This window comes from Pseudosporangium ferrugineum, assembly GCF_003002065.1.
Taxonomy (GTDB): domain Bacteria; phylum Actinomycetota; class Actinomycetes; order Mycobacteriales; family Micromonosporaceae; genus Actinoplanes; species Actinoplanes ferrugineus_A.
This window is the reverse complement of sequence record NZ_PVZG01000011.1, coordinates 229879-286031: the sequence shown is the minus strand read 5'-3', so window position 1 is coordinate 286031 and position 56153 is coordinate 229879. Positions and strand designations below refer to the sequence as shown.

General features: G+C 72.3%; 55 protein-coding genes and 2 pseudogenes (2 of these 57 only partly in view). 40 read left to right on the top strand and 17 right to left on the bottom strand.

Annotated features, from left to right (window positions below; translation table 11 throughout):
* From CLV70_RS23825 to CLV70_RS23800, 6 genes are all read left to right on the top strand, one after another.
* On the top strand, window positions 1-449 hold the 3' end of the coding sequence (locus CLV70_RS23825; protein ID WP_245908414.1) for a DUF4153 domain-containing protein. Its footprint begins 1096 nt before the window's first position; only the last 449 of its 1545 coding nucleotides appear in the window; its start codon lies beyond the left edge, outside the window; the stop codon is at window positions 447-449.
* A gap of 53 nt (window positions 450-502) precedes the next feature.
* Window positions 503-898, top strand: a complete 396-nt coding sequence (locus tag CLV70_RS23820) for a DUF485 domain-containing protein (protein ID WP_106128792.1) — start codon at window positions 503-505, stop codon at window positions 896-898.
* Entirely contained in the window at window positions 895-2520 is a 1626-nt protein-coding gene (locus tag CLV70_RS23815) for a sodium/solute symporter (RefSeq protein ID WP_106128791.1), read from the top strand. The genes CLV70_RS23820 and CLV70_RS23815 overlap by 4 nt, the downstream gene beginning before the upstream one ends.
* Window positions 2521-2614: 94 nt before the next feature.
* Entirely contained in the window at window positions 2615-3283 is a 669-nt protein-coding gene (locus CLV70_RS23810) for an RlpA-like double-psi beta-barrel domain-containing protein (RefSeq protein WP_106128846.1), read from the top strand.
* An 81-nt stretch (window positions 3284-3364) separates the two neighbouring features.
* Complete coding sequence (locus tag CLV70_RS23805) at window positions 3365-4141, top strand: ABC transporter ATP-binding protein (protein WP_106128790.1); 777 nt, start codon at window positions 3365-3367, stop codon at window positions 4139-4141.
* Window positions 4138-5730 (top strand): ABC transporter permease, encoded by a 1593-nt coding sequence (locus tag CLV70_RS23800; protein ID WP_106128789.1) that lies wholly within the window; start codon window positions 4138-4140, stop codon window positions 5728-5730. Before CLV70_RS23805 ends, CLV70_RS23800 begins: the two co-directional genes overlap by 4 nt.
* Here the strand turns inward: CLV70_RS23800 and trpS are convergent.
* A complete protein-coding gene (trpS, locus tag CLV70_RS23795) occupies window positions 5724-6752 on the bottom strand; it encodes a tryptophan--tRNA ligase (RefSeq protein WP_106128788.1) in 1029 nt (342 codons plus the stop codon). The two genes, CLV70_RS23800 and trpS, sit on opposite strands and share 7 nt — an antisense overlap.
* A gap of 157 nt (window positions 6753-6909) precedes the next feature.
* Between trpS and CLV70_RS23790 the strand changes: the two genes are divergently transcribed.
* From CLV70_RS23790 to CLV70_RS41210, 11 genes and pseudogenes are all read left to right on the top strand, one after another.
* Window positions 6910-7446 carry a flavin reductase family protein gene (locus CLV70_RS23790; RefSeq protein WP_106128787.1) on the top strand — a complete coding sequence of 179 codons (537 nt, stop codon included), beginning with the start codon at window positions 6910-6912 and terminating at the stop codon, window positions 7444-7446.
* A gap of 110 nt (window positions 7447-7556) precedes the next feature.
* Window positions 7557-7880, top strand: a pseudogene (locus CLV70_RS23785) (DUF485 domain-containing protein); the annotation flags it as partial.
* Between the two features lie 101 nt (window positions 7881-7981).
* On the top strand, window positions 7982-9658 hold the full coding sequence (locus tag CLV70_RS23780; protein ID WP_106128785.1) for a solute symporter family protein: 1677 nt from the start codon (window positions 7982-7984) through the stop codon (window positions 9656-9658).
* Between the two features lie 72 nt (window positions 9659-9730).
* Window positions 9731-10696, top strand: a complete 966-nt coding sequence (locus CLV70_RS23775; RefSeq protein WP_106128784.1) for an NAD-dependent epimerase/dehydratase family protein — start codon at window positions 9731-9733, stop codon at window positions 10694-10696.
* Between the two features lie 110 nt (window positions 10697-10806).
* Window positions 10807-12174, top strand: coding sequence for an LCP family protein (locus tag CLV70_RS23770; protein WP_425440205.1), 1368 nt, complete (start codon window positions 10807-10809; stop codon window positions 12172-12174).
* Between the two features lie 160 nt (window positions 12175-12334).
* Window positions 12335-13528 carry an LCP family protein gene (locus CLV70_RS23765; protein ID WP_106128782.1) on the top strand — a complete coding sequence of 398 codons (1194 nt, stop codon included), beginning with the start codon at window positions 12335-12337 and terminating at the stop codon, window positions 13526-13528.
* Window positions 13529-13543: 15 nt separating this feature from the next.
* Window positions 13544-13879 (top strand): rhodanese-like domain-containing protein, encoded by a 336-nt coding sequence (locus CLV70_RS23760; RefSeq protein WP_106128781.1) that lies wholly within the window; start codon window positions 13544-13546, stop codon window positions 13877-13879.
* Window positions 13876-14670 carry a glycerophosphodiester phosphodiesterase gene (locus CLV70_RS23755; protein WP_106128780.1) on the top strand — a complete coding sequence of 265 codons (795 nt, stop codon included), beginning with the start codon at window positions 13876-13878 and terminating at the stop codon, window positions 14668-14670. The genes CLV70_RS23760 and CLV70_RS23755 overlap by 4 nt, the downstream gene beginning before the upstream one ends.
* An 83-nt stretch (window positions 14671-14753) precedes the next feature.
* Window positions 14754-16199 (top strand): sensor histidine kinase, encoded by a 1446-nt coding sequence (locus CLV70_RS23750; RefSeq protein WP_106128779.1) that lies wholly within the window; start codon window positions 14754-14756, stop codon window positions 16197-16199.
* 97 nt (window positions 16200-16296) lie between these two features.
* Window positions 16297-17178 (top strand): DUF5926 family protein, encoded by an 882-nt coding sequence (locus CLV70_RS23745; protein WP_106128778.1) that lies wholly within the window; start codon window positions 16297-16299, stop codon window positions 17176-17178.
* Window positions 17179-17538: 360 nt separating this feature from the next.
* Window positions 17539-17769 (top strand): annotated as a pseudogene (locus CLV70_RS41210) (glycoside hydrolase family 16 protein); the annotation flags it as partial.
* A gap of 47 nt (window positions 17770-17816) precedes the next feature.
* Here CLV70_RS41210 and CLV70_RS23735 read toward each other — a convergent pair.
* Window positions 17817-19121, bottom strand: a complete 1305-nt coding sequence (locus tag CLV70_RS23735; RefSeq protein WP_211303851.1) for an arginine deiminase — start codon at window positions 19119-19121, stop codon at window positions 17817-17819.
* Between the two features lie 326 nt (window positions 19122-19447).
* Here CLV70_RS23735 and CLV70_RS23730 point away from each other — a divergent pair, with 326 nt between their 5' ends.
* The 5 genes from CLV70_RS23730 (at window position 19448) to pheA (ending at window position 23300) form a co-directional block, all read left to right on the top strand.
* On the top strand, window positions 19448-20185 hold the full coding sequence (locus tag CLV70_RS23730) for a hypothetical protein (RefSeq protein ID WP_106128777.1): 738 nt from the start codon (window positions 19448-19450) through the stop codon (window positions 20183-20185).
* A 170-nt stretch (window positions 20186-20355) separates the two neighbouring features.
* Window positions 20356-20826 (top strand): hypothetical protein, encoded by a 471-nt coding sequence (locus CLV70_RS23725; protein WP_106128845.1) that lies wholly within the window; start codon window positions 20356-20358, stop codon window positions 20824-20826.
* An 87-nt stretch (window positions 20827-20913) separates the two neighbouring features.
* Window positions 20914-21300, top strand: coding sequence for an ACT domain-containing protein (locus CLV70_RS23720; RefSeq protein ID WP_106128776.1), 387 nt, complete (start codon window positions 20914-20916; stop codon window positions 21298-21300).
* Window positions 21301-21632: 332 nt separating this feature from the next.
* Window positions 21633-22244 (top strand): hypothetical protein, encoded by a 612-nt coding sequence (locus tag CLV70_RS39780; RefSeq protein WP_158277809.1) that lies wholly within the window; start codon window positions 21633-21635, stop codon window positions 22242-22244.
* A 99-nt stretch (window positions 22245-22343) separates the two neighbouring features.
* Entirely contained in the window at window positions 22344-23300 is a 957-nt protein-coding gene (pheA, locus tag CLV70_RS23710) for a prephenate dehydratase (RefSeq protein WP_106128775.1), read from the top strand.
* 408 nt (window positions 23301-23708) lie between these two features.
* Here pheA and CLV70_RS23705 read toward each other — a convergent pair whose 3' ends face one another.
* From CLV70_RS23705 to CLV70_RS23695, 3 genes are all read right to left on the bottom strand, one after another.
* A complete protein-coding gene (locus CLV70_RS23705; protein ID WP_106128774.1) occupies window positions 23709-24443 on the bottom strand; it encodes an AIM24 family protein in 735 nt (244 codons plus the stop codon).
* Between the two features lie 54 nt (window positions 24444-24497).
* A complete protein-coding gene (locus CLV70_RS23700) occupies window positions 24498-24839 on the bottom strand; it encodes a metallopeptidase family protein (protein WP_106128844.1) in 342 nt (113 codons plus the stop codon).
* A gap of 68 nt (window positions 24840-24907) precedes the next feature.
* Window positions 24908-25336, bottom strand: a complete 429-nt coding sequence (locus CLV70_RS23695; protein ID WP_106128773.1) for an OsmC family protein — start codon at window positions 25334-25336, stop codon at window positions 24908-24910.
* 66 nt (window positions 25337-25402) lie between these two features.
* On the opposite strand from CLV70_RS23695, the gene CLV70_RS23690 reads away from it, so the two are divergent.
* The 4 genes from CLV70_RS23690 (at window position 25403) to CLV70_RS23675 (ending at window position 29190) form a co-directional block, all read left to right on the top strand.
* On the top strand, window positions 25403-26149 hold the full coding sequence (locus CLV70_RS23690) for a hypothetical protein (protein ID WP_106128772.1): 747 nt from the start codon (window positions 25403-25405) through the stop codon (window positions 26147-26149).
* Window positions 26150-26197: 48 nt separating this feature from the next.
* Complete coding sequence (gene serS, locus CLV70_RS23685; RefSeq protein WP_106128771.1) at window positions 26198-27460, top strand: serine--tRNA ligase; 1263 nt, start codon at window positions 26198-26200, stop codon at window positions 27458-27460.
* 108 nt (window positions 27461-27568) lie between these two features.
* Window positions 27569-28381 (top strand): HAD family hydrolase, encoded by an 813-nt coding sequence (locus tag CLV70_RS23680; RefSeq protein WP_106128770.1) that lies wholly within the window; start codon window positions 27569-27571, stop codon window positions 28379-28381.
* Window positions 28381-29190, top strand: coding sequence for an HAD family hydrolase (locus tag CLV70_RS23675; RefSeq protein WP_106128769.1), 810 nt, complete (start codon window positions 28381-28383; stop codon window positions 29188-29190). The genes CLV70_RS23680 and CLV70_RS23675 overlap by 1 nt, the downstream gene beginning before the upstream one ends.
* On the opposite strand, the gene CLV70_RS23670 is transcribed toward CLV70_RS23675, so the two are convergent.
* Complete coding sequence (locus CLV70_RS23670; RefSeq protein WP_106128768.1) at window positions 29185-29757, bottom strand: bacterial proteasome activator family protein; 573 nt, start codon at window positions 29755-29757, stop codon at window positions 29185-29187. The genes CLV70_RS23675 and CLV70_RS23670 overlap by 6 nt on opposite strands.
* A 50-nt stretch (window positions 29758-29807) precedes the next feature.
* Window positions 29808-30635: a dimethylargininase gene (gene ddaH, locus CLV70_RS23665; RefSeq protein WP_106128767.1), complete on the bottom strand. Its 828-nt coding sequence runs from the start codon at window positions 30633-30635 to the stop codon at window positions 29808-29810.
* Window positions 30636-30702: 67 nt separating this feature from the next.
* Between ddaH and CLV70_RS23660 the strand changes: the two genes are divergently transcribed.
* Together CLV70_RS23660 and CLV70_RS23655 are read left to right on the top strand one after the other, a co-directional pair.
* Window positions 30703-31161: an Lrp/AsnC family transcriptional regulator gene (locus CLV70_RS23660; protein ID WP_106128766.1), complete on the top strand. Its 459-nt coding sequence runs from the start codon at window positions 30703-30705 to the stop codon at window positions 31159-31161.
* Between the two features lie 36 nt (window positions 31162-31197).
* Window positions 31198-33069: a beta-propeller domain-containing protein gene (locus tag CLV70_RS23655; RefSeq protein WP_106128765.1), complete on the top strand. Its 1872-nt coding sequence runs from the start codon at window positions 31198-31200 to the stop codon at window positions 33067-33069.
* Window positions 33070-33097: 28 nt separating this feature from the next.
* Here CLV70_RS23655 and CLV70_RS23650 read toward each other — a convergent pair whose 3' ends face one another.
* The 3 genes from CLV70_RS23650 to mobA are packed head-to-tail and all read right to left on the bottom strand — an operon-like array spanning window position 33098 to window position 35164.
* A complete protein-coding gene (locus CLV70_RS23650) occupies window positions 33098-34186 on the bottom strand; it encodes a T3SS (YopN, CesT) and YbjN peptide-binding chaperone 1 (protein ID WP_106128843.1) in 1089 nt (362 codons plus the stop codon).
* 58 nt (window positions 34187-34244) lie between these two features.
* The gene (locus CLV70_RS23645; protein ID WP_245908413.1) at window positions 34245-34568 is read right to left on the bottom strand and encodes a DUF6457 domain-containing protein; all 324 of its coding nucleotides are present in this window, start codon (window positions 34566-34568) and stop codon (window positions 34245-34247) included.
* The gene (gene mobA / locus CLV70_RS23640) at window positions 34565-35164 is read right to left on the bottom strand and encodes a molybdenum cofactor guanylyltransferase (protein WP_281260485.1); all 600 of its coding nucleotides are present in this window, start codon (window positions 35162-35164) and stop codon (window positions 34565-34567) included. Before mobA ends, CLV70_RS23645 begins: the two co-directional genes overlap by 4 nt.
* Before the next feature lie 309 nt (window positions 35165-35473).
* On the opposite strand from mobA, the gene fdhD reads away from it, so the two are divergent.
* Window positions 35474-36298, top strand: a complete 825-nt coding sequence (gene fdhD / locus CLV70_RS23635) for a formate dehydrogenase accessory sulfurtransferase FdhD (protein ID WP_106128763.1) — start codon at window positions 35474-35476, stop codon at window positions 36296-36298.
* A gap of 105 nt (window positions 36299-36403) precedes the next feature.
* Window positions 36404-38053 carry an alkaline phosphatase D family protein gene (locus CLV70_RS23630; protein ID WP_106128762.1) on the top strand — a complete coding sequence of 550 codons (1650 nt, stop codon included), beginning with the start codon at window positions 36404-36406 and terminating at the stop codon, window positions 38051-38053.
* A 14-nt stretch (window positions 38054-38067) separates the two neighbouring features.
* Here CLV70_RS23630 and CLV70_RS23625 read toward each other — a convergent pair whose 3' ends face one another.
* Window positions 38068-39177 carry a DUF4192 domain-containing protein gene (locus CLV70_RS23625; protein WP_106128761.1) on the bottom strand — a complete coding sequence of 370 codons (1110 nt, stop codon included), beginning with the start codon at window positions 39175-39177 and terminating at the stop codon, window positions 38068-38070.
* A 133-nt stretch (window positions 39178-39310) separates the two neighbouring features.
* Window positions 39311-39814 (bottom strand): GNAT family N-acetyltransferase, encoded by a 504-nt coding sequence (locus CLV70_RS23620; RefSeq protein ID WP_106128760.1) that lies wholly within the window; start codon window positions 39812-39814, stop codon window positions 39311-39313.
* 56 nt (window positions 39815-39870) lie between these two features.
* On the opposite strand from CLV70_RS23620, the gene CLV70_RS23615 reads away from it, so the two are divergent.
* From CLV70_RS23615 to CLV70_RS23595, 5 genes are all read left to right on the top strand, one after another.
* Window positions 39871-40752: a fructosamine kinase family protein gene (locus tag CLV70_RS23615; RefSeq protein ID WP_106128842.1), complete on the top strand. Its 882-nt coding sequence runs from the start codon at window positions 39871-39873 to the stop codon at window positions 40750-40752.
* Between the two features lie 128 nt (window positions 40753-40880).
* A complete protein-coding gene (gene moaA / locus CLV70_RS23610) occupies window positions 40881-41936 on the top strand; it encodes a GTP 3',8-cyclase MoaA (RefSeq protein WP_245908412.1) in 1056 nt (351 codons plus the stop codon).
* Window positions 41840-42184 carry a MoaD/ThiS family protein gene (locus tag CLV70_RS23605; RefSeq protein ID WP_106128758.1) on the top strand — a complete coding sequence of 115 codons (345 nt, stop codon included), beginning with the start codon at window positions 41840-41842 and terminating at the stop codon, window positions 42182-42184. Before moaA ends, CLV70_RS23605 begins: the two co-directional genes overlap by 97 nt.
* Before the next feature lie 41 nt (window positions 42185-42225).
* Window positions 42226-43596: a metallophosphoesterase gene (locus CLV70_RS23600; RefSeq protein WP_425440210.1), complete on the top strand. Its 1371-nt coding sequence runs from the start codon at window positions 42226-42228 to the stop codon at window positions 43594-43596.
* Between the two features lie 442 nt (window positions 43597-44038).
* Complete coding sequence (locus CLV70_RS23595; RefSeq protein WP_425440204.1) at window positions 44039-47257, top strand: UvrD-helicase domain-containing protein; 3219 nt, start codon at window positions 44039-44041, stop codon at window positions 47255-47257.
* 73 nt (window positions 47258-47330) lie between these two features.
* On the opposite strand, the gene CLV70_RS23590 is transcribed toward CLV70_RS23595, so the two are convergent.
* Window positions 47331-48035 carry a prepilin peptidase gene (locus CLV70_RS23590; protein ID WP_245908409.1) on the bottom strand — a complete coding sequence of 235 codons (705 nt, stop codon included), beginning with the start codon at window positions 48033-48035 and terminating at the stop codon, window positions 47331-47333.
* 142 nt (window positions 48036-48177) lie between these two features.
* Here CLV70_RS23590 and CLV70_RS23585 point away from each other — a divergent pair, with 142 nt between their 5' ends.
* From CLV70_RS23585 to CLV70_RS23570, 4 genes are all read left to right on the top strand, one after another.
* A complete protein-coding gene (locus tag CLV70_RS23585) occupies window positions 48178-48909 on the top strand; it encodes an LppU/SCO3897 family protein (protein ID WP_106128754.1) in 732 nt (243 codons plus the stop codon).
* A gap of 91 nt (window positions 48910-49000) precedes the next feature.
* The gene (locus CLV70_RS23580) at window positions 49001-50203 is read left to right on the top strand and encodes an ATP-binding protein (protein WP_106128753.1); all 1203 of its coding nucleotides are present in this window, start codon (window positions 49001-49003) and stop codon (window positions 50201-50203) included.
* Between the two features lie 40 nt (window positions 50204-50243).
* The gene (locus CLV70_RS23575; RefSeq protein WP_106128752.1) at window positions 50244-50819 is read left to right on the top strand and encodes a DoxX family protein; all 576 of its coding nucleotides are present in this window, start codon (window positions 50244-50246) and stop codon (window positions 50817-50819) included.
* An 88-nt stretch (window positions 50820-50907) separates the two neighbouring features.
* The gene (locus CLV70_RS23570; protein ID WP_158277808.1) at window positions 50908-52248 is read left to right on the top strand and encodes a glycosyltransferase 87 family protein; all 1341 of its coding nucleotides are present in this window, start codon (window positions 50908-50910) and stop codon (window positions 52246-52248) included.
* Here CLV70_RS23570 and CLV70_RS23565 read toward each other — a convergent pair.
* From CLV70_RS23565 to moaC, 4 genes are read right to left on the bottom strand one after another with little or no spacing between them, the layout of a single operon-like run.
* Entirely contained in the window at window positions 52235-52666 is a 432-nt protein-coding gene (locus CLV70_RS23565) for a molybdenum cofactor biosynthesis protein MoaE (protein WP_106128750.1), read from the bottom strand. The two genes, CLV70_RS23570 and CLV70_RS23565, sit on opposite strands and share 14 nt — an antisense overlap.
* A complete protein-coding gene (locus CLV70_RS23560) occupies window positions 52663-53874 on the bottom strand; it encodes a molybdopterin molybdotransferase MoeA (RefSeq protein ID WP_106128841.1) in 1212 nt (403 codons plus the stop codon). The genes CLV70_RS23565 and CLV70_RS23560 overlap by 4 nt, the downstream gene beginning before the upstream one ends.
* 11 nt (window positions 53875-53885) lie before the next feature.
* A complete protein-coding gene (locus CLV70_RS23555) occupies window positions 53886-54395 on the bottom strand; it encodes a MogA/MoaB family molybdenum cofactor biosynthesis protein (protein WP_211303850.1) in 510 nt (169 codons plus the stop codon).
* Complete coding sequence (gene moaC, locus CLV70_RS23550) at window positions 54368-54841, bottom strand: cyclic pyranopterin monophosphate synthase MoaC (RefSeq protein ID WP_425440203.1); 474 nt, start codon at window positions 54839-54841, stop codon at window positions 54368-54370. The genes CLV70_RS23555 and moaC overlap by 28 nt, the downstream gene beginning before the upstream one ends.
* A gap of 627 nt (window positions 54842-55468) precedes the next feature.
* On the opposite strand from moaC, the gene CLV70_RS23545 reads away from it, so the two are divergent.
* Window positions 55469-56153: the 5' end (the start) of a putative bifunctional diguanylate cyclase/phosphodiesterase gene (locus tag CLV70_RS23545; RefSeq protein WP_170148652.1), read on the top strand. The gene runs 1865 nt beyond the window's last position; only the first 685 of its 2550 coding nucleotides appear in the window; it begins with the start codon at window positions 55469-55471; its stop codon lies off the right edge, out of view.

The window sequence follows — 56153 nt, the reverse complement described above, 5'->3', positions numbered from 1 at the left end:
ACGGCCTGACCCGCCTGCGCGTGCTGGTGGCGGTCTGCGAGATGTGGCTCGGCGCGGTGTTCGTGCTGGTCCTCGGCGCCGGCCTGCGGCTGAGGGCGGCGTGGCTGCCCCGCGCGGTGGTGGCCGCGGGTGTCCTCGCGCTGCTGGGTCTCGCGGCGGCCGACCCCGACCACCTCATCGCGGACCGCAACGTGACCCTGTTCGAGCGGACCGGGCGGATCGACACGGCGTACCTGTCCCAGCTCTCCGCCGACGCGGTTCCGGCCCTCAATCGGCTGAGCGGCTACCACCGTGACTGCGCGCTGGAGCCGGTGCACGAGCACCTCGACACCCACCGCGACGACTGGCGCGGCGCGAACCTCGCCCGGGCGCGGGCGCGTGACGTGCTGCGGAGCGACCCGCCCGCCGCCCACACCGGCTGCCCGGGGCAGTATCCGACGACCCGCTGAGGCGCGCCCGCGCCGGCCTTGACTTTGCCGGCGGAGCGGCAAGACTGCCGGTCATGGGCGACGAGACCGGGGCGGCGGGCAGGCCGCCGCGCACCCGGGTCGTGCTCGGCGAGGCGGCCGCCCGGCGCCGGCCGCCGGACCCGGCGCGGGCCGAGCTGGCCGAGGGGACGCCGGTCGGCGAGGCGCTGGTCAAGGGCCTGGTCCGGGCGCAGCTCGCGCTGGCGGTCCGGCTGAGCCTGGTCGTCGTCACCGGGCTCGGATCGCTGCCGCTGCTCTTCGCGGCCGCGCCCGCGGTGGGCCGGATCAAGGTGCTCGGCATCAACCTGCCGTGGCTGCTGCTCGGCTTCCTCTCGTTCCCGTTCCTCGTCGGCGTCGGGTGGGCGTACGTGCGCTGGGCGGAACGCAACGAGCAGGACTTCACCGCCGTCATCCGCAGGCCCGAAGCGTGAACCCGTACGTCGTACCGGGGCTGGTCGTGGTCGTGCTGGTCACGGTCGGCATCGGCGCGTACGGGCTGCGCTTCGCCCGTACCACCTCGGACTTCCTCGTCGCCTCGCGGTCGGTCAGCCCGTCCTGGAACGCCGCCGCCATCAGCGGCGAGTACCTGTCCGCCGCGTCGTTCCTGGGCGTGGCCGGCCTCGTGCTGCGGTACGGCGTCGACGTCCTCTGGTACCCGGTCGGGTTCGCCGCCGGCTACCTCGCCCTGCTGCTGTTCGTCGCGGCGCCGCTGCGCCGGTCCGGGGCGTTCACCCTGCCCGACTTCTGCCAGGTGCGCCTGCGGTCCCCGCTGCTGCGCCGGCTCGCCACCGTCTTCGTGATCTTCATCGGCTGCCTGTACCTGGTGCCGCAGATGCAGGGCGCCGGCCTCACCTTCACCACCGTCACCGGCGCCCGGTACGAGTGGGGCGCGCTCCTCGTCGGCGTCGTGGTCACCGCCAACGTGGCCCTCGGCGGGATGCGCGCCATCACCTTCGTGCAGGCGTTCCAGTACTGGCTGAAGCTGACCGCTCTGGCCGTACCCGTGATCTTCCTGGTCCTGCAGTGGCAGTCGGACGGACGCCCGGCCGTCACGCCCCCGGCCGGCCCGGTCTTCTCCACCGCGACCACCGTCGTCGTCGAGCAGGACGCCGTGCTCGACGGCACCGTACGCGTGCACGCCGGCGACCGGCTCACCTTCGAGCCCGGCGACCGGGTGCCCGACGTGAGCACGGTCGACGACAACCGCGCCGCGTCCTGGCTGCTGCCGGGCGGCGACGCCAGCCTGTTCGCCACCTACTCGCTGATCCTGGCGACGTTCCTCGGCACGATGGGGCTGCCGCACGTGCTGGTCCGCTTCTACACCAACCCGGACGGTGCCTCGGCCCGCCGCACCACCCTGGTCGTACTGGCGCTGGTCGGCCTCTTCTACCTGCTACCGACCCTGTACGGCGTCCTCGGCCGGATCTACACCCCGCAACTGCTGATGACCGGCCGCACCGACGCCGTGGTCCTGCTGCTCCCGGAGGCGGCGCTGGGCGGCGGCCACCTCGGCCAGTTCCTCGGCGCGCTGGTCACCGCCGGCGCCCTGGCCGCGTTCCTCTCCACCTCGTCCGGCCTGCTGACCAGCGTCGCGGGCGTGGTCTTCACCGACATCCTGCACGCCGATCGGGGCGGTTCGGTGCGGGACTTCCGGCTGGCCACGGTGCTGGCCGCGGTCGTACCGATGGTGCTGTCGATCTATGTGGCGAACATGGACGTCTCGCGCGTGGTCGGGCTGGCCTTCGCGGTGGCGGCGTCGAGCTTCTGCCCGCTGCTCGTGCTGGGCATCTGGTGGCGGGGGCTGACCGACATCGGCGCGGCGGCGGGCATCGTGATCGGCGGCGGCGCGGCGATGGGGGCGGTGTTACTGACCGTCATGGGGCCGCCGCTCACCGGCTGGCCCGCCCAGCTCGTGGCGCAGCCGGCGGCGTGGACGGTGCCGCTGGCTTTCGCGGTGATGGTCGTCGGTTCGCTGGTGACGAAACGCCGGGTACCGGCCGATATCGGGGCCACGATGCTGCGGCTGCACGCGCCCGAATCGCTGCGGCTCTGATTTTTTAGGAAACTTATCTGAACTCTTCGGCACCCACCCTCCGTACATAACGATGCTGCAACGGGGCAGCTCGTCGACCACGAAGGAGCGGTGCATGTACCGGAGAAGCAGGATGACCGGCCGGACGCGCAAGGTGCTGATCGGCGTCGCCGCCGCGGCGCTGGCCGGTGGTGCCTTCGCCGTCAGTACGGGCATGAGCAGCGCCGGCGAGAGCTGCGCCGGCCTCGACACCGCCCTGCAGAACAACCTCACGTTCATCGCCGGGCAGAAGGCGAACCCGGACGCGCTCTCCGACGCGCGCATCGCCAACCGGCAGGCCGTGGTCGACCTGATCAACCAGCGCCGGGCCACCGCGGGCTGCACGGGCGACGTCCAGGCCCAGCCCCCGGCCCAGGCTCCCGCCCAGCCGCCGGCCCAGAATGAAGGCCAGGCCAAGCCGCCGGCCCAGGATCAAGGCCAGGCCAAGCCGCCGGCCCAGGATCAAGGCCAGGCCGAACCGCCGGCGCAGGGCGGCGGGGACGTCGTCTGCAAGGGCTCGACCGTCACGCTCTCCGGCGAGGGCGGCGCCCCGGCCGCGTCCAGCGGCACGTTCCCGATCGGCACCACCCTCAAGGTGACCAATCTGGACAACAACAAGAGCATCACCGTCAAGGTGGCGACCCCGTCCGGCAGCTGCGTCCTGCTCAACAACGCCGCGTTCGAGGAAGTGCGCGAGGCGGGCAAATTCCTCATTCGTCGTGCCGTGATCGAGCGCGTCGGATAACCCCCGAGGACCGGCGTGACCTGCGGCCCGGGCTACCCGCGGGGGGTGGCCCGGGCCGTCGCGTGCCACTAGGTTGGCGGCATGACCGTCCCCCGTCAGCGCTCCGGCTCCGAGCCGGCCCTGGCGGTGCGGGGCCTGGTCAAGCGATTCGAGTCGAAAGTCGCGGTTGCCGGAATAGACCTCGATGTACCGGCGGGATCCTTCTTCGGCCTGCTCGGCCCGAACGGCGCCGGGAAGACCACGACTCTGTCCATGGCGGTCGGTCTGCTGCGGCCCGACGCGGGCCAGGCCCGGATCCTCGGGTACGACGTGTGGGCCGACCCCACCGCGGCCAAGGCGAAGATCGGCGTGCTGCCGGACGGCGTCCGCCTCTTCGACCGGCTCACCGGCACGGAGCTGCTGGCGTACCACGGGCTGTTGCGCGGCATGGACGCCGAGGTGGTCGACCGGCGCAGCACCGAGCTGATGGACGTGCTGGAGCTCGGCGCCGGCAACCGCACCCTGGTCGTCGACTACTCCGCGGGAATGACGAAGAAGATCGGCCTGGCCTGCGCGATGCTGCACGCGCCCCGGCTGCTCGTGCTCGACGAGCCGTTCGAGGCCGTCGACCCGGTGTCGGCCGCGCTGATCCGCGACATCCTGCACCGCTACGTCGCCGGCGGCGGCACGGTCGTCTTCTCCAGTCACGTGATGACCGTGGTCGAGCGGCTCTGCAGCCACGTGGCGATCATGGCGGGCGGCGCGATCCGGGTGCACGGGACGCTGGACGAGGTCCGCGGCGCCAGCTCGCTGGAGGACCGGTTCGTCGAGGTGGTCGGTGGGCGTACGGCGACCGGCTCGGAACTCTCGTGGCTGTGAGCGCCCGCCACTTCGTCCGCCTCAAGCTGCGCCTCACCGCCAACGGCCTGCGCGCACGGACCTGGCGGGTGGTCCTGTTCGTGCTGGGCTGCCTGCTGGCCGCCTTCGCCGCCGTGGCCGGGTACGCCGTCTTCAGCCTCCCCGGCCTGCTCGGCGAGGACCGGGCGGCCGGGACCCTGCTCCCGCTCGGCGGCGCCGCCGTGGTGCTGGGCTGGCTGTTCCTCCCGCTGGTGTTCTTCGGGGTGGACGAGTCGCTCGACCCGGCCCGGTTCGCCCTGCTGCCGCTGCCCCGCCGGGTGCTGCTCCGCGGGCTGTTCGCCGCCGCGCTGGCCGGGGTGCCCGCGGTGGCCACCCTCGCCGGCACGCTGGGCATGGTCCACACGGCGGCGCGGCTGGGCGGAACGGGCGCGGCCCTGGCGGAGCTCGCCGGCGTGACGGCCGGCCTGCTGCTCTGCGTAGCGATCAGCCGTGCGGTGACCAGCGCGTTCGCCACCGCGTTGCGCAGCCGGCGGGCGCGCGACCTGGCCACCGTGCTGCTCGCCGGCACGGCCGCGCTGCTCGGGCCGCTCCAGCTCGCCGCGCTGGCCGGCGCCGAGCACGCCGACTGGGACCGGGTCGCGCGGGTGGCCGACGTGGTGGCCTGGACGCCGCTCGGGGCGCCGTACAGCCTGGGTCTCGACGTGGCCGCGGGACGGGCCTGGGCCGTGCCGGTCAAGCTCGCGCTGGTGCTGGCCTCGATCGGCCTGCTGCTGTGGTGGTGGTCCGCGACGCTCGAGCGGGCGATGCTCGGCGCGGCGGCGACGGCCGGCGCCCGGCGGCGGACGGATTCCTCGCGCGGCCCGGTCTCCCAGCTCGTGCCGCGCTGGCTGCCCCGGACGCGGTTCGGTGCGCTGACGGCCCGCGAGGCCCGCTACTGGTGGCGGGACGCCCGCCGCCGCGCGAGCCTGATCACCTTCGGCGTGGTCGGCATCTTCCTTCCGGTCATGATGGCGGCCGGCAGCGGGGGCGCGGGGGCGCGGATGGGTTTGCTCGTCCTGATCGGCGCGCTGGCCGCGGTCAGCCTGGCCAACCAGTTCGGCTTCGACGGCAGCGCCTACGCGGCCAACGTCGTGGCCGGGGTGCCGGGCCGGCTCGAGCTGGCGTCGCGGGCGGCCGGGTTCTCCGCGTACGCCGGACCGGCCCTGGTCGTGATCACGCTGGTCGCCGGCCTGGTCGCGGGCCGGCCGGGGTCGATACCGGCGCTGTTCGGCTCGCTCGTGGCGGCGTACGGGGTGGGCCTCGCGATCGTGCTCCCGATCTCGGTACGCGCGGCGTACGCCCTGCCCGACACCGCCAACCCGTTCGCCATGTCCTCCGGCGGCGGGCTCGCCAAGGGCCTGCTCAGCCTCGCCGCGCTCGTCGGCGCGTCGGTCGCCACCCTGCCGTTGCAGCTGGGGTCGTACCTGCTCGGGGACGCGTGGCTGTGGCTCGGGCTGCCCGCCGGGGTGGCGTACGGTTCGGCGGCCTTCCTTCTCGGCCTCCGCCTGGCGGGCCCGATGCTGGACCGGCGCGCCCCCGAGCTCCTCGCCACGGTCAGCGCCGCTCAGTAGACGGTGCCCATGGCCTCGCGCACCTCCCGCAGGGTCTGATCCGCGATCGCGTTCGCCCGCGCGTTGCCGCGGCGCAGCACGTCCCGGACGAGGCCCCGATCCTTCGCGTACGCCGCCCGCCGCTCCCGCATCGGCGCGAGGAACTCGTTCACCGCCTCGGAGACGGTCCGCTTCAGGGCCGCCGCCCCCGCGTCACCGATCTCCGCCGCGACCTCGTGCGGGTCCCGGTCCAGGCACAACGCGGCCAGGTGGACGAGCCCCGACACCCCCGGCCGCCGTTCCGGGTCGTACGTGATGTGCCGGTCGGCGTCGGTGGTCGCGCTCCTGATCAGCCGGGCCGTCTCGTCGGCGGTGGCGGACAGCGCGATGGCGTTGCCGCGGCTCTTGCTCATCTTCCGGCCGTCGGTGCCGGCCAGCACCGGGGCGATGCTGAGCAGCCCCTCCGGCACCGGAAAGACGGGTCCGTACCGCTCGTTGAAGCGCCGGGCGACCGTACGCGTGACCTCGACGTGCGGCATCTGGTCCTGGCCGACGGGCACGAGGTTGCCCTTGCAGAAGAGGATGTCGGCCGCCTGGTGCACCGGGTACGTGAACATCAGGCCGCTGACCGAGCTCTGCCGCGAGTGCGCGATCTCGTCCTTGACGGTCGGGTTGCGCTGCAGCTCCGGCACGCTGACCAGGCTGAGGAAGGGCAGCAGCAACTGGTTGAGCGCGGGCACGGCACTGTGCGCGAACACCGTGGCGTGCTCCGGGTCGAGCCCGGCGGCCAGGTAGTCGAGCAGCAGCCCGTCCACCGTCTCCACCAGGCGATCGGCCACGTCCCGGTCGGTGAGCACCTGATAGTCGGCCACGATGACGAACATCTCGACGCCGCGCCGCTGGAGCTCGACGCGGTTGCGCAGGGTGCCGAAGTAGTGGCCGAGGTGCAGCGGCCCGGTGGGCCGGTCGCCGGTCAGCACCCGGAAGTTCCGGGGATCGGCGGCGATCCGCTGCTCGAGCGGGAGGGTGGTGGTGATGGTCATCGTCGGTCTCCTCAGGCTTGTCGGACAGCCCGGCGGAAACAGAAACGGGCCGTCCGAACGGACGGCCCGAGCGCGAGGGGAAGCCGTCCCTAGGACGGCCACCAGCCCTGTACGCGCGCGGTGTTCACGCCGACGAGTCTACCCGCGGGACGGCACAATGTTTCACGTGAATCCAGACGCCGGCGGACACATCCACTCCACGGACCCGTTCGCCACCCCGGACCAGGACAAGTCCCCGGTACGCCGGCTGCGGGGACGGCTGGCCGCGCCGGTGACCCTGTGGACCGCCCCCGGACCCGCGGGGCTGACCGTCTCGTCGATGCTGGTGGCGGACGGCGACCCCGGCCGGGTGCTCGGGCTGGTCGACGAGGAGAGCGACTTCTGGGACGCCGTGTCACGCTCCGGCCGGTTCGCGATCACCCCGCTGGGCCCCCGCGACCAGCAGCTCGCCGACCGGTTCGCCGGCCTGATGCCCGCGCCCGGCGGGCTCTTCGCGAACGGCGACTGGACGGAGACCGGCCACGGTCCGGTGCCCGCCGGGGCCACCACCTGGGCCGGCTGCCGGCTCGACGGCGAGCGGCCGTACGGCTGGGCCCTCCTGGTCGAGGCCACCGTCGAGCACGTGGTCATCGGGGACGGCGACCCGGCACCGCTGATGCATTATCGGGGGCGTTACCGGAACTTCGACCGGTGAGCGCACGCTGACTGCCGCTCGGCGCACCCCCCGACCGGCAGTCAGTGATCGACGCCACTGCTTCGTACGGTGCGGGAAAAGACCCGCCCCCACGAAGGTGGTGAGCCCCGTTGACGACCGATGCGACCCCGACCGATAAGTACCTCGAGGTCCAGCAGTCCGCCGAATTCGCCGGGTTGCGCCGCAAGCTGCGCAACTTCGTCTTTCCCATGACCATCGCGTTCTTCCTCTGGTACTCGCTCTACGTCCTGCTGTCCGCGTACGCCCGCGGCTTCATGTCCGTGAAGCTCGTCGGCAACATCAACGTCGCGCTGCTGTTCGGGCTGCTGCAGTTCGTGTCGACGTTCCTGATCGCCTGGTACTACTCCCGCTACGCGGCGAAGGAGCTCGACCCGATCGCCGACAAGATCGGCGACGAACTGGCCGGCACGACCGTCGCGGCCACCCCTGAGCCGGTGGAGACCGACACCACCGCCGGCACCACCGCCGGCACCACCACGACCACGGCGACCACGGACCCGGAGGGGGCGAAGTAATGGAGCCGTACTTCCAGCTCGCGGCCGAGGCGTCCAGCTCGACGAGCCGCACCCTGACCATCACGCTCTTCCTGGTCTTCGTGGCCGTCACGCTCGGCATCACCATCTGGGCGAGCCGGCAGACCAAGACCGCCACCGACTTCTACGCCGGCGGCCGGCAGTTCTCCGGCTTCCAGAACGGCATGGCGATCGGCGGCGACTACATGTCGGCGGCGTCCTTCCTGGGCATCGCCGGCCTCATCGCCCTGTACGGCTACGACGGCTTCCTCTACTCGATCGGCTTCCTGGTGGCGTGGCTCGTCGCGCTGCTGCTGGTCGCGGAGTTCCTGCGCAACTCGGGCCGCTACACGATGGCCGACGTGCTCGCGTTCCGGATGCGCCAGCGCCCGGTGCGTACCGCGGCGTCCGTCTCCACCATCGTCGTGTCGATCTTCTACCTGATCGCCCAGATGGTCGGCGCCGGCGCGCTCGTCAGCCTGCTGCTCGGCATCAAGCCCGGCACCACGTTCCTCGGCATGGACGCCGACACCGCGAAGATCGCCACGATCGTCCTGGTCGGCGCGCTCATGATCGTGTACGTGGTGGTCGGCGGCATGAAGGGCACCACGTACGTCCAGATCGTCAAGGCGTTCCTGCTCATGACCGGCGCCCTGGTGATGACGCTGCTGGTGCTCGCCCACTACAAGTTCAACCTGTCGTCGCTGCTCGGCGAGGCGGCGTCGCGGTCCGGCAAGGGCTCGGCATTCCTCGAACCCGGGCTTCGGTACGGCGTGGAGACGGCCGACGCCGCGAAGACCTTCTACAGCAAGATGGACCTGCTGTCGCTGGGCATCGCCCTGGTGCTCGGCACGGCCGGCCTGCCGCACATCCTGACCCGCTTCTACACCGTGCCGACCAGCCGCATCGCCCGCAAGAGCGTGCTGTGGGCCATCGGCATCATCGGCACCTTCTACCTGTTCACCCTGGCCCTGGGCTTCGGCGCGGCGGCGATGGTGGGCGGCACGGCGATCACCGCCCAGGACAAGGCGGGCAACACGGCGGCCCCGCAGCTCGCCCAGGAGCTCGGCATCACCTACCTGGGTGGCGACACCGGCGGCGCGGTGCTGCTGGCCATCATCGCGGCGGTCGCCTTCGCCACGATCCTGGCCGTCGTGGCCGGCCTGACCCTGGCCTCGTCGTCGAGCGTGGCGCACGACTTCTACGCCAGCGTCATCAAGCGCGGCCAGGCCGGCGAGCGCGACGAGGTACGGGTCGCCCGCATCTCGGCGTTCGTCATCGGCGCGATCGCGATCGTGCTGTCGATCTTCGCGCAGAGCCTGAACGTGGCGTTCCTGGTGGCCCTCGCGTTCGCGGTGGCCGCGTCGGCAAACCTGCCTCCCATCCTCTACAGCCTGTTCTGGAAGCGGTTCAACACCTCCGGCGCGCTGTGGTCGATCTACGGCGGTCTGACCTCCGCGGTGTTCCTGGTGTTCTTCTCCCCGGTCGTGTCGGGTACGCCCACCGCCATGTTCCCGGACTCGGACTGGCACTGGTTCCCGCTGTCGAACCCGGGCATCATCTCCATCCCGATCGGCTTCCTCTGCGGCTGGATCGGCACGATCGTGTCGAAGGAGAGCGACGCCGACAAGTACGCCGAGCTCGAGGTCCGGTCCCTGACCGGGCACGGAGCGCACTGATCCGGCACAGGTGAACACGAGGGGGCCGATGCGCAAATTGCGCGTCGGCCCCTTTCGCCTACAGTTGCCCTCATGTCAGTGCAGCAGCGATTCGGCGATGGACATCGGATTCTCATCAGTGGCGGTGCCGGCTTCGTGCCGTCGCACGTGGCCGACGCGCTGCTCGCCCGCGGCTGCACGGTCGTCGCGATCGACAACTTCGTGACCGGCTCGGCCGAGAACATCGCGCACCTGGCCACCGAGCCCCGGTTCACCCTGATCGAGGCCGACGTCACCGAGCCGCTGCCCGATCACCCCGCGCTGGCCGAGCGCTTCGACGCCGTGCTGCACATGGCCTCGCCCGCCAGCCCCACCGACTTCGCCAAGCTGCCGGTGGAGATCCTCAAGGTCGGCTCGGCCGGCACCCTCGCGCTGCTCGACCGCGCCGTCGCCGACTCGGCCCGCTTCCTGATGGCGTCGACCTCCGAGGCGTACGGCGACCCGGCCGTCCACCCGCAGCCGGAGAGCTACTGGGGCAACGTCAACCCCATCGGCGTCCGCGCGGTCTACGACGAGTCGAAGCGGTTCGCCGAGGCGGCCACCATGGCGTACCACCGCCTCCACGGGCTCGACACGGCCATCGTGCGGATCTTCAACACGTACGGCCCCCGGATGCGCCCCGACGACGGCCGGGCGATCCCGACCTTCATCTCCCAGGCGCTGCGCAACGACCCGATCACCGTGCACGGCACCGGCGCGCAGACCCGCTCGATCACGTACGTCGACGACCTCGTGCGCGGAATCCTGCTGCTGCTCGACTCCACCGAGACCGGCCCGATCAACTGCGGCACCGAGCACGAGCTGACCATGCTCGACCTGGCCGAGCTGATCGTGAAGCTGGCCGGCAGCGAGTCCCGCGTCGAGCTGATCGAGCGTACGGCCGACGACCCCGAGAAGCGCCGCCCCGACCTGACCCTCGCTCGCGAGCTGCTCGGCTACGAGCCGCAGGTCGGGCCGGAGGAGGGCCTGCGCCGCACGATCGACTTCTTCGCGAAGTGAGCAATTCGTCTCGGTAGTGAACTTTTCACGAACGGTAATTGTCTCCTCCCTTCGTGCCGAGCCGGTGTCGATGCGCGCTTTGCCTGGTGGCCGGTACGTAACCTGAAACCATGTCTGCGACTTCGTCCCCTTGGGGTAGCCCTGCCGGCCGGGCTTCGGTGCCGGGCTCGGCGGGTATGCCGGGTGCCATGAACCGTGCTTCGGTGCCGGGCTCCTCCGGCCGCGTGGGCACCAGCCGCCCCGCCGGAGGCGCCGGTGGCGGCCCCGGCACCGGCCGCGCGTACGGCGGCGCGGGTGACCGCCCGACCGGCCGCGCGTACGGCGCGAGCGCCCGCCCCGGTGGCCGGGCCTACGGCGACGGCGCGCAGGAGTGGCCGCCGCGCGGTGCCGGTGGCGGCCCCGGCGGTCCGGTGGACCCGCCGCAGGGCCCGGGTGGACGACCCGGCGGGCGCCCGTACAAGGGCAAGCGGAAGCCGCGCTGGGGCCGGATCGCCATGGTGGCCGGCGCCGCGGTGCTCGTGGCCGGCCTCATCGCCGGCATCTCGCTCTACGGCTACGCCGACGGGCTCAACGACGACCTCAAGCGCACGGATGCGTTCTCCGACCTCACCAACGGCCGGCCGGTCAAGGAGGTCGAGGGCGCGCTGAACATCCTGCTGGTCGGCAGCGACTCGCGGGACCCCGACGCGACCAAGGAGTCGACGAACGCCTGGCGCGCGGACACGCTGATCGTCATGCACATCCCGGCCGACCACAAGTCGGCCCAGCTCGTCTCGATCCCCCGCGACCTGTGGGTGAACATCCCGTCGGCGAACAACGCGGAGTGCAGCAATGGCAGCCGCAACAAGATCAACGCCGCGTTCGCCTTCGGCGGCCTGCCGCGGGCGGTCCGGACCGTCGAGTGCATGAGCGACGTCCACCTGGACCACGTGCTCGCCATCGACTTCGGCGGCTTCAAGGAGGTCACCGACGCGCTGGGCGGCGTGGACCTCAAGGTGGAGCAGACCATCACGTCGATCCACAAGCCGTACCGCAAGTTCACCAAGGGCACCATGCACATGAACGGCGCCCAGGCGCTCGACTGGATCCGCCAGCGCAAGCAGTTCGCCCGTGGCGACTTCGCCCGGATGCAGCACCAGCAGGAGTTCCTGAAGGCGCTGATGGACAAGGCGGCCAGCGGCGGCACGCTGTCGAACCCGGCGAAGCTCAACAACTTCCTCAAGGCGGTCACCAAGGCGATCACCGCCGACAAGGACTTCTCGCTGACCGACATGGCCCTACAGTTCCGCAGCCTCCGCGGCGAGAACCTCACCTTCATCACGAGCCCCAACAAGGGCAGCGAGACGATCTCGGGGCAGAGCGTCGTGGTCGCCGATCGGGAGAAGGCTTTGGCTATGTACAAGGCGATGGCTGCCGACAAGATGGGTGACTGGATGGCGCAGAACAACACCAAGCCGTCCAGCCCCGCGCGGAACTGATTCGCCGAATCGGTCAAACGGCGCGGGTCGGCAGAAATGACCGCCCGCGCCGGGCAGGTTAACGGTGCGTGTATGCCTCTGAAACAGATGAGGCCTCGCACGAGATCGAAGTTGAACGTACAGTGACTTCCGCCGTTGGCCCCGACCGCTTGGAGAGCGCATGTCCGTCCAGACCACCCGGCGCCCCTCGACGCCGGCTCCGGATGGCAATCGCGGACCCCAGCGCAGCAGTCGACCAGCCGCCGCGGCGGCGCCCCCGAAGCCGAAGAAGCGCAAGGACCCGCTCTGGGCCAAGCTGACGATCGTGTTCGGCGCGGTGCTGATGATGGCCGGCGGCGCCGGGGTCGCGGGCACCAAGTGGCTGGTGAGCAACGCGACCAGCGCGGTGACCCAGGAGAACCTGCTCGGCGGCACGGTGAAGAAGTCGTCCGAGGGCGGCGGCGACATCAAGGGCCCGGTCGACATCCTGCTGATGGGCGTCGACGCGCGCAAGCGCTGGGCGGTGGACGACCTGCGGTCCGACACGATCATCGCGCTGCACATCCCGGCCAGCCACGATCAGGCGTACCTGGTGTCGATCCCCCGGGACACCGAGATGCGGGTGCCGGCGTTCCCCAAGGCGAAGTACGCGGGCGGCACCGCCAAGGCGACCGAGGTGTTCTTCCACGGGGCGCAGAACGGCGGCGGCTGGGCGGGCGGCGCGCAGCTCATGGCGCAGACCATCAAGGAAAACACCGGCATGTCCTTCGACGGCGCCGCGATCATCGACTTCAACGGCTTCAAGAGCGTGATCGACGCGCTCAAGGGCGTACACATGTGCGTCGACCAGCGGGTCAAGTCGCACCACATGAAGCTCGTCGACGGCAAGCCGATGTACCTGGCCGAGGCCCGCAAGGTCGGCGGGAACCAGAAAGAGGTCTGGCACGAGAAGGGCTGCCGGGACATGGAGGGCTGGGAGGCCCTGGACTACGCCCGCCAGCGGTACGGCCTCAAGAACGGCGACTACGACCGCCAGCGCCACCAGCAGCAGCTGATCAAGGCCATCGCCAAGAAGGCGGCCAGCAGCGGCGTCATGACGAACCCGGTCAAGGTCAACAACCTGATCAAGGCGGCCGGCAAGGCGTTCGTGCTCGACACCGGCGACGTGCCGGTGGCCGACTTCATCTTCGGGCTCAAGGGCGTCGCGGCGAACGACATGGTGCTGCTGCGGACGAACAACGGCACCTTCGCCGGCAACGGCAACGGCCGCGAGACGATCACGCCGAAGAGCATGGAGATGTACCGGGCCGTCAAGCAGGACAAGCTCTCGGAGTTCATCCTCGCCAACCCGGACGTCGTCGCCAACGAGAAGTAGTTCTACGCTGGGGGCGTGTTCGGACCTCAGGTACCCAGCGTGACGCCCGCGCAGGTCGACGCGTCGGCCTATCTCCTCGACGTGCGCGAGCCCGACGAATGGCAGGCGGGCCACGCCCCCGCCGCCCACCACCTGCCCATGATGGAGGTCCCGGCGCGCATCGCCGAGATCCCGCACGACACCGAGGTCGTCGTGGTGTGCCGCTCCGGCGGGCGCTCCGGCCAGGTCGTCTCCTATCTCATGGGCAACGGGTGGGACAACGTGCGCAACCTCGACGGCGGCATGCAGGCCTGGGCCGCCGACGGGCGCGACGTCGTCAGTGAGAACGGTCAGCCGGCCCGCGTGCTGTGAGCCGGCCGCTCGTCTTCGCCCACCGGGGCGGTGCCGACGCGCTGCCCGAGCACACCCTCGCCGCGTACCTTCGGGCACTCCACGAGGGTGCCGACGGCGTGGAGTGCGACGTCCGGCTGACCCGCGACGGGCACCTCGTGTGCGTCCACGACCGGCGTCTCGACCGCACCAGCAACGGCCGGGGCCGGGTGAGCACCAAGACCCTGGCGGAGCTCGACGCGCTCGATTTCGGGTCGTGGCACCCCTCCTCGGCGGAGCTGGAGGAGCCGCTGGGCGAGCACACCCGGCTGCTCACCCTGGACGCGCTCCTGGAGGCGCTGCGTGACACCGGGCGGCCCGTGCAGTTACTCATCGAGACCAAACATCCGTCACGCTACGGAGCCGAGGTCGAGCGCCGGCTGGTCGAGACGCTCCGGCGGCACAAGCTGGCCGATCCGGTGCCCGACTCGCCCGTACGCGTGACCGTGATGTCCTTCGCCGCGCTCGCCCTGCGCCGGATCCGCGCGCTCGCACCCGCCATCCCGACCGTGTATCTGCTGGAGATCCTGCCTCCCGGCGTGAGCCGGGGGCGGCTGCCGTTCGGCGCCCGGATCGCCGGCCCGGGCGTCGGTCTGGTCCGGTCCCGGCCCCAGTTGATCGAGTCCCTGCGCGCCGCCGGCATCCGGACGTTCGTGTGGACGGTCAACCAGGAGGCCGATCTCGACCTCGTGCTCGCCCAGGGCGCGGACGGCATCATCACCGACCGCCCACGCTTCGTGATCGACCGGCTGGAGAACGCACCCGGAGTGTGACCCTGGCCACTCCCCGCCGATAATCGGCAAGATCCCCACGAACCGCCCTGCCCAAACCGGCGGAAGCGAGGCAGACTCGCAGCATGCCGGATCGACCCGATTACGCCGCGCTCACGCGAGGGCAGATCGCGCTCCTCGACCGGATCAATGCGGGCGAAACCGGGCTCGCCGCGCTGAACCAGCTGGTCTCCCTGGCCCGGGAGGTGCTGGGCGGCATCGGCGCGGGCTTCGCCGAGTACAGCCCTCGCCACGGCCGGATCATCGCGGCGACCGGCGCCTGCACCCGCTCGGTGGGCCAGCGCGTGCCGCGCCTCGACGCCGACCCGTCCGCCGGCGGCCGCACCCGGGTCATCCCGTTCCACGAGATGCGCAAGCGCCATGCCGACCGGGACGGGGTGCACCACCTGCTCGCGGGGCGGTGCGAGGTCGGCGGCCTGATCGTCGGCGCCCTGCACGTGTCGTACGGCGACGATGCCGGCGAACCCACCCCGGAGCACCACGCGGTCATCGAGCTGCTCGCCGCCCAGGTCGCCCACATGTACGGCGACCAGACCGGCCTGCCCGTGCACGGCGCCGGCCCGGTGGTGGCCGCGCTCGCCGACGGGCTGGCCATCGTCGACCGCCACCGCGTCGTGCAGCTGTGGAACCCGGCCGCCGAGCGGCTCACCGGGCGTACGGCCGCCGAGACGCTGGACCGCGAGCTTCCCTTCCCCGTACCGCCGCCGGGGCAGGTGCTCGTCCACCGCCTGCCGTCCGGGCGCTGGCTGAAGGTGACCGCCGGCGACCTGCCCGGCACCCCGGCGATGCGCGTGGTGACCTTCCGCGACTCCACCGACCAGGACCGCCGGCACGAGGACCGCGACCTCTTCGTCGCGGTCACCAGCCACGAGCTGCGCACCCCCGTCACCGTGATCAAGGGGTACGCCGACACCCTCACCAACCACTGGGAGTCCCTCGGCGAGGAGGGGCGCCAGGAGGCGGTACGCGTGGTCAACGCCCGCGCCGGCGAGCTGGCCCGGCTCGTCGACCGGCTGCTCTCGGCCACCAGCGACGACGGCGAGGTCGGCGGCTCCCCGCCGGGGCCTTTCGACCTGGCGGAGGCCCTGCGCGCGGCGGCCGACGAGCTCCCCGCCGACCTGAGCCGCCGGCTCGTGCTGGAGAACCTGCCCGGCGACCTGCCCAAGGCGTTCGGCGACCGGGATTCCCTCGCCACGGTCCTCACCGAGCTGGCCACGAACGCCGACAAGTATTCGCCGGCCGACACCGAGGTGACGGTGACCGCGGCGGCCGACGAGGCCACGGTCATGTTCCGGGTCGCCGACCGCGGCGTCGGCGTACGCCCCGAGCACATCGAGCGCGCCTTCGAGCGGTACTGGCAGGGCGGCACCGCGGACCAGGCCCGCAACCCGGGCGCCGGGCTCGGCCTCTACCTCGTGCGGCGGATCGTGGAACGGCAGCAGGGCTGGGTGTCGCTCCGCCCGCGGGAGGGCGGCGGCACCGTCGCCGAGGTCCGCTTCCCGCGCGCCTGAGCGCCCCGGGCATCCAAGGGCAGGAATCCGAGATCGATGTGGACACGGGTGGGCCGCGTACCCCGGATCGTCGCGGCACCGCCTAGGCTGGGTCGCCGTGAGCAAGCGTCGAAAGAACCCCCGAGCCGCCGGCGCGGCGTCCAAGCCCAAGGTGCGTGACATCTTCGTCGCCCGGCCGTTCGAGGGCCTGGCCGACGAGACCGAGTGGATCGCCCTGCGCGAACTGGTCCCGGCCGCCTCGGCGCCGCTGACCCTCAAGCCGGAGATCCTCGAGGAGTACGGCGACCGCCCGGTCACCCTCTCCACGGTCCTGCCGATGGCCTGGCCCGCGATGACCCGTCAGGACGGCCGCGTGTTCGTCGGCCTCCAGCGCCACATCCAGTCCGGGGACGTGTCGCGCGACGTCGCCGAGGCGATCCTGTGCGCGTTGCGCACCGAGCCGGGCGCGACCGTGGCCGTGCCCGCGCTCCCCGGCGAGGGCCCGCGGCTCCAGGACATCCTCGTGGACGGCCCGCTCGAGGTCGAGATGCACGAGGGCTTCGAGTACTGGCTCGACGCCGAGCAGGCCGAGGACGCCACCGTGAAGGCGTCGCTCGAGCGGGCGAACGCGTCGATCTACCCGACGGTGCGGTTGTCGGCGGCGCACGCGGCGTACTGGTGCCGGGTGCCGGACAAGGCCCACGTCCGCTGGGTCCTCCCCGACCCAGAGGACGCGGCGCTGGACGCCCTGGCCCGGCTCTCGGCGGTCGGTGACCTGCTGCTCGGCGAGGACACCAAGTTCGCCGGCATGTTCCGCGCGCACGGGCTCCTCGTGCCGGTGTGGGACCTGCCGGGCGAGCCGGAGGGCGCCGACTGGGAGGCACCGCTGGCCGACTTCGCCAAGCGCTACGCCGACACCCTCGCCGAGACCGGGCCGCTCGACGCCGCGGCCCGCCGCGCGAAGCAGGGACTGATCGGCCGGCAGCTCACCCTGCGGTAGCCGGTCGTGGAGGAGCTCTTCGCCGGGGACGCGCTGGACACCAGCCGCTGGCTGCCGCACTACCTGCCGCATTGGAGTTCGCGGGAGGCGTCGGCGGCGACGTACACGGTCTCCGGCGGGGAGCTGCGGCTCAGCATCCCGCCGGAGCAGGGCCTGTGGTGCGAGGGGGTGCACGACGGGCCGCTGCGCGTCTCCGGCATCCAGAGTGCGAGCTTCTCCGGTCCGGTGGGGAGCACGGTCGGCGGGCAGCCGTTCCGGGACGGGTTGCTGGTCGCGTACGAAGAACCCGAATTCCGGGGTTATACACCGCTCTACGGGCACGTCGAGGTGCGCGCCCGGGGAGTGGTGACGCCGCGGTCCATGGTGGCGTTCTGGATGTCCGGGATCGAGGACGTCCCGGAGCGCTCCGGCGAGATCTGCGTGATGGAGATCTTCGGCTCGTCGGTGCGCGACGGAAGCTGCGAGGTCGGCATGGGGCTGCACCGGTTCCGGGACCCGGCACTCACCGAGGACTGGTCCGCGCCCCGGCTGGAGATCGACGTCGCCGACTTCCACACGTACGCGGTCGACTGGGCGCCGGATTCCCTCACCTTCGCCGTCGACGGCAAGGTGATCAAGCGGGTCGGCCAGGCACCCGGCTATCCCGTGCAGCTCATGCTCGCGGTCTCCGACTTCCCGGACAGGGCGGACTCGGCCGAGGTGCCGGTGCCCGAGCTCATCGTGTCGCACTTACGGGGTGACTCGAGCGACGCGCGCTCGACCGGGCAGGACATGCAGCGGGGGCCGCCACGACCCGAGCCGAGCTCCGAGCCGCTGATCGCGATGACCTCGATGCCCGCCCGCTCCAGCTGGGCGTTCGTCTCGACATTACGTTCATAGGCGACGCAGAGCCGGGGTGCCAGCGCGAGGGTGTTGTTGCCGTCGTCCCACTGCTCGCGCTCGGCGGTCACCGGGTCCAGGCCGGTGTCGATGAGCCGCAGCCGGTCGATGCCCATCGCCTCCGCCGCGGCGTACAGGAACGGCCGGGCCGCACCCACCACCGGCTCACCATCGAAACCCGAGGTCACCGGGTACGCCGTGAGCACGTCAGCCACATTCGGATACATCACCACGGCATCGACGTCCACCATGGTGCAGACGGTGTCGAGGTGCATGGTGGCCCGCTCCTGCGCGATCGGCACCGCGAGGATGGTGTGGGCCAGCCCGGCCGCGAACACCCGGCGGGCGAGCCGCTCGGCGCCGGCCGGGGTGGTGCGTTCCCCCACCCCGATGGCCAGCACGTTCGGGGCGAGCAGCAGCACGTCGCCACCCTCCACATGCTCGAGGCCGGGGGTGTAGAGCAGCTCAGTGCCGGCGAACCGCGGATGGTGCGTGTAGATGGCCCGGGTCAGCGTGGTCTCCCGGTTGCGGGCGGGCATCGCGAGGCTGGTGACGGCCACCCGGTCGCGTACCCACACCGAGGAGTCGCGGGTGAACAGCAGGTTGGGCAGCGGGTCGATGACGAAGTCGTGCCGGTCCATCAGCTCGTACACCAGGCCGCCCGCCTTGCCCGGGCCGGGCTTGACCTCCTCGTGGGCCAGGCCGGCCATGAGCACGTGGGCGAGGTCGCGGGGCCCGAGGTCGGCCAGGTGCGCCGCCACCCGTTCGCGCAGGCTGTCGCCCAGCCGGGGGCCGGCCAGCACCCCCTCGGTCAGCTCGGCGCGGGCCTCGGCGACCTCGAGCGTCTGCTCCAGCAGCTCGCCGAGGTAGAGCACCTCGACGCCGCGGTCGCGCAGCGCCTGGGCGAACCTGTCGTGCTCCTCCTGGGCGCGGCCGACCCAGGGGATGCCGTCGAAGAGAAGGCTGTCGTTGTTCCTCGGCGTCAGCCTCGCGAGCTCCGCGCCGGGCCGGTGCAACATGACGGTGGCGAGCCTGGCGACTTCACTGTCCACGTAAGGGGGCACGTACCGAGCCTAGAACCTCGGGGATCGGGCAGCGCGGCGAGCCGCTTTTGTCCCCACTGTCCGCATCCGCGGTGTGACGTTGAGCCAAGATCCGGGACACGGATGCGCTCGCGCTAAGGGCACGCTAACTTGGCGGAGGATGTTTCGGATCCCAGGGGAGTCCTAGGTCGCGTGATGCACCATACGGAAAAAGAGCTTGTGCGTGAATGCGGCATTCATCCCCACTCATTCCGCTTTCTTTCCCCTTCGATGGGTTGCTTCTGTACCGGGTCCAACACTTACCGTAGTGGACAGAGAGCCCGATGGACCTTTTGCCGGAGGTCGCAGTGACTGTCTTCCCCGCTCGCCCCGCCCTGCCCATCCCCCATCGCCCCCAACCCCCCGCGATCGACCCTCGACGCGCCGCACCGCCCGCGGCCATCGAACCGGTCCGGCCCAGCCCCGTCGAGTGGGCCCGTCGTCGTCGCGCCGAACGTGACGCGCGCCGGCTCGAAGCGGCCGGCGCCCGCGCGCTGACCCGCCTCGACCGCTTGGGACCCGCCTGGCACATCGTCGACTGGCCGCGTACCGACTCGCTGGGCTACGAGCACGACCCCAGCGACGAACGGGCCGGCTTCCTCGCCATCGGCCCCGGTGGCGTCTACGCGGTCACCGTCGCCGACCACGGTCGCGCCCGCGTCCTGATCGCCGGTGACGTGGTGCAGATCAACGGCAAGCGTCCCGCGTACGTGGCTGACGCGCGCCGCGACGCGAAGCGTGCCGGTCGCGCCATGAGCTCCGCCGTCGGTCTCACCGTGCCGGTGACGCCCGTGCTGGCCTTCGTCGGCTCCGGCGTGATCAGCGTCCACGGCCTGCCGAAGGACTGTCTCGTGGCCACCCACAAGGAGCTCGACCGCCTCCTGATCGCCGGCGGTGCGCGCATCTCGCCGGCCACCGCGAACAAACTCTCCGAGGTCGCTCAACACCCCGCCACCTGGGCAAACGCGCCCTACCGCCCCGGCGGTGACTACCGCTGGTACGCCGGGGGCCAAACGGCCGCTGACAAGCGGGCGACCCGCCGGTAACGTTCCTTGGAGCGCACCGCTCGTGGTCGAGGCTTGACGCGAGCGACGCCGGCCGGACACTCGAAGTGTGAGACGGTGGGTTCCGGAGCCTTTCCGGAGCCGCGGATCTCGGCTTCGTCGGTCCGGCCGGAGTCAGGTTCGCCCGAGGCACGGATAACAGGGAGGTGCGGGTGGCGCACGTCGAGCTCTCACTGTCGGGAGCGTTCGTGCCCCAGGCGCGGACGCCGGACGAATCGGAGTTCGTCTCGAACATCGACCGGTGGGCCGCGACGGTCTGGCAGGCCGTCGAGCCGTGCCTGGTGATCGACGTGGGTTACAGCATCGTCGCCGTCTCGCCCTCCGCCAGCGACCTGCTCGGCCTGGGCAAGGGCGCCGAGGTGGTGGGCCGTCCCCTGCTCGGCGGCGAGGGCGCCCTGCGCCTCATCGACTTCACCGCCGGCGGCGGCGACCTGACCGAGCAGGAGATCGAGAAGATCCCGCCCCGGCTCGCGCTGACCTCCGAGCGGCTGGCCCGCGGCCTGATGCGCATCCAGCAGCCGAACGAGGAGCGGCACGTGACGGTCGACGCGATCGCCACCCCGATCCTCGAGAACGGCCGGGTCGTCGCCTCCCTCACGTTCTTCTCGGCGATCCGCTACTGACACCGGAACAGTCCGTCCGTTCGTGTGGCGATCACCGCACCGGTAACCCATTGGGGTGAACGGGGTTCGGACCGTAGTGTTCCCCTCATGCTCGATCTAGATCTGCTACCGGAGGAGTACGCGGTGTGCCGGCTGCCGGCCGGATCCGCCCTGCCTGCTTCCCTCAGCAGCGGTCCGGACAAGGGCGTCATCTCGGTCACCTGGGCACCCGACGAGATGTCAGTCATCTGCCCGAGCGACCGCATCCCCGACGGCGCCACCGTGGAGGCGGCGTGGCGCTGCCTGCGCGTGGTGGGGCCGATGCACCTGGCGCTGACCGGGATACTCGCCTCGCTGGTCGGACCGCTGGCCGACGCCCGGGTCAACATCGTCGCCTTCTCGACGTACGACACGGACTACCTGCTCGTGCCGCAGGTCCGCCTCACCGAGGCGATGGACACCCTGACGGCCGTAGGCCACCGCATCACCGCCTGAGCCCCGGCGCCGCGGCCCGCCACCTCCCGCACGGCCCCGAGACCCGCCCACGCGTCTCGCATCTCGCGTCTCGCATCTCGCATCTCGCGGTCCGCGGCACTCGCTCGGGATGCGTTGCGCGGTCCCCCGGCGCCCGCGCGGTATGCGTTTCGCGCTCCCAGACCGAGCGCGCGCCCCCACCCGCGCGGCATGCCCTCCGCGGTCCCCGGACCGGCCGGGCTCCCACCCGCGCAGGGTGCGTTTCGCGGTCCCTGGACCGGCCGGGCTTCCACGGGCGTGGCGCGACCGAATCGATACGGTTTCACCGGCCTCGGACGCCTTACCATGGGCGCGTGCTGCGCAATGGTCGCCGCCGGGCCTGCGCGTTGTTCGCGCTGGTCGTGAGCGGCACGGGGGTGCTGGCGGGGTGCGGCGAACCGCCGGCCCCGCCCCTGACGGCGCCGCCACCGGGCCCGGCCGGCACCGTCACCGCCTCGGCGTCCGCGCCGGGATATCCGCCCGTGGTGGTGCCGACGACGTTGCCCACCGGGGTGCTGCCACCCACCGGGCTGCCGAACGCCACGCTGCCGACCGTGCCGTATACGCCGCCGCCGGTCGTCACGACCCCGCCGACGACCTCACCCGCGACGCCGGCGCCGCCGCCCGCGCCGAAGTGCACCGGCGGCCCGAGCCCGGCGCAGATCGTCGCGGTCGTCGAGGGAACGGCCGGCATCCCGGACCGCGAGCTCAAGGTCATCGACGGACCATTTTGCTCGGGTACGTGGCAATTCGCGACGATCGAGATCGTGGCCCGGCGCGGCGAGGAGAAGTACGAGCCCCTGTTCGTGGTGACCACCGGCAGCCCGGCGGCGCTGCAACTCGTCGAGGCCGGCACGGACGTGTGCAGCAAGCGCGTGCGGGACGACGCACCCCCCGGCGTCCGGGTCCGAGCCTGCGGCGCCTGACCACGCCGACGCCCAACCCTGCCCAGCGCTGACGCGGAGCTGCGCCTGACCCGGGGCGGCGTCGGCACGGACCGCGGCCGGTGGCTCTAGGGTGGGGGAATGCCCGGGACGCCACCTACCCGCTTCGTCTACCTCGGACCCGAGGGGACCTTCACCGAGCAGGCGCTGCGCACGATTCCCGCCGCCGAGCGGGGCATCCGGACCCCGGCCCGGAGCGTGCCCGAGGCGCTCGAGGCCGTGCGCAACGGCGAGGCCGATGCCGCCCTGGTGCCGCTCGAGAATTCGGTGGGCGGGGCCGTTCCGGTGACCCTGGACGAGCTGGGCACCGGCAGCCCGCTGGTGATCACCCGCGAGGTGGTGCTGCCGGTCGAGTTCGTGCTGGCCTCAGCGTCGCTGACGCCGATGGCCTCGATCCGTACGGTCGCCGCGCACCCTCAGGCGTCCGCGCAGTGCCGCAACTGGCTGCGCGCGAACCTGCCCGACGCCGTCGTGGTGGACGTCCTGTCCAACGCGGCCGCCGCGATCGCCGCCGCCGCCGGGGAGTACGACGCGGGGATCTGCGCGCCGATCGGGGTGCCGCGGAACAACCTCACCGTGCTGGCCGAGAAGATCGCCGACCACGCGGACGCGGTCACCCGGTTCGCGCTGCTCTCCCGCCCCGGGCCGCCCGCGCCGCCGAGCGGGGACGACGTGACCTCCCTCGCCGTCTCGATCGCCCACGACCGGGTCGGCGCGCTGCTCTCCGTGCTCACCGAGCTGGCCGTACGCGGCATCAACCTGTCCCGCATCGAGTCCCGCCCGACCGGCGAACAGCTCGGCGTCTACGTGTTCTTCCTCGACTGCACCGGCCACGTCGCCGAGACCCGGCTGGGCGAGGCGCTCCAGGGCCTCCGCCGCCTCTGCGCCGAGGTGCGGTTCCTGGGCTCGTACCCGCGCCACCGCTGGTCGAAGAAGGCCCGCGAGGAGCCGCCGCCCTCCCAGCCGGGCCTCACGAACGAGGACTTCGCCGACAGCGCGGCCTGGCTCGACCGCCTCCGCACCGGCGAACCCTCCTGACGCCTCCGAGTCGGCTCACCGGGCCGGCTAAGCCGAGCGAGGCCTCATAGCGGCAGCTCACGGGCTCATCTCACAACCGGCTCACCGGGCCAGCTCAACGCCGACGGCTCCGCGGCGGCGACCCAGCGGCGGCGACCCGGCGGCGGCCCAGCGGCGGCTCCGCGGCGGCGACCCAGCGGCGGCGACCCGGCGGCGACCCAGCGGCGGCTCCGCGGCGGCGACCCAGCGGCGGCTCCGCGGCGGCGACCCGGCGGCGGCTCCGTTGGGGGTGGCGCCGAGGCGCAGCGAGGCGGGGTGGCCACTCACGCAGAATGAAGGGCCAGGGCCAGCGGATGCTGGGCCCCGGCCCGGCCTCGACGGGAGTTGCGGTCCGCACCACCCACCGAGCTACGACAGAAAGCTCTTGATCTAGTTTCCGAGCAGGTTGCCGAGGATGCCGCCCTGCTGCTGCTGGCCGCCCGCGGCGCCGGCGAGGCCGCCCGGGGGTTCCTCGGACGGCTGGACCACGACGAAGCCCTGGCCGGCGAAGCTCATGGTGAAGCGTTCGCCGGTGGTGCGGCCCAGGAGGGTGCCGAGGCCGAGCTGCTCGGCGCGGTGGTAGCCGGTCTGCAGGTTGGCCGACCAGCAGATCGCGGCCTGCGGGTCGACGTAGGTGGGCTGGTCGACGGTGAGCACCACCGGGGTGCCCTTGGTCGTCACCGCGATCCGGCCGTAGCCGGAGAAGACGCAGTTGAACAGGCCCGCGTTGGAGAGCGCGCCGGCGCCCTGGACCATTTTGATGTCGTAGTTGAGGGTGGCGTCGAAGGCGAGGACGTTCGCGCCGTTGATGGAGAGGCCGTCGCCCGGCTCGAGGTCGATGAGGTGGATGTCGGCGGCGTTCTCGGCGAGGAAGACGTCGCCGTGGCCGCTGACCTTCATCAGGGGCACGCCCTCGCCGGTCAGCTTCTGCTTCAGGAACTTGCCGATGCCGCCGGAGCCGAGCGCCTCGAACTGCACCTGGCCCTGGTACGCGACCATCGAGCCGACGCGGGCCATGAACTCGCCGTTCAGCTCCGCCTTGAGCAGCTTGGAATTCTGGAGTCGCAGCCCCGGCTGGGAGGACTCCTTCTCAAGATTGTCGGCCGAGAACAGTTCGCTGCGCATGGAGGTCCTCCTGTAGGCGTTGACTCTCAGAGAGTAAGGCCCGGCGACAAGCGATCAACCCCAACCCAGCTCGTGCAGCCGCTGGTCGTCGATGCCGAAGTGGTGGGCGATCTCGTGCACCACCGTGATGGCCACCTCGTCGATGACGTCGGTCTCGGTGTCGCAGACCGCGAGGGTGGGCAGCCGGTAGATGGTGATCCGGTCGGGGAGCACGCCCGCGTAGTCCCAGCCGCGGCGGGTCAGGTCGGTGCCCTCGTAGAGGCCGAGCAGCCCGAGGCTGCCGTCCGGCGGCAGATCCTCCACCAGGATGACCACGTTGCTCATCTTCTGCAGCAGGTCAGGGGGCACCTCGTCGAGGGCCTCGCCCACCAGTTCCTCGAAGCGCTCACGGCTCATCTCGACCGGCACCGGACCATTGTGCTCCACCCACCTGAGAGCGGGTGGAGCACCGGATCGCGGGTGGTTCAGGAAAGCGTGGCGTTCAGGGTGATCTCGGCGCCCGGCGAGAGCAGGCGGGAGATCGGGCAGTTCTCCTTGGCGGCCTCGGCGATCTTCTGGAAGGTGCCGGCGTCCACGTTCGGGACGTCACCGACGGTCTCCAGGTCGATGCGGGTGACGCTGAAGCCGGCGTCGGTCTTGTCGAGGTGCACCTTGGCGGTGGTCTCGACGGAGGTGGGGGTGAAGCCCTCGTCGGCGAGCGCCTTCGAGAAGGCCATCGAGAAGCAGCCGGCGTGCGCGGCGCCGATGAGCTCCTCGGGGTTGGTCCCCTCGCCCTCTTCGAAGCGGGACTTGAAGGAGTAGTTCCCCTCGTACCCGCCCTTTCCGGTCTTGATGGAGCCGGAGCCCTCGGTGAGGTTGCCCGACCAGCGGGCGGAAGCAGTGCGAATAGGCATGCCTCAGACGCTAGTCCATCGCCGGCGATGCTGGCCGGTGGACGCCGGGCGGGCAATGATTGGGGCATGTCCGAACCGCAGGAGGCCGTGGTCGAATTCGGCCCGGAACCGCCGCCGTCCCGCCGGACCGGCGTGCCGGCCTTTCTCCGGGGCCTCGCCACCGACCGGCGGCTCGTGCCGCTCGCCGCGGCCCTGGGCGCGCTGGCGCTGTTCGGGTCGCTGGTCTCCGAGTGGCAGCTCACCGAGATCGACGCCACGGTGTTCCGGGACGTGCAGACCGGCACCCGCGCGTTCGGCGCCACGGTGGCCGACCTCGGCGGCTGGGGCGCGGCGTACCTGGTCGGGCTGTTCCTGCTGACGGCGAGCGTGGTGCTCACCCTCTTCGGGCCGCCCGGTGGCCGCGTGTACGCCCGGCTCACCGCGTTGAGCACCGGCGGTGTGCAGCTCGCGATCGTGCTGGCGCTGTGGTCGTCGCTCGACGAGACGACCCGGGTGGCCGGGCAGCTCGACGTGAGCGGGCTGGACAGCGACGAGATCACGCTGACGCTCGGCCGCGGCCCGTGGTGCGCGGCGTTCGGAGTCGTCCTGGTGCTGCTCGCCGTGTATCTCGCCGGACGGCTGTACCCGCCGGTCACGGCGCCGGGACGCGAGCCGGCGGCCGGGGAGGAGGCCGAGGCCGGGCCGCCGCCGGTGTGGTCGTGGCGCCGGCCGTCGGCCGAGGACGAGACGCCGCCCGACGCGCCGTTCGACCTGACCGTCACCCCGGCCCAGCCGTGGACGGCCTCCGACGACAGCCGGGACAAGCCCAGCTAGGCATATCCAGGTGAAGACCGGACACGGGCGCCGGTAGGCTCATCAATCGTGATTGACCTGCGACTGCTCCGCGAAGAACCCGAGCTGTTCCGCGCCAGCCAGCGACTGCGCGGCGAGTCCCCCGGCAAGGTGGACGAGCTGCTGCGCGCCGACGAGGAGCGACGGGCCGCCACCCAGCGGTTCGAGGCCGTACGGGCCGAGCAGAAGTCCCTCGGCAAGCAGGTCGCGAAGGCCTCCGGCGACGAGCGCGCGGCGCTGCTCGCCCGCACCAAGGAGCTGGCCGCCGAGGTGAAGACGGCCGAGGCGGCGACGACCGCGGCGGACGAGGCGCTGCGCCGGGCCCACCTGGCCGTGCCCAACCTGGTGCAGGACGGGGTGCCGCCGGGCGGCGAGGACGACTTCGTCGTGCTGCGCGAGGTCGGCGAGATCCCGGCCATCGAGAAGCCCCGCGACCACCTCGAGATCGGCGAGGCGCTGGGCGCGATCGACACCGAGCGCGGCGCGAAGGTGTCCGGCTCGCGGTTCTACTTCCTCACCGGCGTCGGCGCGCTGCTGCAGCTCGGCATGCTGCAGATGGCCATCGCCCAGGCCGTCGAGCGGGGCTTCACGCCGTCGATCACCCCGTCGCTGGTCCGCCCGGAGGCGATGGAGGGCACCGGCTTCCTCGGCAGCCACGCGAGCGAGGTGTACCGGCTCGAGGCCGACGACCTGTACCTGGTGGGTACGTCGGAGGTGCCGCTGGCGGCGTACCACTCGAACGAGATCCTCGACCTCGACGGCGGCGCCGAGCGGTTCGCGGGCTGGTCGTCGTGCTACCGCCGGGAGGCCGGCTCGCACGGCAAGGACGTCCGCGGCATCCTGCGCGTGCACCAGTTCGACAAGGTGGAGATGTTCTCCTTCTGCCGGCCCGAGGAGGCCGAGGCCGAGCACCAGCGGCTGCTCGCCATGGAGGAGGAGATGCTCGCCAAGGTCGAGGTGCCGTACCGGGTGATCGACGTCGCCGCCGGTGACCTGGGCTCGAGCGCGGCCCGCAAGTTCGACTGCGAGGCCTGGGTACCGTCGCAGGGTCGCTACCGCGAGGTGACCTCGACGTCGAACTGCACCACGTTCCAGGCGCGCCGGCTGAACATCCGCTACCGGGACGCCGACGGCCGCCCGCAGACGGCGGCGACGCTCAACGGCACGCTCGCCACGACCCGCTGGCTGATCCCGATCCTGGAGAACCACCAGCAGCCCGACGGCTCGGTACGCGTCCCCAAGGCGCTCCAGCCGTACCTGGGCGGCCGGGACGTCCTGGAACCGATTCGCTAACCGTTAATCCACCGTCCCGCTACCTGAAGTCATAGCCGCTGGTAGCGGGGCCGGTGTAACGTTTTCCTTCCGCCCTCCGCGGGGGTAGCCCCACCCTCGGAGGTTCAGATGACCAGACCCGGTCTGCCGAAGCTCATCGCGACCGACCTGGACGGCACCCTCGTCCGCAGCGACGACACGGTCTCCGCGTACACGCACGAGGTGCTGGACCGGGTCCGGGCCGCCGGCATCCGGATCGTGGGCGCCACCGGCCGCGGGCCCCGGCTCACCGAGCTGACCCGCAACGACATCCGCGCCGCCGACTTCCTCGTGCTGGCGCAGGGCGGCTGGGTCATCGACCAGAACGAGTCCCAGCTGCTGCGGAGCACGCGCCTGCCCGGCCGGGACCTGGCCATCGCGCTGCAGAACCTGGAGGCCGAGGTCGGGCCGCTCTCGGTCATGGTGGAGGCGCTGGAGCACGACGACGCCCCGCTCTGGGGCGACTTCGACCCGACCTGGCGCTACCCGGTCACCGTGGAGGCGCGTACCCGGGCCGAGTGCCTCACCGGCGAGGTGATCAAGGCGTTCGCGCGGTCCTTCACCCGTGACGTCGACGACCTGCTCGCCGCCGCCCAGCGGATCATCCCGCCGCAGGTGGCGACGGTCACCCAGGCCGGGCTCAACTACGTCGAGATCTGCCCGCCGGACGTCGACAAGGGCACCGGGCTCGCCGTGGTCGCGCAGGCCGTCGGGGTGGATCCCGGGGATGTCCTCGTCTTCGGGGACATGCCCAACGACCTGCCCATGTTCGCCTGGGCGGGCTGGGGCCGGGTGGCCGTCAGCAACGCGCATCCCACCCTGCTCGCGGTCGCCGACGAGGTCACGTCGAGCAACGACGAGGACGGGGTGGCGGTCTATCTCGACCGGCTACTGTCGAGGTGATGCCTCAGCAATTCCGCCTCGTCGCCTCGGACATCGACGGCACCCTGATCCGCAGCGACGGCACGCTCAGTCCCCGTACGATCAAGATCCTCGACCGGTTGCAGGACCGCGGCGTGCCGGCGGTCCTGGTCACCGGCCGGCCCGTGCGCTGGCTGCGCCAGCTCTACGACCAGATGGCCGAGCCGCTGCCGGCGGTCTGCGCCAACGGCGCCGTGGTCTACGACCCCGGCACCGACGAGATTCTGCGGGCCGCTCCGCTCGCGGTGGACCTGCTCCTCGACGTGACCGAGCGGCTGCGCGAGGCGGTGCCCGACGTCACCCTCGCGGTGGAGGTCGAGGACGGCAGAAAATTCTGGTACGAGGAGAGCTGGCCGTTGCACTGGGACGGCGACCACGATTCGGTACGCCTGCTCACCGCCCCGGAGGACCTGACCTCGGCACCGGCGGTGAAGCTGCTGGCCCGCTCCGCGAGTCACGGCCCCGACGAGTTCGCCGCGCTGGTCAGCCGCACCCTCGGTGCTCTGGCCGAGGCGACCCACTCGTCCAAGTCCGCGCTGGTGGAGATCTCCGCCGCGGGCGTGACGAAGGCCGCCGGCCTGGCCTGGCTCTGCGAGCGCGACGGGATCGAGGCCGAGCGGGTCGTCGCGTTCGGGGACATGCCGAACGACCTGCCCCTGCTGGCGTGGGCAGGCCGTTCCGTGGCGATGGGCAACGCGCACCCCGCCGTCAAGGAGATCGCCGACGAGGTGGCGCTCACCAACGACGAGGACGGGGTGGCCGCGTACCTGGAGGAGCTGTTCGGGTTATAGGTACTGGCCGGTGCGGCCGGTGCCGTCGCCGCCGCCCTGGCCGGGCATGCCGGGGATGATCCCGTTCGGGCCCATCGGCAGCGCCGGGCGCCCCTGCCCGCCGCGCATCTGCTCGAGCTGGAGCCGGGCCGCCATCTGCTGCGCGACCAGCGCCGCCTGGATGCCGTGGAACAGCCCCTCCAGCCAGCCCACGAGCTGAGCCTGGGCGATGCGCAGCTCCGCCTCGCTCGGCGGCGTCTCGGACTCGAACGGCAGGGACAGTCGCTCCAGCTCCTGCTGCAGCTCGGGCGCGAGGCCGTCCTCCAGCTCCTTGATCGAGCGCTGGTGGATCTCCCGCAGCCGGCCCCGGCTGGCCTCGTCGAGAGGAGCCGCCCGGACCTCCTCGAGCAGCTGCTTGATCATGCTGCCGATCCGCATGACCTTGGCCGGCTGCTCGATCAGGTTGCCCGGCTCCTCCGCCTTCATCGTGCCGTCGGACTCCACCGTGCCCAGCGGGCGGCCGTCGGGGCCCACCACGATGACGGAGCCGTCTTCCTGCTTGTCTTGGGTGCGGGTGTCGTCGGTCATGCGATCCATCTTCCCTCGCATCCACCACCGCCCCACATCAGGGGCTTTCGCTACGGGCGCAGCTCGGCCACGACGCACTTGACGCTGCCGCCGCCCCGCTTGAGCTCACTCAGCTCCACATGCACCGGGGTGTAGCCGGCCGCGCGGACCTTCTCGCCCATCGCCATCGCCTCGGTGTTCAGCACGACGTGATGCCCGTCGCTCACGAGGTTGAGGGCGAAGGCCTCCGCGTCGGCGCGGTCGGCGATCACCGCGTCCGGGAAGAGCTGGGCGAGGACGCGCTGCGACGCCGGCGAGAACGCCTCGGGGTAGTACGTGATGTGCCGGTCGTCGAGCGCCGCCAGGGCCGTGTCGAGGTGGTAGAACGCCGGATCGACCAGCCGCAGCGACACCACCGGACGGCCCAGGACCTCCTGCGCCTCGGCGTGCGCGGCCGGGTCGGTGCGGAAGCCGTACCCGGCCAGGATCAGGCCCCCGTACGCCCCCGGCAGGTACGCGAAGTCACCCTCGCCCTCGTTGATGTGCAGCGGGTCGGCGTACGTCCACGAGCCGCCGGCGTAGAACAGGCGGTGCGCGTCGGCCTCGGCGGCACGCTGCGGGTGCCGGAAGCGGGCGCCGTACACCTTGCCGTCGACGGAGAACGCGCCGTTGGCGGCGTACACCATGTCGGGCAGGCCGGGGGCGGGGTCGAGCACATGCACGGCGTGCCCCAGGTCGCTGAGGGTGTCACGGAGCAGATGCCACTGCTTGAGCGCGAGGGCCGGGTCGACCGGGACGGTGGTGTCCATCCAGGGATTGATGGCGTACTCGACCGTGAAGTGCTCGGGGGGACACATGAGGTATGTCCTGTTTCGCGGCAAGCGCTCCGTGTGGCTCATGTCGTAAAGGGTAGGTAGGCTGAGACGGCCGAAACAGCTCAATCCCTTGCTCGTCGGAGGCGAATCGTTGCAGATGGACGCCGTAGACAAGCGAATCATTGCGTTGCTGGTGGCCGACGCCCGAGCCTCGTACGCGGAGATCGGCGCCAAGGTCTCCCTCTCCGCGCCGGCGGTCAAGCGGCGCGTCGACCGGCTGCGCTCCAGCGGCGTCATCAAGGGATTCACGACCGTCATCGAGCCGGCCGCCGTCGGCTGGACCACGGAGGCCTTCGTCGAGCTGTTCTGCACCGGCCGCACCACCCCGGCGCAGATCACCGTCGCGACCCGGCGGCACCCCGAGGTGGTCGGCGCGTACACGGTCTCCGGGCAGGCGGACGCGCTCGTGCACCTGCGGGCCGCCGACATCGCGCACCTCGAGCAGGCGCTCGAACGGCTCCGCGCCGAGCCGTTCGTGACCTCCACGCGCAGCATGGTGGTGCTGTCCCGCCTCGTCGAGACCCCCACCCCGGTGCCCGCGACCAATTAGCCGGAACCCGCGGCGGCCACCCCGCGTCCCACCCCCATGGCACGCCGACTCGTTCTCTGCACCGCGCTCGCCGTCGCGCTCCCGCTCACCGGGTGCACGGCGGATTCACCGGAACCCACGCCGCCCCCGCCCGTGCCGGGACCGATGCGGCTCGTCGCCTTCGACTCCTGCCGGCAGCTCGAGGCCGATCTGAAGCGGGCGGCGAAGGCGGGCGTCGGCCCGTACGGATTCCCCGGCAACGAGATCCTGCCCGCCAACGCCTCGGTCCGCGGCGCCCGGACGATGGCGGACGCCGCCGAGGCGCAGGCGCCCCCGCCCGGGCCGGCCCACTCGGGCACCAACAACCACGAGCAGGACGCGGACGAGCCGGACATCGTGAAGACCGACGGGCGCCGGATCGTGACGGTCGACCAGGGCGCGCTGCGCGTGGTGGACGCCGCCACCCGCCGCCAGACCGGGAAGCTCGACCTGCCGCTGCAGACCGTGGGCGGCCCGGTCGAGCTGCTGCTCTCCGGCGACGTCGCGCTCGTGCTCGTGCCGGGCGGCGTCCGCCGCTACGTGACGGACCGGAAGATGCCGGTCGAGGCGGGGCCGCAGGTGCTGTCCGTCGACCTGACCGGCGCGCCCCGCCTCGTCAGCCGCTACGAGGGCGAGGGCACCGTGGTCGACGCCCGCCTCACCGGCACCACCGCCCGGGTCGTGCTGCGCGCCGCACCCCGGATCACGTTCCCCGACAAGGGAGACGACGACAACGACCGCATCGAGGCCAACCGCAAGGCGATCGACCGGGCGGACGTCGCGGCGTGGCTGCCGTCCTGGCAGGTCACCACGGGTGCTGACACCGAGAGGGGCCGCACGGACTGCGGCCGGGTGAGCCGTCCCACCGACTTCTCCGCCGCCTCGCTGGTCAGCGTGCTGACGTTCGACCTGACCCGGCCGGAGCTCGGCAGCGGCGACCCGGTCACGGTGGTCGCCGACGGTGACACCGTGTACGCGACGGGAACCAGCCTCTACCTGGCCAGCGACCAGCGCTGGCGCCTCGACCGGTTCCGCGGGCGGGCCGCGATGCCGGTCCGGCAGGAGACCGACCTCTACCGCTTCACCCTCACGGGCAACCAGCCTCCCGCGTACGCCGCGGCCGGCAAGGTGCCGGGCTTCCTGATCAACCAGTACGCGCTGTCCGAATGGGACGGCCACCTGCGCGTCGCCACCACGTCCTCCGCCGCCACGACGTCCTCCGCCGCCACGACGTCCTCCGCGGTGCGGGTGCTCCGGCAGCAGGGCGGGGAGCTCGTGCAGACCGGGGTGGTCGAGGGCCTCGGCAAGGGCGAGCAGATCTATTCCGTACGCTTCATCGGCCCCCGTGGGTACGTAGTGACGTTCCGGCAGACCGACCCGCTGTACAGCGTCGACCTGAGCGACCCGGCGAAGCCGGAGGTGACCGGCGAACTCAAGATCACGGGTTACTCGGCGCACCTTCAGCCGGCGGGCGACGGGCGGCTGATCGGGGTGGGCCAGGAGGCGGACGGGAACGGCCGGACACGCGGCACCCAGGTGTCCCTCTTCGACGTCTCGGACCCGGCCCGGCCCCGGCGCCTCGCCCAGCACCACATCCCGGGCGGCCAGTCCGAGGCCGAATGGGACCCGCACGCCCTCCTCTGGTGGCCGGCGACGAAGCTCCTGGTCGTGCCGGTGTCGGCGTACTCCTTCGACGGCGGCACGACGACGGACGGCGCCCTGGCGTTGCGGGTCGGCGAGGCCGGGGTGACGCGGGTGGCGACGCTGAAGCAGCCGGCCATCCGGAGGTCGCTGGTGATCGGGGACGTGTTGTGGACGCTGTCGGACGGGGGACTACAGGCGTCCAGCCTGTCCACCATGGAGCGGGTGGCCTGGCTGCCTAACGCCTGATCGCTCGGGCCGTTCTTCCGGAGGGCTCCTAGAGGTACATGCCCGGGCGGTGGTCCTCGCCGGTGGTCTTGTCCTTGGCGGGGGCCGGCTTGTCGCCCTCGCCGAAGAAGCGCTTGCCGCCGAACTCGCCGTGCAGCCGGTCGTCGAGTTCGTCGGCGAGGCCGGTCATCACCTGCACGGCCAGCATGAGGTGGGTGGCCTGGAAGTTGCGGCCGAACACCGGGATGGACGCCCAGACGGTGTCCTGCGCGCAGTACAGCCGGCCGATCGGCATCCGGTTGGTCAGCTCGGAGAGCTTCACGTAGAGCTGCTCCGTCGGCTCGACCTCGGTGAGGATCGGCGAGAAGACGTCGACCAGCGGCGGGTTGTCGCGTACCCGGACGAAAACCATCGCCGAGCCGGCCCGGATGCCGATGTCGCCGTCGGTGTCGACCTGGAGCTGATCGACGGTGGTCTTGGACATCGTGGCGACGACGGTGCGCACCCGCTCCTCGAGCGGCACCACCTCGTCGGCGGCGTTCGCCAGCGCCTCGGAGAGCACCCCGTCCTCGTCCAGGTCGTCGAGGCTCAACTCCTCGTCGATCGACGGCTCGTGCCGGGCGGTGGCCAGCGGCGTCGTCTCGATCGGCTCGTCGTCCTCGTCGTGCACGAGATACACGAGGAACGCCGGGTGCGGGGCGCCGTACACATCACGCAGCGTGCGCGAGACCACGGTCGCCAGCTGCTTCGCGCCGTCGACGGTGGTCCGCAACCCGAACGAATCTCCCGACCCGGCCAGCACACCCGGCGGCGACCACCCCAGCGCGACCAGGTCAGCGACCGTGGCGCGGTCCATCCGGAACCCGGCGGGCAGCCCGGCGTTACCGACGGCGAGCGCCTCGACGACCCCATCCGGCAGCAGCCGGATGCTCACCGAATACACGGCGTCACCGGTGCCCGACGCGGTCGGATCCAGGGTGAGATCGACGTGCGCCCCCGGACTCAGGGTCGGCAACAGCACGGCGAGCGCCGCAGCGAACTCCCGCCACGCCTCGGTCACCTTCGCCCGCAGGTCGGCCGTGGTCGGCTCGTCGAGCAGGACGCCCTCTGGCTGGTCAGCAGTGTTCTCCGCCGTCATGATCGTCACCTCCGCCCCGCCACCCTATCGAGCGACGCGGACGGACAGCGGCCGCGTCTCATTCCCGACGTTGCGTTCCCTCGGGCCGGTGCTGCCCGGGGTCGTCAGGATCTGTTCCGGTCGCGGTCACCGGTGGGCCGCTGGTGCGGTTGTCGGCGGGCCACTTCAGCGCCAGCTCGGTGAGGCGCGCGGCCACGTCCGCGGGATCGGCGCCGCGTCCCACGGCCACCCCCATCAGGTACGCCGAGAGCGGCGCCCCCGGCCGCACGACGTTGTGCGCGACATCGCGGGCCACGTCCAGCACCACCGTCCGCTGCACGTCGGCGGGACTCAGCCCCAGCTCGGCCGCGGCGACCTTGAGCCACTCCTCGAGTACGTTCACCTGGCCCATTCCTCCGCGGTCCGCAGGTCGTCGTCGGTATCGCAGTCGAACCACGGCGGCGGCCCCGGGCGGCGCCACGAGACCTCGATGAACCGCAGGTGCTCGAGCAGCGCGTGCATCGAGGCACCGTGCAGACCGCCACGTTCCTCGGCGAGTTTCGCGACCGCCTCGCGCAGGGCCGCCGTACGCCAGACCCCGCACAACGTCTGCCGCCGCCCCTCGGCATCGCGGTAGAGCGCACCCTGCATCGGCGCGGACTCGACGGTGAGACGCAGCACATCGATCGCCTCGCCGGTCAGCAGCGGCAGGTCGGCGGCGAGCAGCGCGGTGAAGCTCACGTCCTCGGGCACCAGGGCAAGACCGGCAGCGGTGGCAGCCACCGGGCCGCCGCCGCGCGGCTCCTCGCTCGTGGAAGCCACCTCGACGGGCAGGTCGGGAGGCACGCGCCCGACCACCACCTGCGGATCGGCGTCATGCACCGCGGCCAGCACCCGGGTCAGCATCGACTGCCCGGCGACCGGGATGGCAGCCTTGTCCGCTCCACCCATCCGACGCGCCGCACCGCCGGCCAGCACCACCGCCGCGAATCCCCCCACGTACGTACCGTATCCCGCCGAGCCCGCGAGCGTGACTGTGCGGAGCGCGACAACCCGAGAACGCCGGTCCGGGCGCCCGGATCGGACGCGCGGTAGCCCGCTGGCTTGCGCAAGACGACCTCGCCGGATCGGACGCGGGAGCCCCGCTGGATTGGGCAAGGCGATCACGCCGGATCGGACGTGCGGCAGCCCACTGGCTTGGGCGAGACGATCACGCCGGGTCGGACGTGCGGCTGCCGGTGAGCCGGCGCGGACGGACGGTGGGTCGCGCCCGCGGGCGGTTTCCGGAGATCGGCCTACGCTGACGGTATGGCGCGGACGATGAACCGGCGGCCCGTGGTCAAGATCGATCTTGACGGGGCCGGACCCCGGCGCCGGCCGGACGATCTGGCCGCCGAGGAGCCGCTGGAGATCCGGCTGCGCGGAGAACCGCTCGCCGTCACCATGCGGACGCCGGGACAGGACATCGACCTCGCGATGGGGTTCCTGCTCACCGAGGGGATCATCCGCACGCAGGAAGACGTGGTCACCGCCCAGCTGTGTGCCGGCACCGACGCGCCGAACACGTACAACGTGGTGGAGGTGGTGCTCGGGGCGCACGTACCGCCGCCGGTCACCGATCCGAGCCGCACCTTCTACACGACCAGCTCGTGCGGGGTGTGCGGGAAGGCGAGCATCGACGCCGTGCGTACCCGATCGCCGTTCGACCTGGGGGCCGACCGGTCGGCCGTGGCGGCCCGGACGCTGGCCGAGCTGCCGGACAAGTTGCGGGCCGCGCAGCGGACGTTCGCGCGTACGGGCGGGCTGCACGCGGCCGGGCTCTTCACCGCGGAGGGGAACCTGGTCGTGCTGCGCGAGGACGTCGGCCGGCACAACGCGGTGGACAAGGTCGTCGGGTGGGCCCTGCGCGAGGGGAGGCTGCCGCTGGCGGGACACGTGCTCCTCGTGTCGGGACGGGCGAGTTTCGAGCTGACCCAGAAGGCGTGGATGGCCGGGATTCCGCTGCTCGCGGCGGTCTCCGCACCCAGCACGCTCGCGGCCGAACTCGCCGACGAGGCGGGGATGACCCTGGTGGGCTTCCTCCGCGGCCGGTCGATGAACGTCTACACGGGAACCGAGCGCGTAACCGTCTGAGTTCGTTAGGTCTTCGGGGCCCATTAATCCGGGCCACCCGGAGCTGACATTCACGGTCATGAGGCTGGCCAGCGTCCGTACCCCTGGATCGCTGGGAGCCCCGACATGGCACTGTCGCGACGTACCCTCCTGCTCAGCAGTGCGGCGGTCGGTGCGGCCACCGCCGCGACGACCTGGCCACTGGCCGCCTCGGCCGCGCCGTACCGCGGACCGCTGCGCACCGACCCGTTCACCCTCGGGGTGGCCTCCGGAGACCCCGACGCCGACGGTTTCGTCCTCTGGACCCGGCTGGCGCCCACGCCGCTGGCCGACGACGGGCTCGGCGGGATGCCGGCCCGCGACGTGCCCGTCCAGTGGGAACTCGCCGCGGACTCCCGCTTCCGGAAGATCGTCCGCCGCGGTGTCGTCGTGGCCCGGCAGTCGTCGGCTCACGCCGTACACGTGGAATTGAACGGCCTGCTGCCCGCGCGGGAGTACTTCTACCGGTTCCGCGCCGAGCGGTACCTGTCCCCGGTCGGCCGTACGCGCACGGCTCCGCCGCGGTGGGCGATGCCCGCCTCGCTCGCCATGTCCTTCGTGTCGTGTTCGCAGTACGAGCACGGCTACTTCACCGCGTACCGGCGGCTGGCGGAGGACGAGCCGGAGCTGGTGCTTCACCTGGGCGACTACCAGTACGAGTACGCGGCCGGCACGTACAACGCCCCGGGCGGCAACCCGCGCGATCATCTGGGACCCGAGACCGTCACGCTGGCCAACTACCGGCAGCGGCACGCCCAGTACAAGACCGACCCCGACCTGCAGGCCGCCCACGCCGTGGCGCCGTGGGCGGTGGTCTTCGACGACCACGAGATCGAGAACAACTGGGCCGACGAGGTGCCCGAGCAGCCGGACCCGAACTTCCTCGCCCGGCGGGCGGCGGCCTTCCAGGCGTACTACGAGAACATGCCGCTGCGGCGCACCTCCCTTCCGCAGGGGATCGACATGCAGCTCTACCGCCGGCTGCACTGGGGACGGCTGGCCACGTTCCACATGCTCGACACCCGCCAGTTCCGTGACGACCAGGGCTGTGGGGACGGATACAAGGACTGCCCGGCCGCCATCGACCCGGCCCGCTCGATCACCGGCGCCGAGCAGGAGGCCTGGCTGCTCGACGGCTTCCACCGCTCGACGGCCCGCTGGGACGTCCTGGGCCAGCAGGTCTTCTTCGGCCAGCGCGACAACAACTCGGGCCCCGCGAAGGTCGTGAGCATGGACAGCTGGGACGGCTACGCGGCCTCCCGCGACCGGATCACCCGCGGATGGGTCGACGCCGGCGTGCGCAACCCGGTCGTGCTGACCGGCGACGTCCACGCCCACTGGGCCGACGAACTCAAGCTCGACTGGACGGACCCGACGTCGCGCACGGTGGGAACCGAGCTGGTCTGCTCCTCGATCACCTCGACGGGGGACGGGGCGGACGTCGTGCCGGGCATCCACCCGTGGGCCGCCTGGAACCCGCACCTGCGGTTCTACAACAACCAGCGCGGGTACGTCCGCACGACGATCACCTCTTCGGCGATGACCGCCGACTTCCGGGTCCTCCCGTACGTGACCAGGCCCGACGCGCCGGCGCACACCCGGGCGACCTTCGTGATCGAGGACCGCGTGCCCGGCCTGCACCAGACCGCCGACACCCCCACGCCGGGCGGAACCTCCGCGCTGCGTGCCGGAGACCTCGGTGCCGCAACAGTGCAGCAGGAGACCGTACGGCCGTAGCGCACAGCGGCGCCTCATGTCCGGCGGCGGGTGCGCTCGTGCCTGCTGCCGGACCTGGCACCTCCCGGCCGGGGACCGGCGTCACAGGTGCGGCCTCTGCCCACGGGCGCCGGCCATCCCTTGACGGCGGACGGTGGGATCGCCGCATACAGGGCGGCGTTCATCGCCAGGGCCAGCTCGTAGTGCTGGTCCGCCTCGAGCGCCCGGTCCACCGCGATGGTCGCCAGCGCGCCCAGGCTGGCACGCCAGGCGACGAAGGCCAGCAGTGATGCCGGAGGCGCCACCCGGGACGGGTTGACCCGGCGCACGACGTCCGACCAGAACGCCACCTGCCATTTGTCCGTGCCGCTGCGGACCCAGGCGTAGTCCCGGACGGGCACGAAGGTCAGCAGAAGCCCGAGCCAGGCCACCTCGTCGTCGGTGAGGCAGCCTCCCGACCGGTAGCGCCGCTCCGCCGCCCGTACGGCCGCCCGGCCGGCCCGCAGAAGCAGGCGGCGATCGCGCGGGCTCTCCGGGCCTGGCGTGTCGTCGCCTGCCGCTCCGGGTGGCGCGCCGGCCGGAACAAGCTCGAACATCCTGGCCAGCGCGCGCATCTCGGCCTCGGCCATCCGCCGGCGTTCGTCACCGGTCACCGGTGTGAGCTGAGCCTCGAGGTCCTTGCGGCTGGGCAGCGCGACCGCCCCCGCGAAGGTCGCCGTCGTGGCCACGACGCTGTCGGGCGGGTCGCACGGCCTGCCCTCCACCGGGCAACAGGACAGGTCGGTGCACTTGTAGGACCAGTACCGCCCGTCCGTGACCCGGAACTCGTCGATGATCAGGATGCCGGCCCGGCTCAGGGCGCTCGAGAGCCGTCGGAGGGCGGGCGTGACGCGGGCGCTCTCGCCGTACCCGAGGAGGGTTATGGCTTCGGGTTGCTGCTCGGCGATGAGCGTGGCGAGGTGCAGCACCGGCGCGCGGGCCTCGAGGTCGGGGACGCCGGGTTCCGGCAGGTCGATGCGGGCCGCGAAGGCGAGCTCGGCGCCCTTCACCGCGGCGACCACCAGGCTGTCCTCGGGGTGGAAACCGATCAGGAACGGCACCGCCGAGATGAGGTCGGCCGGCGTGCGCACTTTCAGCTTCGTCATGCCCAGCAGCGTGGCCCGGATCGCCCGGCGGCCGCGTGCCGAAGGCTCGGGGCTGTGGATAACGGCGCATTGTGGATAACCGGTCCGGGCCGACCGGGCCGTGGAACGCTGGCGGTCCGCCCGATCCGAGACCTCAGGAGCGGAATTGAAGCTCGTGCAGTTCCAGGCCGTCCTGCTGCCACTCGTGCGAGTGGCGGTCAAGATCCATCGTCAATTCGATCGACGACACCACGTCGTAGCCCGCCGCGTGCAGGCTCCGGATCGCGTCCACGTTCCGGGAGGCGGGGGAGATCGTCAGCGACAGCATGTTGCGCTTCTTGGCCTCCTGCGCCACGTGACTCAGCAGCCGGCGGCCCACACCCTTGTGCCGGTGCGTGGCCGTCACGACGACCGGCTCGACCTCGCCCGCGCGCCCACGCATGATCAGCCCGACCAGGCCGATCACCCCGTCGTCCGCGTGATCGGCGACCCACAGGCCGCCGAGATCCAGGCGCGTCAGGTATTCCTCGAAGCCGGCGCCCCCGTCGTCGGGCGCGTCGCCGTACATCCGGTCGCGCTGGGCCGTCAGCTCGGACCACAGACGGCGGCCGGAACTGTGATCGCTCGGCCGGTACGAACGCACAGCCACAGGTGTCATGCCGACATTTTGACTCCGATTCGAGTGGCCCGTAACCCGAAGTGGAAGATAAGGCGGTGGATCTGCCGTATCTGCGCGCGCACCCGCAGCACCTCCCGACATTTCTCACCCATCAGCGGATTCGTGAGACGCCCGTCAGCGGGGGTGATGTGTGCCGTGCATCGCGCCTGACCTTGGACGACGGCTTCTCCCTGTTCGCCAAGACGTGGCCCTCGGGGAAAGCGCCCGAGCATTTCTTCGCGACGGAGGCGGCGGGGCTGAGGTGGCTGCGCGAGGCCGGGGCAACGCCGGTTCCCGAGGTGTTCGTCGCGCTCGACGAGATGCTCGCCCTCGAATGGGTCGAGCCCGGCCCGGCTTCGTCCGCGGCCGCCGAACGATTCGGGCGGGAGCTCGCGGGGGTGCATCGGGCCGGGGCGGAGAGCTTCGGGGCGGAGTGGACCGGCTTCATCGGGCCGTTGTCGCTGGACAACACGCCTTCGCCGGGGCCGTGGGGGGCTTGGTTCGCGGAGCGACGGCTGCGGCCGTACCTGAGGATCTCGGCCGATCGCGGCGCGCTCTCGGCGGCCGACGTCACGCTCGTCGAGCGGATCCTGTCGCGGATCGATTCGTACGGCGGGGACGAGGCGCCCTCGCGGATCCACGGGGACCTGTGGCCGGGGAACGTGCTGTGGGGCGCGGACGGGCGGGGATGGCTCGTGGACCCGGCGGCGCACGGTGGGCATCGGGAGAGCGATCTGGCGCAACTGGCACTGTTCGGCGGGGCTCCGCACCTGGAGACGATTCTCGCCTCCTATCGGGAGGCCTGGCCGCTGGGCGAGGGGTGGCGGGAACGGGTGCCGCTGCATCAGCTCCACCTGCTGCTCGTGCACACCGCGGCGTTCGGGGAGGCATATCGGGGGGCTGTGCGAGCCGCGGCGGAGGCTGCGTTGAGGAGTTAGGCGGGGTGTCCGGCCGCCGGCGGCTCGGTGCCTGTCGGGCGGGCGGTGGGGTGGTTCGGCGGCGTGGGCTGTACCGCACTCCGGTATGCGTGCGGCCAAATGTCACACCCAAGCGCTAAATTCGATCAGTGACCGAGCTTGCTGTGCCTGCCGTGCCGCCGCGGGATTCCGTGCGGCGGGGCGTGCTTGCCGACCGGTTCGGCCGGGTGGCGACCGACCTTCGGGTGTCGTTGACCGACCGCTGCAACTTGCGGTGCACCTATTGCATGCCCGAGGAGGGGCTGGCGTGGATGCCCCGGGAGCAGCAACTCACCGATGACGAGGTGGGGCGGCTCATCCGGATCGCGGTCGAAGGGCTGGGCGTGACCGAGGTGCGGTTCACCGGCGGCGAGCCCTTGATCCGGCGAGGGCTGCTGGGCATCGTGTCGGCTGCCGCCGCGCTCCGGCCGCGGCCCAAGCTGTCCGTCACCACGAACGGGATCGGGCTGGAACGGATGGCGGCGCCGCTGCGGGACGCCGGGCTCGACCGGGTGAACGTCTCGCTCGACACGTTGTCGCCGTCGCGGTTCGAGCAGCTCACGCACCGCGATCGGCATGCCGACGTGCTGAAGGGGCTGGCCGGGGCGGCGGCGGCCGGGCTGACACCGGTGAAGATCAACACTGTGCTGATGCGGGGCATCAACGATGACGAGGCGCCGGCGCTCCTGCGGTTCGCGCTGGACCATGGGTACGAGCTGAGGTTCATCGAGCAGATGCCGCTGGATGCTCAGCACCAGTGGGACCGGCACGAGATGGTGACGGCGGAGGCCATTCTTCAGTCGCTCGAGGCGTACGGGCTGGAGCCTGATCCGGTTTCACGTGGAACCGCGCCGGCCGAGACGTGGGTGGTGCCGGGGTACGTGGATGCGGCCGGGAAGCCCGCGCGGGTCGGGGTGATCGGGAGTGTGACCCGGCCCTTCTGCGGGGACTGCGACCGTACCCGGCTGACCGCGGACGGCCAGGTGCGCAACTGCCTCTTCGCCACCGGCGAGTCGGACCTGCGGGGGCTGCTGCGTGGCGGCGCCTCCGACGACGAGGTCGCCGACGCATGGCGTGCCGCGATGTGGGGGAAGAAGCCCGGTCACGGCATCGACGACCCGAAGTTCCTCCAGCCGGTGCGGCCCATGTCCGCGATCGGCGGGTGACAGGAGTGCTTCAGGTGCGGTATTTCGCGGGGGCCCGAGCGGCCGCTGGCGGCGTGCACGAAGAGTCGATCGGCGCCACGTCGCTCGACGACCTGGCGACCGTCCTCGTCGAACGACACGGTGAGCGGCTCGCCGTGGTGCTGAAGGCCGCGAGCTTCCTGGTCGACGGGCTCGCCTGCCATGACCGCCGGGCGGCGCTGCCCGCCGGGGCGACCGTCGACATCCTTCCGCCGTTCGCAGGGGGCTGAGCTTGATCGGCCTGCTCGGGGTGGTCCTCGCCGTCACCGGTTTGATCCACCTCTACCTGTGGAAACGCCTCGTCCGCGATCCGCTGCGCAAGGGCTTGGCCCGCCGCCTCGGGACTGCGGCGGTGGTGCTCTTGGCGCTCCTCGTGCCGACCACGCTGATCGGCACGCGCGCCGGGTTCGGCAAGTGGCTGGCCTGGCCGGGCTACCTGTGGCTCGCGCTGATGTTCTACCTGCTGGTCATCCTGGCGGCGCTGGAGATCCCCCGGCTGATCGCCAACCTGTGGATCCGCGCCCGCTCAAGGTCAGAGCCCGACTCCAACTCGGCCGCGAACGTCGGCGCGAGCGCGAGCGGGGACTCCGGCGCGAGCGTTGGCGTGGGCGTGAAGGGGGACTCCGGCGCCGGCGCGGGCGCGAGCGGGGACTCCAGCGCGAGCGTTGGCGTGGGTGTGGGCTCGGGCGCGAGCTCCGGGGCGGGGGCGAGCGCGGGCGCGGATTCTGGCGCCGGGGTTTCAGTCGGCGACGTTGCGCCTTCCTCGCGCGGTGGGAGCGACGCGTCGGCGCCGTCCGAGGCCCTCATGCCCGAGGCGCGGGGGGTTGAGCGGCGGTTGCTGCTGGCGCGGGGGGCCGCGATCTTCGCGGGGCTCACTGCCGCGGGCATCACCGGGTACGGCGTGAAGACCGCGCTCGGGGGGCCGCGGCTTGATCGGGTGCAGTTGCCGCTGGCGAAGCTTCCGCGGGCCATGGACGGTACGCGGCTCGCCGTGGTGTCCGATATTCATCTGGGGCCGCTCACCGGCGTGCGGCACACCGAGCGCATCGTGGAGCTGATCAACTCCGTCAACGCCGACATTGTCTGCATTGTCGGGGACCTTGTGGACGGGAACGTGGCCGAGCTGGGGAAGGCCGCGGCTCCGTTGGCCGGCATTCAGGCTCGCCGGGGGGCCTACTTCGTGACCGGGAACCACGAGTACTACTCCGGGTTCCAGGAGTGGATGGCCGAGGTGGCGCGGCTGGGAGTACGGCCGCTGCGGAACGAGCGGCTGGAGCTCGACGGGCTGGACCTTGCCGGCGTCAACGACCTCGGGGGCGTCGAGGTCGGCGACGGGCCCGACTTCGAGCGGGCGCTCGGGGACCGGGATCCGGCGCGGCCCGTCGTGTTGATGGCGCACCAGCCCCTCGCGGCCCGGGACGCGGCGCCGTACGGGGTCGATCTCCAGGTCTCCGGGCACACCCACGGCGGGCAGATGGCGCCCTTCAACCTGCTGGTCAAGCTGGAGCAGCCGGTGGTGAGCGGGCTCGGCAAGGTCGACGGGGTGCCGGTGTACGTGACGAACGGCGCCGGGTTCTGGGGGCCGCCGGTCCGCGTCGGGGCGCCGCCGCAGGTCTCGGTGATCGACCTCCGCACGCCATAACAAGACAGCGCGGCGGCGGTCGGGCGACAGGACGGCGGTCGGGCGACGGGACGGCGGTCGGGCGCGGTCGGGCGACGGGGCAACGGGCGGGCGACGGGCGGGCGCGGTCGGACGGCGGTCGGGTGACGGGGGCTGCGGGGCGTGCGGACGGCGGGGCGACGGCTGGTTTGGCAACACGCGCACCGGCTGCGAGCGGCAGGCGGACGGCGGGGAGGCGGTCAAGGCGCCGGACGGGCAGCGCGGCCGACGGACAGCGCAGCAGACGGACAGCGGGGTTGGCGACACGCGCGCCGGCTCCGGGCGACAGGCGGGCCGCGGGGCGGTGGCAAGCGGGCCGGCTGCGGGCGGTCGGTTGCTCTGGGCGTACCTCGAAGAAGTGAATCTTGGGTGGTTCGGACGAGCCACGGTCGTTGCTTGCGCAGGATTCAATCGTGGATCGGTTATGTCACTTCGCGCGTGGCGGCTTCAGGCGTGCGGCGTGGTCGTGACAGGATGCAGCGTGGCCTCGGACAGCGCAGGGTCCTCGGTTGCCGCGGACACGTACGTCGCGGATCTGCACATTCACTCGCGGTATTCGCGGGCCTGTAGCCGTGATCTGACCCTTCCGAATCTTGCCTGGTGGGCCCGGCGTAAGGGCATCGCGCTGCTCGGCACCGGCGACTTCACCCACCCCGCGTGGTTCGATCATCTGCGGGAGAGCCTCCGGCCCGCCGGCGAGCCCGGGTTGTTCCGGCTGAGCGCCGACGCCGAGAAGGAGGTCGCGCAGCGGCTGCCCGGGGCGCTTCAGGGGAGCGCGCCGGCGCGGTTCATGCTCAGCGTCGAGATCTCCACGATCTACAAGCGGGATGACCGTACGCGCAAGGTGCACCACCTCATCTACCTGCCCGACCTCGAGGCGGCCGCCCGGTTCAACACCGCGCTGGGGCGGATCGGCAACCTGACCGCCGACGGCCGGCCGATCCTGGGGCTCGACTCGCGGGACCTCCTCGAGATCGTGCTCGAGGCCAGCCCCGACGGCTATCTGGTGCCCGCGCACATCTGGACGCCCTGGTTCTCGGCGCTGGGCTCGAAGTCCGGGTTCGACGCCATCGCCGACTGCTACGCCGACCTTGCCGAGCACATCACCGCCGTCGAGACCGGGTTGTCGTCCGATCCCGAGATGAACTGGCGGGTCTCCAGCCTCGACCGCTACCGGCTGGTGTCCAACTCGGATGCGCACTCGCCCGCCGCGCTCGGCCGGGAGGCGACCCTCTTCACCGGCACGCCCGACTACTTCGCGGTCAAGGACGGTCACACCCTCGCGGGCACGATCGAGTTCTTCCCCGAGGAGGGCAAGTACCACGCCGACGGGCATCGGGCGTGCGGCGTCAACTGGGAGCCCGCCCGTACGCGGGAAGCGGGTGGCCGTTGCCCCGAATGCGGGAAACCGCTGACCGTCGGCGTGCTGAGCCGGGTCGAGGACCTCGCGGACCGCGAGAGCGGGCGGGCGCGGGCGCAGAGCGTCGAGCACCTGATCCAGCTCGCCGAGATCGTGGGCGAGATCAACGGCGTCGGCCCGAAGTCCAAGACGGTCGAGGGGCAGCTCCACCACCTCGTCGCGAACCTCGGCGCCGAGCTGGACATTCTGCGCAACGTGCCGCTCGACGCCATCGGCCAGCACGGCGGCGAGAACCTGCGGGAGGCGATCAGCCGGCTGCGGCGCGGCGATGTGCGGCGGGTGCCCGGCTACGACGGCGAGTACGGCGTCATCACCCTGTTCGACCCCGGTGAGCTGCGCAACAAGCAGAGCGCGCCGCAGGCCGAGACGCTCTTCGACGTGATGCCGGTGCCGGTGCCGCAGCAGCGCCGCACCGAGCCGGCGATCGGGCGCGCCGCCGTGCCCAAGGCCAAGGAGCCCGTACGCAAGAAAGCCCCGGCGCCGCCGCTGCAGCCGCCGGCGTCCCCGCACGAGCCGTTCGAACCGATGCTGGCCGGCATGGAGGAGGTCGGCACCGGCCTGCTCGACCGCCTGGACGCGATGCAGCGGGTGGCGGCGTCGGCACCCGGCGGGCCGCTGCTCATCGTCGCCGGGCCGGGCACCGGCAAGACGCGCACGCTGACGCACCGGATCGCGTACCTGTGTGCGGAGATGCAGGTCTTCCCGCACCGCTGCCTGGCCATCACCTTCACCCGGCGCGCCGCCGAGGAGATGCGGGCCCGGCTCGACGCGCTGATGGGTGAGGCCGCCGAGGACATCACCGTGGGCACGTTCCACGCCGTCGGCCTGACCATCCTGAAGGAGAACGCCAAGGCCGCCGGGCTGGGCGCCGGGTGGCGGATCGCCGACGACGCCGAACGGGCCGCGGCGCGGGAGCAGGCCGGGGACGACGACGCCGGGTACACGAAGCTGCTGCGCCAGCAGGACCTGGTCGACCTCGACGACCTGCTGACGCTGCCGGTGGCGCTGCTGCGGGACGAGCCGGCGCTGGTCGAGAAGTACCGCCGGCAGTGGCAGTGGATCTTCGTGGACGAGTATCAGGACGTCGACGACACCCAGTACGAGCTGCTCCGCCTGCTCAGCCCGGCGGACGGCAACCTGTGCGCGATCGGCGACCCGGACCAGGCGATCTACTCGTTCCGGGGCGCGGACGTCGGCTACTTCCTGCGCTTCGCCGAGGACTTCACCGATGCCCGCCTGGTGCGGCTGACCCGCAACTACCGGTCGTCGGCGCCGATCCTCGCCGCGGCGGTGCAGGCCATCGCGCCGACGTCGCTGGTCAGCGGGCGGCGGCTGGACCCGGCCCGGGTCAACCCCGAGTCGCCCCTGGTCGGGCGGTACTTCGCGGCGAGCGTCGCGGACGAGGCCGACTTCGTCGTGCGTACGGTGGACGAGCTCGTCGGCGGCCTGTCGCACCGGTCGCTGGACTCGGGACGCGTCGACTCTCGCGCGGTGGCGCCCGGGACGTTGTCGTTCTCGGACATTGCGGTGCTTTACCGTACGGATTCCCAGGCGCAGGCCGTGGTGGAGGCGCTGTCCCGGGCGGGCGTACCGGTGCAGAAGCGGTCGCACAACCGCCTGCGGGACCGTGCCGGGGTGCAGGTTCTCGCCCGTGAGCTGCGGCATGCGGCCGGCGGCACGCTGTCCGCCCGGGTGAAGGCCGCCGCCCAGGTCCTCGCCCAGCGGTACGCCGCGCCCACCCTCGACGCCGACCAGCTCGCGCCGGAGGACATCTGGACCGCCGCGGACCTGCTGATGCCGCTGGCCCAGCGGACCGGCGAGGACCTGTCCCGCTTCCTCCAGGAGATCGCGACCGGCGCCGAGGTCGACGCGCTGGACCGGCGGGCCGAGGCGGTCAACCTGCTCACCCTGCACGCCGCGAAGGGCCTGGAATTCCCGGTGGTGTTCCTGGTCGGCTGCGAGGACGGGCTGCTGCCGCTGCGCTGGCCGGGCTCGGCGCCGTCCGACGACGAGGTCGCCGAGGAGCGCCGGTTGTTCTTCGTGGGACTCACCCGGGCGCAGGATCGGCTGTACGTGAGCCACGCGGCGCGACGCTTCCGGCACGGCAGCGAGCGCGAGCAGTCGCCGACGCCGTTCCTGGACGCGATCGACGCCGGCCTGTTCGAGCGGATGGGCGACACGGTCCCGTCCCGCCCGAAGGACCGCCAGCTGCGCCTTCTCTAGCCCCGACCCCTGCTCGGCCGCCGGCGGCCGAGCAGGGTCACACGGCCGGGCCGAGCGCCGCGGCGGGTCGCCGTCAGGCGGTCAGGGCCAGGCCGAGCACGGCGCCGGCGAGCAGGGCGGGGCCCAGCGGCAGCGCGGTGCGGCGTCCCGCGCGCCGGGTGACCAGCAGCACCACGGCCACCGGCCCGTTGATCAGGTGGGGCGCGGCCAGACCGGCCGCCACCGCCGGCCAGCCGGCGAAGCCGAGGACGAACCCCAGGACGGTGGCCAGCTTCACGTCGCCCAGACCCAGGCCGTCGCCGGGCAGGAGGGCGAGGATCGCGTACGCCGTCCCCGCCAGCACCGCCGCGACGACCGCCCGCCCGAGCCGCCCCGGCTCCCCGGCGAGCAGCGCCCCGGCGGCCAGCGGGAGCACCGTGCCGGCCGCCAGCGCGCCGACCAGGGGATCGGGCAGGCGCAGGCAGCGCAGGTCGATCATGGCCAGCAGCAGCCCGAGGACCGTCGCGGGCAGCAGGACCAGGAGCAGCGGCGACGGGCCGATCGTGGCGCCCAGTATGCCCGAGGCGAGGGCGCCCGCGAGCACTGTCCACAGCGGGGCTGCTGTGCACGGGCACGCTGCTCCCGCGCGTACCCAATCGGGAAAGGGCGTGTCGCAGTGAGCGCAAGCGGACCGGGGTGGTGTGCCTCGGGGGACGGCGAGGCGCTCGGCGATGCGGGGGAGGAAGGCGGCCGCGGCGCCGCCGGACACGGCCGAGCAGGCGGCCACCGAGAGGGACATGGGCCGCAACGGTAGCCGGGGCGGGGGTGATCCGGCGCGTCTTGTTACCGACAGGTCGGGCTGGTCGGCGCGATTCCGGGAGGGATGGCGCGGGAGGTCCACGCTACGGTGGCGTACAGCGAATCCCGCCTGGAGGAACCCGATGTCGCAGAACGGCCCGTACCCCGGCCAGGGCTGGCAGAACGGTGGCCCGCCGGGGTCCGAGGAGCCGTACACCGAGCCGGCCGATCCGTGGGGTGACGCGCAGGCGCCGGATCATGCGTGGGGCGGCCAGCCGCTGTCCGTGCCGCCGACCGGGACGGCGTACACGCCGGCGGCCTACCCGTCGGGGCCGCTCAACACGCCGCCGCCGCTCAACACGCCGCCGCCGCTCAACACGCCGCCGCCGCTGAACACGCCGCCGCCCTGGCAGCAGCCGCCGATGCCCCTGCCCCGGAAGCGGCGGAACGCCCCGATCGTCGCCCTGGTCATCGTCCTGGGCCTGCTGATCTGCGGCGGCCTCGGCACGACCGCCTGGCTGGTGTCTCGGAGCGGCACCGCCGATGGAGCCTCCGGGCCGACCGTGCCGGCCACCACGGCCACCAACGAGGTGGCCGCCCCCGAGCCGCAGACCAGCGAGGACGCGCGGTTCGTCAAGAAGGGCCAGTGTGTCCGGAACGAGGGCAACGCCGACGACAGCCCCGACCTGAAGATCGTGTCCTGCGCCACCGGGACGTACCAGGTGCTCAAGCGGGTCGACGGGCGCACGACCGGCGAGGCGGACGCCGAGAACAAGTGCGGCAAGGTTCAGCAGTACACGAAGTGGTACTTCTACGACAGCGAGCTGGACAGCCTCGACTTCGTGCTCTGCCTGAAGGAGTATGGCGCCGGCTAGTGCGATCTAGCGTTGATCCTAGATAGCCGTATAGAGGGCTCGCCTAGCGAACTCTAGCTTTTCGGCTAGACGGCCCGATACGGTGCTATCCGTGGATCCGGTCCGGAACCCGTACGCGCCCGGTGCCGGGCAGCGCCCGCCCGAGCTGGCCGGACGCGGCCGCGAGCTGGACGCCTTCGACGTCGTGCTGGAGCGGGTGGCCCGGGGCCGCCCCGAACGCAGCCTCGTGCTGACCGGCCTGCGCGGCGTGGGCAAGACCGTCCTGCTCAACACCCTGCGGTCGGCGGCGATCGGCCGGCTCTGGGGCACCGGCAAGATCGAGGCCCGTCCCGACCAGTCGCTGCGCCGCCCGGTGTCCGCCGCCCTGCACATGGCGATCCGCGAGCTGGCCCCGCACCACCGCAACCCCGACCGGGTGGACGAGGTGCTGGCGGTCCTCAAGGCGTTCGCCCTGCGCGCCAACGACGCCAACGCCAAGCTGCGCGACCGATGGACGCCCGGCATCGACGTGCCGCCCGCCCGCGGCCGGGCCGACTCCGGGGACATCGAGATCGACCTGGTCGAGCTGTTCACCGACGCCGCCTCGCTCGCCACCGACGTCGGCACCGGCATCGCCCTGTTCATCGACGAGATGCAGGACCTCGGCCCCGCGGACGTGTCCGCGCTCTGCGCCGCGTGCCACGAGTTGTCCCAGCTGGGCGCCCCGCTGATCGTCGTCGGTGCCGGCCTGCCGCACCTGCCGGCCGTGCTGTCCGCGGCGAAGTCGTACTCCGAGCGGTTGTTCCGCTACCAGCGCATCGACCGGCTCGACCGGATCGCCGCCGACCTGGCCCTGTGCGCCCCGGCGGCACGCGAGGACGTCGAGTACGAGGCCAAGGCGCTCGACCTGCTCTACGAGAAGTCGGGCGGATATCCGTACTTCGTGCAGGCGTACGGGAAGGCGACCTGGGACCACGCGCCGACCTCGCCGGTGACCGCGGAGGACGTCCTGGTGGCCGCCCCCGAGGCCGAGGCCGAGCTGGCCGTGGGCTTCTTCGGCTCCCGGTTCGAGCGGGCCACCCCGGCGGAGCGGGAGTACATGCGCGCGATGGCGGCGCTGTCCGGCGAGGCCGACAACGACATGGACGCGGCGGTGCCCACCTCGGAGATCGCCGCGTCCCTCTCGCGGCGGCCGGCGAGCCTGTCGCCCGCCCGCGACGCCCTGATCAAGAAGGGGCTGATCTACTCCGGCGAGCGCGGCACGGTCGCCTTCACCGTCCCGCACTTCGGCCGGTACCTGCGCACCCAGCCCTGATGGCAGGGTCAATGTCGGTGGACCCGGGTATAACGAGGCTATGAAGCCCGTACGCGCCGCCGCCCGTGCCATGCTCGGTGCCATCTTCGTCGTCAGCGGAGCCCGCATCGTGCTCAACCCCGACTCCAAGGTCGCCGCCGCCAAGCGGGTGACCGACCGGGTCGGTCCGATGATCGAGAAGGTGGATCCGCGCCTGCCGAGCGAGGCCCGGGCCCTGGTCCGGCTCAAGGCCGCCAGCGACGTGGCCGCCGGCCTGCTGCTGGCCACCGGGCGGTTCACCCGGCCCTCCGCCGCGGTGCTCGCCGCCGGGCTCGTGCCGACGACCATCGCCGGGCATCCGTTCTGGACGTTCCCGGAGCCGGAGCGGACCCAGCACGAGACCCACTTCCTCAAGAACGTGGCGCTGCTCGGCGGGCTGCTGCTCGCGGCGGTGGACACCCAGGGCAAGCCCGGCCTGCGGTATCGGACCAGCCACGCCCTCGGGCGTTCGCAGCGATCGGTCAGCCGCGCGGTCGAGCGCTCCCAGCGGTCCGCGCGGCGCACGGTGCGCACGGCCCGGCGCGAGGCCAGGATCGCCGCCCGGTCCGCGGTCGCCGCCCGTCGCCTCCCGGGTTGATCATCCGGCAATCACCAAACCGGGCGTCGCGCCGTTAAGCGGTCAGAGCACCGAGCGGACGAGCCACGGGAGGTCGGGCATGCCCGCTATGCGGACATCGGCACGCCCCCTGACCTCCCGGTCCGTCGTGGTCGGCCTCGCCTGCGTCGGAATCCTGGCGGCGATCACCACCATCGCCCAGCGGTACGGCTTCAGCAGCCTCGCCCTGGATCGCGGCGCCGCGGCGAGCTGGCTGGCCGGCGACGGGCTGTACGCGTACCGGGCCCCGGACAGCCACCTGGGCACCGCCCTGCCGCCGCCCGCCGCGCTGCTCGTGGCGCTCGCCGCCGTCCTGCCGCTGCCGGTCGCCGGCTGGTTGGTGGCGCTCGCCGGCGTCGCGGCGCTCGCGCTGGCCCTCATCGCCCTGGCCGGCCCGGTCGCCCGGCGATACGGCCGCCGCCGCTGGCCGGTGGTGCTCGCCGCCGGCGCCCTCGCCCTGACCGCCGAGCCGGTACGCGCCTCCCTCGGCCTCGGCACCCTCGACCTGTTGGTGTTCGGGCTGGTCACCGCCGACATCGTGGCGTTGCGCCGGCGGGCCTGCGCGGACCGGCGGGCGCGCTGGTGGCCCGGACGCCCGGCCCCGGCCGTACCCGCGCCCAGGCTGCGCCGGATGCGGATCGAGGGCGGCTGGGCCGGGATCGGCGTGGGCCTGGCCACGGCGCTGGCGGTCACCCCGGCGTTCTTCATCGGCTACCTGGCGGTGACGAAGCAGTGGCGGGCCGCCCTCACCGCCGCGGCCACCACGGCGGCGGCCGCGGCGGGCGCGCTGCTGATCGCCCCGCACGAGACCGTGGCCTGGGCCGGCGAGGTGCTGTGGCGGATCGACCGCAGCGGCCCGGTCGACGCGCCCGCCAACCAGTCGCTGGCCGGCGTGCTGGCCCGGCTGTACGACTCGGCCTCCACGCCCCTGCTGCTGTGGCTGTCGTTCTCGCTGCTCGTCGTGGCGGTGGGGATGATCCGGGCCCGGTCCGCGCACGCGGAGGGCGACGAGGTCACCGCGTTCACCCTGGTGGGCATCACCGCGGCGATCACGGGCCCGGTCACCGGCACGCACGAGCTCGTCTGGGTGCTGCCCGCGGTGCTGGTCCTGCTCGACGAGGCGGCCCGGCGCCGGTTCGCGGCCCGGCGGCCGCCGTCGCTGCGCCCGCGCCGGCCGGGATCGGGGCTCGCCACGGCCGCCGTGCTCACGTACCTGCTGGTCGTGCTCGCCCCGATGAGCGGCCTGACCGACCCGGTGTCCCGCAACTCGTACGCCCTGGCCCTGATCCTGCTGGTCAACGCCCTGCCGTGGCGACCGGGCGCGGCGCCCACCGCCCCGGCGCCGCGCGTCGCCTCCGACCGGCCGGCCATCATCCCGCCGCCGCGGGAGCCGCTCGTCAGGGGCAGTTGACCCATTCCTCGGTGCCGTCGGTGAAGACCTGCCGCTTCCAGATCGGCAGCCGGGCCTTGGCCTCGTCGACCAGGCGGCCGCACGCCGCGAACGCCGCCGCCCGGTGCGCGGTGCTGACCGCGGCCACCAGCGCCACGTCGCCGATCTGCAGCGTGCCGATCCGGTGCGAGACGGCCACCGCGTAGACGTCGGGGTCCGCCGCGATCTCGTCCGCGACCTCCCGCAGCACCGCCGCGGCCGTCGGGTGGCCCTCGTACTCCAGGACCGTCACGCCGCGGCCGTGATCGTGGTCGCGGACGACGCCCTGGAAGGACACGACGGCCCCGGCGCGCGGGTCCGCCACCGCCTTCTCGTGGGCCGCGAGGTCCAGCGCGACGTCGCCGACCTCGGCGATCCGGACGGTGTCGGTGCTGGTCATGGGCGCTCCCCGGGAGACAGCGGAAGGGGCAGGAAGGAGACGAGCTCGCCGGCGGCGGCCTGCCGGTCCGGGCGGACCACGACGAAGCCGTGCGCGCGGGCGAGACCGCGCAGCATGGAGGAGCCGGCGTGGCCCACGGGCGTCGCCCGGCGGCCGTCGGCGTCGAGGGCGGCCAGGGCCAGGTGGGTGAAGCCGCCCCGGCCGGGCACCGGCGCGGCCAGCTCCACCCGCGGCAGCGCCGGCAGGTCGCGCCCGTGCAGGCCGGCCAGGAGCGGCGCGACCAGCGACACCAGGGCGATGACCGCGGACTGCGGATTGCCCGGCAGCCCGGCGAGGAACCGCGGGCGGCCGTCCGGTCCGGCCACCCGGGCGAGCAGCATCGGGAAGCCGGGGCGGACCGCGACGGTGTTGACCACGTACTCGGCGTCGAGGGTGGACAGGGCCGGGTGCAGGTGGTCGACGGGACCGTGCATCGTGCCGCCGGTCGTGCAGACCACGTCGGCGACCGCCAGCCCGTGCCGGATCGCCTCCAGGTGGGCTTCGAGGGTGTCTCGCACCGGGCCCAGGACGGCGCCGGAATCCACGGTGGCGCCATAGCGGCGCAGCCACGCGGGGACCAGGGGGCTCAGCGAGTCACGGACCCGTCCCTCGCCCGGCGGGCCGCTGGTCAGCAGCTCGTCGCCGAAGACGAGGAGGGCGGCGCGGGGCTGCGGGCGTACGGGAATGGTGTCGTAGCCGCAGGTGGCCGCCATGCCGAGCACCGCGGGGTCCACCGGCGTGCCGGCCGGGAGCAGCTCCTCGCCGCGGCGCGCCTCGTCGCCCGCGAGCCGCCACTCCGGCTGGGGCCGGGGGGTGCCGCTGACCCGTCCCTCGGCGTCACGGGCCGACTCCTCGACCCGGACCAGGGCCGCCGCGCCGGACGGGACCATCGCGCCGGTGGCGATCTCGACGCACGTGCCGTCCTCGGTCAGCGGCGGCGGCGTGGAGCCGGCCAGCACCCGGCCGATCGGGCGCCACGGTGCCTCGCCGCGCACGGCCCAGCCGTCGATGCTCGAGGTGGGGAAGGCGGGCAGATCGGCAAGAGCGACGAGCGGCTCCGCCAGCGTACGGCCGTCAGCACCGGCCAGGGCCACGTGCTCCGCCGGCCCCGCCGCCGCCCGTCCGGCCTCGTAGGCCAGGGTGCGGGCCTTGTCCCAGTCGATCGGCATGCTCTGTGCGCTCACCCGTGCAGCTTATGGTCGCCGCCGCGGAGCTGTTCCACGGTGTGGGCGAGGATCGGGCCGAGCACCGCGAGCCCGTCCCGCGCGCCGCCCGACGAGCCCGGCAGGTTCACGATCAGCGTACGCCCGGCGACCCCGGCCAGCCCCCGGGACAGCGCGGCGGCCGGCACCTTGTCCCGGCTGTACGCACGGATCGCCTCGGCGATGCCGGGCACCTCGAAGTCGAGCAGCGGCCGGGTCGCCTCGGGGGTGCGGTCGGTGGGTGTGACACCGGTGCCACCGCTGGTCAGCACCACGTCGACGCGGTCGGCGACGGCCGCGCGCAGGGCCTCGGCGACCGGGGGACCGTCGGGCACCACCACCGGCGCCGCGTCCACCTCGCAGCCGAGGTCGCGCAGGCCGGCGACGAGCAGGGGACCGCTGGTGTCCTCGTACACGCCGGCGGCGGCACGGTTGGAGGCGACGATGACGCGGGCGCGGATCACGGGCGGTCCTGCGGGCGTACCCATTCGCCGGTCTTGCCGCCCTCCTTGCGCAGGACGCGGACGGCCTCGATGCTGGCGGCCGGGTCGACGGCCTTGACCATGTCGATCAACGCGAGCCCGGCGGTCGCGACCGCGGTGAGCGCCTCCATCTCGACGCCCGTGCGGTCGGCGGTCCGCGTGGTGGCGACGATGTCCACCCCGGTGTCGGTGATCGTGAGGTCGACGGTGACGCCGTGCAGCCCGATGGGATGGCAGAGCGGCACGAGGTCGGGTGTCCGCTTCGCGCCCATGATGCCGGCGAGCCGGGCGACGGCGAGGGCGTCCCCCTTGGGCAGGCCGTCGCCGCGCAGCAGGGTCACCACCTCGGCGGTCGTGACCAGGCGGCCGGCGGCGACGGCCCGGCGTACGGTCACCGTCTTGGCCGACACGTCCACCATGCGGGCCGCGCCGTCGGCGTCGACATGCGTCATTTTCGCTGCGTTCGTCACATGGGCCAGACTATCCACCGGCCGGCCGCCCCCGGAATTCGGCGCGCCCGGCATTTGCGCATCGTCAGCGATCCTTCGCTTTGCGTAGCGAATTCGGATTGCAATCCGTTCTACGCAGTGAATTGATCCGCACCACGCTTTGCGGATTCGGCCTGAAGGCACCCGGCGTCGTACATTCATCCTGCTCGCCACGGCCCGCAGCAGGGATTTTACCCCGTTTGGGGCGATGACGACGGGGGCAAGCCTCCACTGCGGAGCGTCAGTAATCCGTCACGGATTCGGCACAAAGTGCGCGCAACTCGCAATTCGTGAAACGAGCGACAAATCATTCTTCCATGCTGGTCGTTCTTTTCCTAACCTCTTGGGCAGAGAACGGCACGGACAGCACGACGAGATTTGTCCCCGGGCCGGCCGCCTAATGGCCGGCCGACGCCATTCACAAAAGCGGAGGTGCGCGATGCGTGAGACCGACTGGGGCTGAGCCCACCAGTTCACCGATGACGGAATGACGGCTCGCAGGGGTGGAGGTGCGACATGAGTGAGACCGACTGGGGCTGAGCCTCGACCAGCAGATTGCTACTCACCGATGACGAGGGATTGACAGCCTGTATGGGCAGCGGGGGACCATGGGTGCATGGGGCGTCCGCAGTGAACGACGCGAAGGTCGACAAGCAGCTCCGGCTGTATGTCGGCCTAGTCGCGTTTCTGGGGGTCTGCTGTCTGATCCGCGCGACCGTGTCGGCACCCGGCGTGCTGGTCGGCGACCTCCCCTTCCTCCTCGCCCTCACCACCATCATCGCGGCGGCCAGCGGCCACTTCATGGAGTTGCGGGTCCGCTCGGACAACCGTCTCTTCTCCGCCACCTCCGGCTCGATCCTCATCGCCGTCGCCACGGTGCCCCTGCCCTGGGTGATCCTCTGCACCGCCGTCGGCGTCCTCGCCTCCAAGGTCCTCATCCGGCAACAGCCGATGAAGGCCGCCTTCAACGTCGCGAAGGACACCGTCGCCGCGACCGCCGGCGCCTCGGCCGCGTACCTCGCCGGCATCCGGCCGGCATCGGACTTCGTCTCCGCGCCGCCGCCGCTCGAGCGCCTGGTCGCCGGGCTGGCCCTGACCGCGTTCGCCTACGCGATCGTGGACGACCTCCTCGGTCACACGGTGCTGGCCCTCTCGACGCGCACCTCGTGGCGCCAGGCGGCCCGCCGCATCTGGGACGTCCAGGCCTGGCTCCGCCTCGTCAACCTCGTGTTCGCCGTGCTCGTCGTGCTGGCCATCGGCAAGGAGCAGCACCTGA

Excerpts from the sequence above, each read along its gene's own strand:
- CLV70_RS23820 (WP_106128792.1), top strand. The coding sequence starts at position 503 with ATGGGCGACGAGACCGGGGCGGCGGGCAGGCCGCCGCGCACCCGGGTC.
- CLV70_RS23810 (WP_106128846.1), top strand. The coding sequence starts at position 2,615 with ATGTACCGGAGAAGCAGGATGACCGGCCGGACGCGCAAGGTGCTGATC.
- CLV70_RS23805 (WP_106128790.1), top strand. The coding sequence starts at position 3,365 with ATGACCGTCCCCCGTCAGCGCTCCGGCTCCGAGCCGGCCCTGGCGGTG.
- trpS (WP_106128788.1), bottom strand. The coding sequence starts at position 6,752 with ATGACCATCACCACCACCCTCCCGCTCGAGCAGCGGATCGCCGCCGAT.
- CLV70_RS23790 (WP_106128787.1), top strand. The coding sequence starts at position 6,910 with ATGTTTCACGTGAATCCAGACGCCGGCGGACACATCCACTCCACGGAC.
- CLV70_RS23780 (WP_106128785.1), top strand. The coding sequence starts at position 7,982 with ATGGAGCCGTACTTCCAGCTCGCGGCCGAGGCGTCCAGCTCGACGAGC.
- CLV70_RS23775 (WP_106128784.1), top strand. The coding sequence starts at position 9,731 with ATGTCAGTGCAGCAGCGATTCGGCGATGGACATCGGATTCTCATCAGT.
- CLV70_RS23770 (WP_425440205.1), top strand. The coding sequence starts at position 10,807 with ATGTCTGCGACTTCGTCCCCTTGGGGTAGCCCTGCCGGCCGGGCTTCG.
- CLV70_RS23765 (WP_106128782.1), top strand. The coding sequence starts at position 12,335 with ATGTCCGTCCAGACCACCCGGCGCCCCTCGACGCCGGCTCCGGATGGC.
- CLV70_RS23750 (WP_106128779.1), top strand. The coding sequence starts at position 14,754 with ATGCCGGATCGACCCGATTACGCCGCGCTCACGCGAGGGCAGATCGCG.
- CLV70_RS23720 (WP_106128776.1), top strand. The coding sequence starts at position 20,914 with ATGCTCGATCTAGATCTGCTACCGGAGGAGTACGCGGTGTGCCGGCTG.
- pheA (WP_106128775.1), top strand. The coding sequence starts at position 22,344 with ATGCCCGGGACGCCACCTACCCGCTTCGTCTACCTCGGACCCGAGGGG.
- CLV70_RS23705 (WP_106128774.1), bottom strand. The coding sequence starts at position 24,443 with ATGCGCAGCGAACTGTTCTCGGCCGACAATCTTGAGAAGGAGTCCTCC.
- CLV70_RS23700 (WP_106128844.1), bottom strand. The coding sequence starts at position 24,839 with ATGAGCCGTGAGCGCTTCGAGGAACTGGTGGGCGAGGCCCTCGACGAG.
- CLV70_RS23695 (WP_106128773.1), bottom strand. The coding sequence starts at position 25,336 with ATGCCTATTCGCACTGCTTCCGCCCGCTGGTCGGGCAACCTCACCGAG.
- CLV70_RS23690 (WP_106128772.1), top strand. The coding sequence starts at position 25,403 with ATGTCCGAACCGCAGGAGGCCGTGGTCGAATTCGGCCCGGAACCGCCG.
- CLV70_RS23680 (WP_106128770.1), top strand. The coding sequence starts at position 27,569 with ATGACCAGACCCGGTCTGCCGAAGCTCATCGCGACCGACCTGGACGGC.
- CLV70_RS23675 (WP_106128769.1), top strand. The coding sequence starts at position 28,381 with ATGCCTCAGCAATTCCGCCTCGTCGCCTCGGACATCGACGGCACCCTG.
- CLV70_RS23670 (WP_106128768.1), bottom strand. The coding sequence starts at position 29,757 with ATGACCGACGACACCCGCACCCAAGACAAGCAGGAAGACGGCTCCGTC.
- ddaH (WP_106128767.1), bottom strand. The coding sequence starts at position 30,635 with ATGAGCCACACGGAGCGCTTGCCGCGAAACAGGACATACCTCATGTGT.
- CLV70_RS23655 (WP_106128765.1), top strand. The coding sequence starts at position 31,198 with ATGGCACGCCGACTCGTTCTCTGCACCGCGCTCGCCGTCGCGCTCCCG.
- CLV70_RS23650 (WP_106128843.1), bottom strand. The coding sequence starts at position 34,186 with ATGACGGCGGAGAACACTGCTGACCAGCCAGAGGGCGTCCTGCTCGAC.
- fdhD (WP_106128763.1), top strand. The coding sequence starts at position 35,474 with ATGGCGCGGACGATGAACCGGCGGCCCGTGGTCAAGATCGATCTTGAC.
- CLV70_RS23630 (WP_106128762.1), top strand. The coding sequence starts at position 36,404 with ATGGCACTGTCGCGACGTACCCTCCTGCTCAGCAGTGCGGCGGTCGGT.
- CLV70_RS23625 (WP_106128761.1), bottom strand. The coding sequence starts at position 39,177 with ATGACGAAGCTGAAAGTGCGCACGCCGGCCGACCTCATCTCGGCGGTG.
- CLV70_RS23620 (WP_106128760.1), bottom strand. The coding sequence starts at position 39,814 with ATGACACCTGTGGCTGTGCGTTCGTACCGGCCGAGCGATCACAGTTCC.
- CLV70_RS23605 (WP_106128758.1), top strand. The coding sequence starts at position 41,840 with ATGGCGTGCCGCGATGTGGGGGAAGAAGCCCGGTCACGGCATCGACGA.
- CLV70_RS23595 (WP_425440204.1), top strand. The coding sequence starts at position 44,039 with ATGTCACTTCGCGCGTGGCGGCTTCAGGCGTGCGGCGTGGTCGTGACA.
- CLV70_RS23590 (WP_245908409.1), bottom strand. The coding sequence starts at position 48,035 with ATGTCCCTCTCGGTGGCCGCCTGCTCGGCCGTGTCCGGCGGCGCCGCG.
- CLV70_RS23585 (WP_106128754.1), top strand. The coding sequence starts at position 48,178 with ATGTCGCAGAACGGCCCGTACCCCGGCCAGGGCTGGCAGAACGGTGGC.
- CLV70_RS23575 (WP_106128752.1), top strand. The coding sequence starts at position 50,244 with ATGAAGCCCGTACGCGCCGCCGCCCGTGCCATGCTCGGTGCCATCTTC.
- CLV70_RS23570 (WP_158277808.1), top strand. The coding sequence starts at position 50,908 with ATGCGGACATCGGCACGCCCCCTGACCTCCCGGTCCGTCGTGGTCGGC.
- CLV70_RS23565 (WP_106128750.1), bottom strand. The coding sequence starts at position 52,666 with ATGACCAGCACCGACACCGTCCGGATCGCCGAGGTCGGCGACGTCGCG.
- CLV70_RS23560 (WP_106128841.1), bottom strand. The coding sequence starts at position 53,874 with ATGCCGATCGACTGGGACAAGGCCCGCACCCTGGCCTACGAGGCCGGA.
- CLV70_RS23555 (WP_211303850.1), bottom strand. The coding sequence starts at position 54,395 with ATGGGTACGCCCGCAGGACCGCCCGTGATCCGCGCCCGCGTCATCGTC.
- moaC (WP_425440203.1), bottom strand. The coding sequence starts at position 54,841 with ATGACGCATGTCGACGCCGACGGCGCGGCCCGCATGGTGGACGTGTCG.